Source organism: Flavobacterium sp. (assembly GCF_035195345.1).
Classification (GTDB): domain Bacteria; phylum Bacteroidota; class Bacteroidia; order Flavobacteriales; family Flavobacteriaceae; genus Flavobacterium.
Genome location: NZ_CP136574.1, coordinates 2,590,857 through 2,648,527, shown reverse-complemented (window position 1 = coordinate 2,648,527; position 57,671 = coordinate 2,590,857). Strand labels below are relative to the sequence as shown.

At 33.1% G+C, this 57,671-nt stretch carries 50 protein-coding genes (2 of these 50 cut by a window edge); 21 read left to right on the top strand and 29 right to left on the bottom strand.

The window, feature by feature from the left end; all coding sequences use genetic code 11:
- From serC to RSE15_RS12285, 4 genes are all read left to right on the top strand, one after another.
- Positions 1-946, top strand: the 3' portion of a protein-coding gene (gene serC / locus RSE15_RS12300) for a 3-phosphoserine/phosphohydroxythreonine transaminase (RefSeq protein ID WP_324068841.1). 125 nt of this gene lie to the left of the window's left edge; only the last 946 of its 1,071 coding nucleotides appear in the window; the start codon falls outside the window, past its left edge; its stop codon occupies positions 944-946.
- Positions 947-979: 33 nt separating this feature from the next.
- Positions 980-1,936, top strand: coding sequence for a D-2-hydroxyacid dehydrogenase (locus RSE15_RS12295; RefSeq protein ID WP_324068840.1), 957 nt, complete (start codon positions 980-982; stop codon positions 1,934-1,936).
- A 73-nt stretch (positions 1,937-2,009) separates the two neighbouring features.
- Complete coding sequence (locus tag RSE15_RS12290) at positions 2,010-2,441, top strand: DUF6146 family protein (protein ID WP_324068839.1); 432 nt, start codon at positions 2,010-2,012, stop codon at positions 2,439-2,441.
- A 3-nt stretch (positions 2,442-2,444) separates the two neighbouring features.
- A complete protein-coding gene (locus RSE15_RS12285) occupies positions 2,445-2,786 on the top strand; it encodes a DUF6787 family protein (protein ID WP_324068838.1) in 342 nt (113 codons plus the stop codon).
- Positions 2,787-2,799: 13 nt separating this feature from the next.
- Here RSE15_RS12285 and RSE15_RS12280 read toward each other — a convergent pair whose 3' ends face one another.
- The 4 genes from RSE15_RS12280 to RSE15_RS12265 all read right to left on the bottom strand — a co-directional run bounded on the left by RSE15_RS12280 (position 2,800) and on the right by RSE15_RS12265 (position 8,708).
- Positions 2,800-4,341: an acyl-CoA carboxylase subunit beta gene (locus tag RSE15_RS12280; protein ID WP_324068837.1), complete on the bottom strand. Its 1,542-nt coding sequence runs from the start codon at positions 4,339-4,341 to the stop codon at positions 2,800-2,802.
- Between the two features lie 42 nt (positions 4,342-4,383).
- Positions 4,384-5,823 carry an acetyl-CoA carboxylase biotin carboxylase subunit gene (locus RSE15_RS12275; protein ID WP_324070475.1) on the bottom strand — a complete coding sequence of 480 codons (1,440 nt, stop codon included), beginning with the start codon at positions 5,821-5,823 and terminating at the stop codon, positions 4,384-4,386.
- A gap of 110 nt (positions 5,824-5,933) precedes the next feature.
- Complete coding sequence (locus RSE15_RS12270; protein WP_324068836.1) at positions 5,934-6,419, bottom strand: acyl-CoA carboxylase biotin carboxyl carrier protein subunit; 486 nt, start codon at positions 6,417-6,419, stop codon at positions 5,934-5,936.
- Positions 6,420-6,512: 93 nt separating this feature from the next.
- Positions 6,513-8,708, bottom strand: a complete 2,196-nt coding sequence (locus tag RSE15_RS12265; protein WP_324068835.1) for a B12-binding domain-containing radical SAM protein — start codon at positions 8,706-8,708, stop codon at positions 6,513-6,515.
- A 105-nt stretch (positions 8,709-8,813) separates the two neighbouring features.
- On the opposite strand from RSE15_RS12265, the gene bshC reads away from it, so the two are divergent.
- From bshC to RSE15_RS12250, 3 genes are all read left to right on the top strand, one after another.
- Entirely contained in the window at positions 8,814-10,409 is a 1,596-nt protein-coding gene (gene bshC, locus RSE15_RS12260; protein ID WP_324068834.1) for a bacillithiol biosynthesis cysteine-adding enzyme BshC, read from the top strand.
- A 152-nt stretch (positions 10,410-10,561) separates the two neighbouring features.
- Entirely contained in the window at positions 10,562-11,389 is an 828-nt protein-coding gene (locus tag RSE15_RS12255; protein WP_324068833.1) for a formylglycine-generating enzyme family protein, read from the top strand.
- Positions 11,390-11,445: 56 nt separating this feature from the next.
- Positions 11,446-11,865, top strand: coding sequence for a nucleoside-diphosphate kinase (locus RSE15_RS12250; protein WP_324068832.1), 420 nt, complete (start codon positions 11,446-11,448; stop codon positions 11,863-11,865).
- An 82-nt stretch (positions 11,866-11,947) separates the two neighbouring features.
- On the opposite strand, the gene RSE15_RS12245 is transcribed toward RSE15_RS12250, so the two are convergent.
- Positions 11,948-12,244, bottom strand: a complete 297-nt coding sequence (locus RSE15_RS12245) for a DciA family protein (RefSeq protein ID WP_324068831.1) — start codon at positions 12,242-12,244, stop codon at positions 11,948-11,950.
- 2 nt (positions 12,245-12,246) lie between these two features.
- Complete coding sequence (locus RSE15_RS12240; protein WP_324068830.1) at positions 12,247-12,663, bottom strand: lipocalin-like domain-containing protein; 417 nt, start codon at positions 12,661-12,663, stop codon at positions 12,247-12,249.
- A 102-nt stretch (positions 12,664-12,765) separates the two neighbouring features.
- Between RSE15_RS12240 and RSE15_RS12235 the strand changes: the two genes are divergently transcribed.
- Positions 12,766-13,833, top strand: coding sequence for a serine hydrolase domain-containing protein (locus RSE15_RS12235; protein WP_324068829.1), 1,068 nt, complete (start codon positions 12,766-12,768; stop codon positions 13,831-13,833).
- 207 nt (positions 13,834-14,040) lie between these two features.
- Here the strand turns inward: RSE15_RS12235 and ftsY are convergent, their stop codons facing one another.
- From ftsY to RSE15_RS12160, 15 genes are all read right to left on the bottom strand, one after another.
- Positions 14,041-15,021, bottom strand: a complete 981-nt coding sequence (gene ftsY, locus RSE15_RS12230; protein ID WP_324068828.1) for a signal recognition particle-docking protein FtsY — start codon at positions 15,019-15,021, stop codon at positions 14,041-14,043.
- Between the two features lie 229 nt (positions 15,022-15,250).
- Positions 15,251-15,403: a DUF4295 domain-containing protein gene (locus RSE15_RS12225; protein WP_113988621.1), complete on the bottom strand. Its 153-nt coding sequence runs from the start codon at positions 15,401-15,403 to the stop codon at positions 15,251-15,253.
- A gap of 8 nt (positions 15,404-15,411) precedes the next feature.
- Positions 15,412-15,594, bottom strand: a complete 183-nt coding sequence (gene rpmG, locus RSE15_RS12220; RefSeq protein WP_008253902.1) for a 50S ribosomal protein L33 — start codon at positions 15,592-15,594, stop codon at positions 15,412-15,414.
- A gap of 21 nt (positions 15,595-15,615) precedes the next feature.
- Positions 15,616-15,858 (bottom strand): 50S ribosomal protein L28, encoded by a 243-nt coding sequence (rpmB, locus tag RSE15_RS12215; protein WP_008253904.1) that lies wholly within the window; start codon positions 15,856-15,858, stop codon positions 15,616-15,618.
- A 79-nt stretch (positions 15,859-15,937) separates the two neighbouring features.
- Complete coding sequence (locus RSE15_RS12210) at positions 15,938-17,185, bottom strand: CinA family nicotinamide mononucleotide deamidase-related protein (RefSeq protein ID WP_324068827.1); 1,248 nt, start codon at positions 17,183-17,185, stop codon at positions 15,938-15,940.
- 43 nt (positions 17,186-17,228) lie between these two features.
- On the bottom strand, positions 17,229-17,573 hold the full coding sequence (locus RSE15_RS12205) for a histidine kinase (protein ID WP_324068826.1): 345 nt from the start codon (positions 17,571-17,573) through the stop codon (positions 17,229-17,231).
- A gap of 2 nt (positions 17,574-17,575) precedes the next feature.
- Positions 17,576-18,187 (bottom strand): fumarylacetoacetate hydrolase family protein, encoded by a 612-nt coding sequence (locus tag RSE15_RS12200; RefSeq protein ID WP_324068825.1) that lies wholly within the window; start codon positions 18,185-18,187, stop codon positions 17,576-17,578.
- Positions 18,188-18,249: 62 nt separating this feature from the next.
- A complete protein-coding gene (locus tag RSE15_RS12195) occupies positions 18,250-19,020 on the bottom strand; it encodes a 3'-5' exonuclease (protein ID WP_113988616.1) in 771 nt (256 codons plus the stop codon).
- A 39-nt stretch (positions 19,021-19,059) separates the two neighbouring features.
- On the bottom strand, positions 19,060-19,626 hold the full coding sequence (locus RSE15_RS12190; RefSeq protein WP_324068824.1) for a DUF2306 domain-containing protein: 567 nt from the start codon (positions 19,624-19,626) through the stop codon (positions 19,060-19,062).
- 65 nt (positions 19,627-19,691) lie between these two features.
- Complete coding sequence (locus RSE15_RS12185) at positions 19,692-20,642, bottom strand: YARHG domain-containing protein (RefSeq protein ID WP_324068823.1); 951 nt, start codon at positions 20,640-20,642, stop codon at positions 19,692-19,694.
- Between the two features lie 78 nt (positions 20,643-20,720).
- Positions 20,721-22,034: a dihydrolipoamide acetyltransferase family protein gene (locus RSE15_RS12180; RefSeq protein ID WP_324068822.1), complete on the bottom strand. Its 1,314-nt coding sequence runs from the start codon at positions 22,032-22,034 to the stop codon at positions 20,721-20,723.
- Positions 22,035-22,118: 84 nt separating this feature from the next.
- Positions 22,119-23,237: a glycosyltransferase family 2 protein gene (locus RSE15_RS12175; RefSeq protein ID WP_324068821.1), complete on the bottom strand. Its 1,119-nt coding sequence runs from the start codon at positions 23,235-23,237 to the stop codon at positions 22,119-22,121.
- Between the two features lie 26 nt (positions 23,238-23,263).
- Positions 23,264-23,572, bottom strand: a complete 309-nt coding sequence (locus RSE15_RS12170; protein ID WP_324068820.1) for a type II toxin-antitoxin system RelE/ParE family toxin — start codon at positions 23,570-23,572, stop codon at positions 23,264-23,266.
- A gap of 3 nt (positions 23,573-23,575) precedes the next feature.
- Entirely contained in the window at positions 23,576-23,776 is a 201-nt protein-coding gene (locus RSE15_RS12165; RefSeq protein ID WP_324068819.1) for a hypothetical protein, read from the bottom strand.
- 39 nt (positions 23,777-23,815) lie between these two features.
- Positions 23,816-24,043, bottom strand: coding sequence for an XRE family transcriptional regulator (locus RSE15_RS12160; RefSeq protein WP_324068818.1), 228 nt, complete (start codon positions 24,041-24,043; stop codon positions 23,816-23,818).
- A 107-nt stretch (positions 24,044-24,150) separates the two neighbouring features.
- Between RSE15_RS12160 and RSE15_RS12155 the strand changes: the two genes are divergently transcribed.
- The 6 genes from RSE15_RS12155 (at position 24,151) to RSE15_RS12130 (ending at position 30,249) form a co-directional block, all read left to right on the top strand.
- Positions 24,151-24,546: a hypothetical protein gene (locus RSE15_RS12155; protein ID WP_324068817.1), complete on the top strand. Its 396-nt coding sequence runs from the start codon at positions 24,151-24,153 to the stop codon at positions 24,544-24,546.
- A 141-nt stretch (positions 24,547-24,687) separates the two neighbouring features.
- Positions 24,688-26,550 carry an ABC-F family ATP-binding cassette domain-containing protein gene (locus RSE15_RS12150; protein WP_324068816.1) on the top strand — a complete coding sequence of 621 codons (1,863 nt, stop codon included), beginning with the start codon at positions 24,688-24,690 and terminating at the stop codon, positions 26,548-26,550.
- A gap of 80 nt (positions 26,551-26,630) precedes the next feature.
- Positions 26,631-27,506, top strand: coding sequence for an O-methyltransferase (locus tag RSE15_RS12145; RefSeq protein WP_324068815.1), 876 nt, complete (start codon positions 26,631-26,633; stop codon positions 27,504-27,506).
- Between the two features lie 294 nt (positions 27,507-27,800).
- The gene (locus tag RSE15_RS12140) at positions 27,801-28,502 is read left to right on the top strand and encodes an ABC transporter ATP-binding protein (RefSeq protein ID WP_324068814.1); all 702 of its coding nucleotides are present in this window, start codon (positions 27,801-27,803) and stop codon (positions 28,500-28,502) included.
- A 100-nt stretch (positions 28,503-28,602) separates the two neighbouring features.
- Positions 28,603-29,973, top strand: a complete 1,371-nt coding sequence (locus RSE15_RS12135; RefSeq protein ID WP_324068813.1) for an MATE family efflux transporter — start codon at positions 28,603-28,605, stop codon at positions 29,971-29,973.
- 45 nt (positions 29,974-30,018) lie between these two features.
- Entirely contained in the window at positions 30,019-30,249 is a 231-nt protein-coding gene (locus RSE15_RS12130; protein WP_008253940.1) for a DUF8828 family protein, read from the top strand.
- A gap of 281 nt (positions 30,250-30,530) precedes the next feature.
- On the opposite strand, the gene meaB is transcribed toward RSE15_RS12130, so the two are convergent.
- Positions 30,531-31,616: a methylmalonyl Co-A mutase-associated GTPase MeaB gene (gene meaB / locus RSE15_RS12125; protein WP_324068812.1), complete on the bottom strand. Its 1,086-nt coding sequence runs from the start codon at positions 31,614-31,616 to the stop codon at positions 30,531-30,533.
- A gap of 97 nt (positions 31,617-31,713) precedes the next feature.
- Between meaB and RSE15_RS12120 the strand changes: the two genes are divergently transcribed.
- Entirely contained in the window at positions 31,714-33,114 is a 1,401-nt protein-coding gene (locus tag RSE15_RS12120) for an FAD-binding oxidoreductase (RefSeq protein ID WP_324068811.1), read from the top strand.
- 5 nt (positions 33,115-33,119) lie between these two features.
- Here the strand turns inward: RSE15_RS12120 and RSE15_RS12115 are convergent, their stop codons facing one another.
- Positions 33,120-33,521, bottom strand: a complete 402-nt coding sequence (locus tag RSE15_RS12115) for a hypothetical protein (protein WP_324068810.1) — start codon at positions 33,519-33,521, stop codon at positions 33,120-33,122.
- 1 nt (position 33,522) lies between these two features.
- On the bottom strand, positions 33,523-34,095 hold the full coding sequence (locus RSE15_RS12110) for a hypothetical protein (protein WP_324068809.1): 573 nt from the start codon (positions 34,093-34,095) through the stop codon (positions 33,523-33,525).
- Between the two features lie 223 nt (positions 34,096-34,318).
- On the opposite strand from RSE15_RS12110, the gene RSE15_RS12105 reads away from it, so the two are divergent.
- The 4 genes from RSE15_RS12105 to RSE15_RS12090 all read left to right on the top strand — a co-directional run bounded on the left by RSE15_RS12105 (position 34,319) and on the right by RSE15_RS12090 (position 36,181).
- On the top strand, positions 34,319-34,897 hold the full coding sequence (locus tag RSE15_RS12105; protein WP_324068808.1) for a cytochrome b/b6 domain-containing protein: 579 nt from the start codon (positions 34,319-34,321) through the stop codon (positions 34,895-34,897).
- 147 nt (positions 34,898-35,044) lie between these two features.
- Positions 35,045-35,581 (top strand): DUF2975 domain-containing protein, encoded by a 537-nt coding sequence (locus RSE15_RS12100; protein ID WP_324068807.1) that lies wholly within the window; start codon positions 35,045-35,047, stop codon positions 35,579-35,581.
- Positions 35,582-35,584: 3 nt separating this feature from the next.
- Complete coding sequence (locus RSE15_RS12095; RefSeq protein WP_324068806.1) at positions 35,585-35,791, top strand: helix-turn-helix domain-containing protein; 207 nt, start codon at positions 35,585-35,587, stop codon at positions 35,789-35,791.
- Between the two features lie 75 nt (positions 35,792-35,866).
- Positions 35,867-36,181, top strand: a complete 315-nt coding sequence (locus RSE15_RS12090) for an HPF/RaiA family ribosome-associated protein (RefSeq protein WP_324068805.1) — start codon at positions 35,867-35,869, stop codon at positions 36,179-36,181.
- A 48-nt stretch (positions 36,182-36,229) separates the two neighbouring features.
- On the opposite strand, the gene RSE15_RS12085 is transcribed toward RSE15_RS12090, so the two are convergent.
- Complete coding sequence (locus RSE15_RS12085) at positions 36,230-38,860, bottom strand: valine--tRNA ligase (protein ID WP_324070472.1); 2,631 nt, start codon at positions 38,858-38,860, stop codon at positions 36,230-36,232.
- Positions 38,861-39,171: 311 nt separating this feature from the next.
- Here RSE15_RS12085 and RSE15_RS12080 point away from each other — a divergent pair, with 311 nt between their 5' ends.
- Positions 39,172-39,597, top strand: a complete 426-nt coding sequence (locus RSE15_RS12080) for a DUF1573 domain-containing protein (protein ID WP_324068804.1) — start codon at positions 39,172-39,174, stop codon at positions 39,595-39,597.
- 49 nt (positions 39,598-39,646) lie between these two features.
- On the opposite strand, the gene RSE15_RS12075 is transcribed toward RSE15_RS12080, so the two are convergent.
- Entirely contained in the window at positions 39,647-40,957 is a 1,311-nt protein-coding gene (locus RSE15_RS12075; RefSeq protein WP_324068803.1) for a PDZ domain-containing protein, read from the bottom strand.
- A 122-nt stretch (positions 40,958-41,079) separates the two neighbouring features.
- On the opposite strand from RSE15_RS12075, the gene RSE15_RS12070 reads away from it, so the two are divergent.
- The gene (locus RSE15_RS12070) at positions 41,080-42,273 is read left to right on the top strand and encodes a pyridoxal phosphate-dependent aminotransferase (RefSeq protein ID WP_324068802.1); all 1,194 of its coding nucleotides are present in this window, start codon (positions 41,080-41,082) and stop codon (positions 42,271-42,273) included.
- A gap of 172 nt (positions 42,274-42,445) precedes the next feature.
- Here the strand turns inward: RSE15_RS12070 and RSE15_RS12065 are convergent, their stop codons facing one another.
- The 3 genes from RSE15_RS12065 to RSE15_RS12055 form a co-directional block, all read right to left on the bottom strand.
- Positions 42,446-51,772 (bottom strand): T9SS type B sorting domain-containing protein, encoded by a 9,327-nt coding sequence (locus tag RSE15_RS12065; RefSeq protein ID WP_324068801.1) that lies wholly within the window; start codon positions 51,770-51,772, stop codon positions 42,446-42,448.
- A 34-nt stretch (positions 51,773-51,806) separates the two neighbouring features.
- Positions 51,807-52,190 (bottom strand): hypothetical protein, encoded by a 384-nt coding sequence (locus RSE15_RS12060; protein WP_324068800.1) that lies wholly within the window; start codon positions 52,188-52,190, stop codon positions 51,807-51,809.
- 306 nt (positions 52,191-52,496) lie between these two features.
- A protein-coding gene (locus tag RSE15_RS12055; RefSeq protein ID WP_324068799.1) for a T9SS type B sorting domain-containing protein crosses the window boundary here: on the bottom strand, positions 52,497-57,671 show its 3' portion. 1,518 nt of this gene lie beyond the right edge of the window; the window shows 5,175 of its 6,693 coding nt (coding positions 1,519-6,693); the start codon falls outside the window, past its right edge; its stop codon occupies positions 52,497-52,499.

The following is a 57,671-nucleotide window of genomic DNA, read 5'->3' as shown; positions in this document are numbered from 1 at the left end:
CAAAGATTTTGTTGCAGTAATGGATGAAGCGAGAGCCTTAGTTCTAGAACTTTTAGGATTAGAAGGCAAAGGATATCAAGCCTTATTCTTAGCGGGTGGAGCCAGTTTAGAATTCTTAATGGTTCCATACAATTTAATGAAAGTAGATGGAAAAGCTGCTTATTTAGATACTGGAACATGGGCAAATAGTGCTATTAAAGAAGCAAAACATTTTGGAGAAACTATAGTTGTTGCATCATCTAAAGCAGAAAACTACAATCATATTCCAAAAGATTATTCAATTCCAAGTGATGCAAGTTATTTTCATTGTACGAGTAACAACACCATTTTTGGAACACAAATGAAATCGTTTCCTACTGTAAATGTTCCTTTAGTTTGCGATATGAGTTCTGATATTTTTTCACGCGTTTTAGATTTTTCAAAATTTGATTTAATTTATGCTGGAGCACAAAAAAATATGGGACCCGCTGGCGCAACTCTAGTTGTTGTTAAAGAAGAAATTTTAGGCAAAACTGGAAGAACAATTCCAAGTATGTTAGACTACCAACAACATATTTCAAAAGAGAGCATGTATAACACACCTCCAGTGTTTCCAATTTATGCTTCACTTTTAACTTTACAATGGTTAAAAAAATTAGGTGGTATTGCAGCAATTGAAAAAATAAATGAAGCTAAAGCAGCTTTATTATATTCAGAAATCGACAGAAACCCTTTATTTAAAGGAGTTGCTGCAACTGAAGATCGTTCAAATATGAATCCAACATTTGTTTTAGTAAATCCAGAACATGAAGCATTATTTGACAGTATGTGGAAAGCTGCAGGTATTTCAGGTTTAGCTGGACATCGTTCGGTAGGTGGATATCGTGCTTCCATGTATAATGCTCTACCAATTGAAAGTGTTCAAGTGTTAGTTGATGTAATGAAAGAATTAGAAAATAAAATTTAGTAACTAGTTATTAGTAGAATAAAAATATATAGAATGAAAGTATTAGCAAACGACGGAATTTCAAAAAGCGGTATCAAAGCTTTAGAAAAAGGAGGTTTTGAAGTAATTACAACAAAAGTAGCACAAGAACAAGTGGCTAACTACATCAATACCCACGATGTAAAAGTTATTTTAGTTAGAAGTGCAACAAAAGTGCGTAAAGACATTATCGATGCTTGTCCAGGACTAAAAATCATTGGTCGTGGTGGTGTTGGAATGGATAATATTGATGTTACTTATGCTCGTGAAAAAGGATTACATGTAATTAACACACCTGCTGCTTCTTCTGAAAGTGTAGCCGAATTAGTATTTGCACATTTATTTACTGGGGTACGTTTTTTACATGATTCTAACCGAAATATGCCACTAGAAGGCGACACCCATTTTGAAGGATTAAAAAAAGCCTATGCAAATGGAGTTGAATTAAGAGGTAAAACTTTAGGGATTATTGGTTTTGGTCGTATTGGCCAAGCAGTTGCTAAAATGGCTCTTGGTTTAGGAATGAAAGTAGTTGCTGCTGATAAATTTGTGAGCGAAGCTATTATTCGTGTAGATTTTTACAATGGTCAATTTATTAATGTTGATATAAAAACAGAACCTTTAGAAGATATTTTTAAACATTCTGACTTTATTACATTACATGTTCCTGCTCAAGATGGATATGTAATTGGAAAAGAAGAATTTGCTCAATTAAAAGATGGTGTAGGAATTGTAAATTGTGCGCGTGGTGGTGTTATTGATGAAGTTGCTCTTGTAGAAGCTTTAGACAATAACAAAGTATTATTCGCTGGTTTAGATGTTTTTGAGAATGAACCTACTCCAGAAATTAAAATTTTAATGCATCCAAAAATTTCATTAACACCACATATTGGTGCCGCTACAGGTGAAGCTCAAGATAGAATTGGAACTGAATTAGCAGAACAAATTATAAGTTTGTTGAAAAACAATTAAAACTATCATTAATGATTAAAAGCATCAATTTATTTGGTGCTTTTTTTTATCTTTATACTCTTAATTTTAAGCTATGAAACGTAGTATTGTACTTCTTTTTAGTGGATTTTTAATTCTAGTTGCTTGTAATGCTTCTCAGAGTAAGAAAAAAATTGAAGAAAAATCACAACTAGAAAGTGATACAATTCGCATAGCAAATAAAGAAATTGAGTACGAGGTTTTAATAATTGATGTTGGGTTTTCTTCTTGGTTTAATAGTAACGCAAAACCAAGAAATTATTATTCTAAATCATATTTAGAATCGAGAAACAGAGTTTGGGTATTGGAATGGAACAGAAGAGCAATGCTATCTTCACAATACAATCAAAATTTATATGAAATGACAATTAATTATGAAACTAATATTAATTACGGTTACGAAGTTAATTATATGCTTTACAATTATTTAGTTTATTTCCAACTCAAAAACAATCAAAAACTCGGTGGATTTTCACCAAGAATTTAAATTATGAAGAAATTAAAAGAACGCTGGAACGTAACCACAAATTTGCAATTAATAGTTATTTTTATCGTATTTGCAATTACTGGATTCAGTTCGTTACAATTAGCGAAACCATTTTTAACCTTAATAGGTATTCCTGAAACATTTCAACCTCATTGGTTGTATAGAGTTTTACGCATCGTACTAATTTTCCCTATCTATCAAGTTTTACTCGTTTTAATGGGATTTATTTTCGGTCAATTCACTTTCTTTTGGGAATTTGAAAAGAAAATGCTAAATCGAATGAAACTAGGTTTTATAGCCAATTATGTTGATTCCAAATTAAAAAAACAAAAGACCGACATTTAGTCGGTCTTTCTTATTATAACGGAATGTTACCGTGTTTTCTTTTGGGTGTATCAACCACTTTATTTTCTAGCATACTAAAAGCTTTTAGTAATTTTCTTCTCGTATCATGAGGTAAAATAACCTCATCAATAAATCCGCGCTGTGCAGCTGTGTATGGATTTGCAAATAACTCTGCATATTCTGCTTCTTTTTCTAATAATTTAGCAGCTGGATCTGCAGCTTCACTAATTTCTTTTTTGAAAATAATTTCAGAAGCTCCTTTTGCTCCCATTACTGCAATTTCAGCTCCTGGCCATGCAAAATTCATGTCAGCACCAATGTGTTTTGAATTCATTACATCATAAGCACCACCATACGCTTTACGAGTAATCACAGTAACTCTTGGAACAGTAGCTTCGCTAAATGCATATAATAATTTAGCTCCGTGAACAATAATTCCGTTCCATTCTTGGTCGGTTCCTGGCAAGAAACCTGGTACATCTTCTAATACTAATAATGGTATATTGAAACAATCACAAAAACGGACAAATCGTGCACCTTTAATAGATGATTTAACATCTAAACATCCCGCTAAAAATTTTGGATTATTAGCCACAATTCCAATACTTCTTCCACCTAATCTGGCAAAACCTACGATGATATTTTCGGCAAAATCTTTGTGAATTTCAAAAAACGAATCTTCATCTATGATATTTGCAATAACATCATGCATATCATAAGGTTTATTCGCATTATCTGGAACAATTGCATCTAACTTTTCTCGTTTTTCATCACCTAAAACATATGGTATTTTAGGAGTTGTTTCTCTGTTGTTTTGCGGAACATAGCTCAATAATTTTTTAATATCTTCCAAACATTCTACGCCATTGGGAGATGTAATATGCGCTACACCCGATTTAGTTGAATGCGTGCTTGCTCCTCCTAATTCTTCCGATGTTACTTCTTCGTTTGTAACTGTTTTTACCACATTTGGACCCGTAACAAACATATAACTATTTCCTTCCACCATCATGGTAAAGTCAGTCATTGCTGGCGAATAAACAGCTCCTCCAGCACATGGCCCAAGTATTGCAGAAATTTGCGGAATAACTCCTGATGATTGTACATTTCTGTAGAAAATATCAGCATAACCACCTAATGAACGAACTCCTTCTTGAATACGAGCACCACCAGAATCATTTAGTCCAATCATTGGTGCACCACTTTTCAAAGCCATGTCCATTACTTTGCAGATTTTCTCAGCATGCGTTTCTGATAAAGAACCTCCAAAAACCGTAAAATCTTGTGCAAATACATAGACAACTCTACCGTTAATTGTTCCATAACCTGTAATTACACCATCACCATAATAGATTTCTTTTTCCATTCCAAAATCGGTTGTTCTGTGAGTTACTAACATACCAATTTCTTCAAAAGAACCTTCATCTAAAAGGTATTCTACTCGCTCTCTTGCAGTTAATTTCTTTTTAGCATGATGCGAAGCTATTCGTTTCTCGCCTCCACCTAATTTGGCTAAAGCTATTTTATCGTTTAATATTTTTATTTTATCTTCCATTTTCTTCCAATGAGTCAATTAGACAATTTGTCGATGTGCCAATTAATTTGGTAATCGTAACACTTTTTGGTCTTCAAGGTATTTTTGTAATGCAATCATTGCTGCGATTTCTGCTTCAATATCTAATTTTGATTTTAGTTTTTCTGCATCATAATAGGCTTTTACAAAACCGGTATCAAAATCACCAGAACGAAATGCTTCGTGCTCCATTACAAACTTTCCAAAAGGCAAAGTTGTTGCTACGCCTTCTACATGATAATTATCGATGGCTTTAATCATTAATTCGATAGATTCTTCTCGAGTTTTTCCGTAAGTTACTAATTTGGAAAGCATTGGATCGTAATAAATTGGCACATCCATTCCTTCTTCAATACCGTTATCCACACGAATTCCTTCGCCTTCAGGTAATTTATAAGTACTTAAAAAACCTACATTTGGTAAGAAATCATTCATAGAATCTTCAGCATATACACGAAGTTCCATAGCGTGCCCGTGAATTTTTAAATCTTCTTGTTTAATATCTAATGCTTCGCCACGAGCCACACGGATTTGCAATTCAACCAAATCCAATCCCGAAATCATTTCTGTAACTGGATGTTCTACTTGTAAACGTGTATTCATTTCTAAAAAGTAGAAATTATGATCGGCATCCATTAAAAACTCAACTGTTCCAGCTCCAAGGTAATCACAAGCACGAGCCACTTTAACAGCAGCTTCGCCCATTTCTTTACGTTTTTCAGGAGTTAAAATACACGAAGGTGCTTCTTCCACCACTTTTTGATGACGACGCTGAATACTACATTCTCTTTCAAAAATATACAATACATTTCCATGACTATCAGCCATAATTTGGATTTCGATATGTCGTGGTTTGGTTACATATTTTTCAATAAAAACAGAACCATCACCAAAAGCAGAAGTTGCTTCACTAATTGCACGATTCATTTGTGATTCAAAATCTTCTTCTTTTTCAACCACACGCATTCCTTTTCCACCACCACCAGCAGATGCTTTTATCAAAATTGGAAAACCAACTGCTTTTGCTGTTTTTTTAGCTTCTTCTACATCAATAATTGCATGATCTACTCCAGGAACCATGGGAATATCATATTTCATAACCGCTTCTTTGGCTGCTAATTTACTTCCCATCATTTCAATGGCTTTCGATTTTGGTCCGATGAAAATGATATTATTTTTTTCACATGCTTCTGCAAAAGAAGAATTTTCACTTAAAAATCCATAACCTGGATGAACTGCATCAACACCTAAATCTTTACAAACTTCGATAATCTTATCACCACGTAAGTAGGATTGACTTGAAGCTGCTTCACCAATGCAAACGGCTTCGTCAGCATATTTTACGTGAAGAGCATTTCTATCGGCAGTGGAAAAAACAGCTACGGTTTTAATACCCATTTTTTTGGCGGTTTTCATTACTCGAATAGCAATTTCTCCGCGATTGGCAACTAATATTTTTTTAATTTCTTTCATCTTGATTTTTATTTCAGGTTTCAGGTTGAAAAAGTTTGTATTCAAAGTTAAAATGAGTCACTATATAAAATTGAAAACCATAACTTGAAACTTTAAACTTTTTATTCAAATTCAACTAATAATTGTCCTTTATCTACCGCATTCCCTTTTTCAACCGCAATAGATTTGATAACTCCATCACGTGGCGAAAGGAAACTATTTTCCATTTTCATAGCTTCAAGAATTAATAAAGGATCGTTTTCTTTTACGCTTTGACCAACTTCAACACTGATTTCTAGAATTAAACCAGGCATTGGCGCTTTGATAGCGTTAACCACTTTAGTTTTTCCTCGCTCAATTCCCATACTTTTGATTAATTCATCTAAAGCATTAGAAATAACAACTTCGTATGAATTATTGTTTATTTTAACCGTATATTTTTTGGAAATAAAATCTGCTGAAACTATTTCAGCTTTGTAAGGCTTACTATCTTTAAGTACATGAAAATTACTTTCAGCAACTTTAACAGCGTTTAATTTTGTGCTTTCACTTTCAGTAACTTCAAACGAAGTAGTATTATTTACTAAAAGTCTATAATTGACATCCATATGAGTTTGTTTTTAGTTGACGTAAACTTACAAAAAGAAAACGTTTGCGTAAATGATAAATCTCATAAAATTTGTAAAAATAATATAGCTAAATTATAACAAAAGTAACCCTGATTTCCTTAAAGTTTGAACAGGTTTACCATACCAAAACAATTCAAAATCAGCTAATTCACTCTCAAAATTCGCTTTTAATTGTGAAAAAGTGATTTTATGTTCTGCTTGAATTGAAAGTAATTCTAATACAGAAACTAACCATTCTCCTTCTGTTTTATTTAAAACTATATCAAATGTATGCGTTTTGTTATGAAACGTTAATTTCATCATTTCCCAAGAATTTCCCTTTTTAGATTTGGTAAAAGTTTCAACTTGCGGATTTTTTCCCAACCAAACGACTTTTGCATTTGGTTTTGTAGTGAAATTTTGCTCTTTTTCTAAACAATTAGATATAAAATCAGGTGCAATTTTTGTTTTAGGAATTTTAAAATCGAACCAATCTTGCAAATCATAATCAAAACAAATTCCATGCATGAAATTGAATAATGATTTCTTTAATCCAAAACTAAACTTATCGTGATTGATTCCCGTTTTATCTTTAAAATTAATGTCGTTATTAGCAAATGTAATTTTGTTTTGTTCTGGAATTACCCCAAATTCCTCAGGGAACATTCCCACAGGAGAATGCGCTGTCATAGCAAATTGATGCCAAAAACCACTTTGTAAAACACCTAATTCAAACAATTGACGCACCATTTCTAAACTATCTACTGTTTCTTGAATGGTTTGTGTTGGGTAACCGTACATTAAATATGCATGTACCATTATACCAGATTCAGTGAAATTTCGGGTAACTTTTGCTACTTGCTCTACGGTAACTCCTTTTTTGATTAATTCTAAAAGGCGATCTGTAGCCACTTCTAATCCGCCAGAAACCGCAATACAACCGGATTCTTTTAATAAAAAACATAAATCAGCGGTGAAGCTTTTTTCGAAACGAATATTTGTCCACCAAGTGACTACTAATTTACGTTTAATGATTTCCAGCGCTACTTCACGCATTAAAGCTGGCGGTGCTGCTTCGTCTACAAAATGGAATCCGTTTTCGCCTGTTTGAGCGATTAATTCTTCCATTCTGTCTACCAAAATTTTAGCAGCGATGGGTTCGTATAACTTAATATAATCTAAAGAAATATCACAAAATGTACATTTTCCCCAATAACAACCATGTGCCATCGTGAGCTTGTTCCACCGTCCATCGCTCCATAAACTGTGCATAGGATTGGCAATTTCGATGACCGAAATATATTTATCTAGCAATAAATCAGAATAATCTGGTGTTCCTACTTCACTTTGTTTGTAATCGTGACGTGTGGTGGTGTTTTTATATACTACTTGGTTGTTTTCTAGAAGAAAAGTTCTTTTAAATTCAGATTCTGAAACAAGTTCAGAATGACAAATAAAATTATGAAGCAATTCAACTGGTAATTCACCATCATCTAACGTAATAAAATCAAAGAATTCGAAAACACGTTGGTCTTTTAATTCACGAAGTTCCGTGTTAGGAAATCCGCCACCCATTGCAATTTTCACATTTGGAAAATTAGCTTTTAAAAACTGTGCACAACGAAAAGCACTGTATAAATTTCCAGGAAAAGGAACTGAAATTAAAACTAATTTTGGTTGAACTTCTTCTATTCTATTATTTAAAATTTTGATTGTGATTTCGTCTATAAAAGTTCTTTCGTTTTGTAAATGATTGTAAAGTTCATCAAACGAATTTGCGCTTCTTCCCAAACGCTCTGCATAACGACTAAAACCGAAATTTTCATCAACACATTCTACAATAAAATCCGATAAATCTTCTAAATATAAGGTGGCTAAATGTTTGGCTTTATCTTGCATTCCCATACTACCAAAAGCAAATTCCATATCGTCTAATTGGTCAAATCGTGATGCTTCTGGAAGAAAATTTCCAGCACAAATTTGTCGAGCTAACGATGGATTTTTTCCTTGAAGAAAAGCAATTACAGAATCTATTGTTTTGATGTATTCGTCTTTGAGCGCATAAATTCGCTGTGAATTTGGTCCAAATTCTCCAAACTTGAAACTTGAAACTTGAAACAAACTTTCTAAACCTTTTTTTGAAAACAATTCTAAAATCACTTCAATCCCTAAATCCATTTGGAACGCCGAAATATTTTTGGTATTCAAAAAACCTTTAATATAAGCTGTTGCTGGATACGGTGTATTCAGTTGGGTAAAAGGTGGTGTGATTAGAAGGAGGTTTTTCAATGTGAATAATTTTAGCAAAAATAACTCTTTTTTTAAATACTAACTCCTTGTTAAAGACGTTTTAGGAACAAAGATTTTTAGTATTTTAGCAAAAAAATAACTAAAATGCCAAACGACTGTATAACGTATCAAAATTCAGGCTATTTCATTCCGCTAATTGTTGATTATTTAGACCAAAAATCTGAATTAAAATCGTTATACAATCGCTTCCCAACTATAGAAAACTTTAAATTTCAGTTAGAAGAAAAAGGAGAAAATTTTCCAATTGAAAATAGAAAAATTTTAGTAGATGCTTTAAAAAAACAACATACTAATTTTCACATTTCGGAAGTAACTACTAACAATATTGAGCTTTTAAATCAACCTAATACCTTTACAATTACAACTGGCCATCAGTTAAATTTACTTACGGGCCCTTTATACTTTATTTATAAAATTATTACAGTAATTAATTTAACTAAAGAGCTAAAAGCTGCTTATCCTGAAAATAATTTTGTTCCTATTTATTGGATGGCAACCGAAGATCATGATTTTGAAGAAATTAATTTTTTTAATTTTAAAGAAAAGAAAATCCGATGGGAAAAAGAAAGTAATGGACCTGTTGGTAGATTAAATACTCAAGGGTTAGATAACGTTTTTGATGCTTTTTCTTTCGAATTAGGCTTAGGCAATAATGCCAATTATTTGAGAGATTTATTCCAAAAATCATATCTTGAACATGACAATCTAGCAGATGCAACAAGATATTTAACCTATAAACTATTTCAAAAAGAAGGATTAGTTATTGTTGATGGAGATGATTCAGAACTAAAAAAAATATTTATTCCGTATGCCAAAAACGAATTATTACATCAAACTTCATTTAAAAAAGTAAATGAAACACTTCCGCTAATAAAAAAATATTCGATTCAAGTAAATCCTCGAGAAATTAATTTATTCTATATTCAAGATCAATTAAGAGAGCGTATTATTTATGAAAATGGAAATTATAAAATCAATAATACTCTTTTATCTTTTTCTGAAAGCGAGTTACTAACCGAACTAGAGAATAATCCTGAAAACTTTAGCCCTAATGTTATTTTAAGACCATTATACCAAGAAGTCGTTTTACCTAATTTATGTTATATTGGTGGTGGTGGTGAAATTGCTTATTGGTTAGAATTAAAATCAAATTTTGAAGTCCATAAAATTACGTTTCCAGTACTTTTAGTTCGTAATTCAGTGCTTTTAGTAACTAAAAAACAACAGTCTAAATTAGATAAATTACACTTACATTGGAAAGATATTTTCTTAGACCAAAAAACACTTTTAAATAATAAAACTAAGGATTTTTCTAAATTTACTATTGACTTTTCAGAACAAAAAGAAACCTTAAAAAGACAATTTGAAGTAGTAAATGAAATCGCGCACGAAACAGATCCTTCATTCCTTGGAGCAGTTAAAGCGCAAGAAGTAAAGCAATTAAAAGGATTAGATAATTTAGAAAAAAGACTTTTAAAAGCAGAAAAAAGAATTCATAATGAAAAACTAGAACGAATTATACAAATTCAAAATCAACTTTTTCCAAACCAAGGATTGCAAGAAAGAACGACAAATTTTAGTTCTTTTTGTGAAGAAATTGATTCTTTCGATTCATTTTTAAATCAACTACAAAACCAACTACAACCTTTAGAACAACATTTTTCTGTTGTCATATTATAAAATATCAATAAAAAGCTTTTTTATCCAACAAAAAATAATATATTTATTTTTTTAACATTAAAACAAGACACAATCACATTATTATAACATTTTTTTACAAACAATGTTATAATAATGTTATATTTGCATACCCTAAATTAATAACACAACTTATGAAAAAAATTACGATTTATTCAACCTTATTAATTGCAATTTTATCTTTATTCGCATTCAAAAACACTATTTTAAACTCTGAATTAATAAAAATTGAAGGAGGAACTTTCAAAATGGGTTCCAAAAATTCTGATGGATTAGCCGATATTGACGAACAAAAAGAACACAATGTTAACCTAACAACCTTTGAAATTAGCAAATTTGAAGTAACCGTTTGGGAATGGAAACAGTTCATCAAAGCTAATAAAATGAAAATGCCTTCAAAACCAACATGGGGCTGGCAAGACAATCATCCAATAAATGGTGTAACTTGGAATGAAGCAATAGCCTATTGTAATTGGTTAAGTAAAAAAGAAAAATTACAACCAGTATATTCTAAAAAAGGTCCTAACTTTATTTGTAATTTTAAAGCTAATGGTTACAGATTACCCACTGAAGCAGAATGGGAATTTGCTGCAAAAGGCGGAACACTTTCTAAAGGATTTAAATATAGTGGAAGTAATTCATTAGACGATATTGCTTGGCATAAAGGAAATAGCACTGGAACTCCTCATACAATAGGAACAAAATTACCTAATGAATTAGGACTATATGATATGAGCGGAAACGTATGGGAATGGTGTTGGGATTGGTATAACAAAGATTTCTACAAACTAGAAAAAGGAGATAACCCAAGAGGACCTGAAATGGGAAATAGAAGAAGCGTTAGAGGTGGATCTTGGGATAGCCAAGCTAACTACGTAAGACCTGCAAACAGAATTTCTACTGAACCAAATAAAACGCATGAATTTTATGGTTTTAGAGTTGCTAAATCAATTATAAAATAATTTAAAAACTCTTGCAAAACCTATTAATAATAGTAACTTTGCAAAAAACATAAAAAATGGCAACAAACAGAACTTTTACAATGATTAAACCAGATGCTGTAGAAAACGGACATATTGGTGGTATCTTAAACATGATTAATGAAGGTGGTTTCAAAATTGTATCTTTGAAATTAACACAATTAACAATTGCTGACGCTCAAGCATTTTATGCTGTTCATGCTGCAAGACCTTTTTTCGGAGAATTAGTTGAATTTATGACAAGAGGACCAATCGTGGCGGCAATCTTGGAAAAAGAAAATGCTGTTGAAGATTTCAGAACTTTAATTGGAGCTACAAATCCTGCAGATGCTGCTGAAGGAACTATTCGTAAAAAATACGCTACTTCAATTGGTGAAAATGCAGTTCACGGATCTGATTCTGATGAGAATGCTGCTATTGAAGGTGCTTTCCATTTTTCTGGAAGAGAGCAATTTTAGTATTCAGTGCTCATTCGCAGTTGACAGTATAGTCGATTATGTATAAAAATATAAAATCCCGATTCAATGAATCGGGATTTTTTTATCGCAAAATTAAATTCGTTACCAAATCTTTTCTAAGTTCTTCGTTAATCATTTTGATGATTTTATCTTTTCCGTAACTTAATTCTTCTCGCAAAACTGCCGAAGATAAGGCTACATAAAGTACTGAACCTTTTAATTGAATTTCGGTTGTGTAATTATTGACACCATTTCCCATTAAATTTTTCCAAGCCTCTCGAACATTTACAACATCCATACCCGCTTCCAATTTATTTTGAGATATAAATTGTTTCAATACATCACTAATAGGGCTTTCTTCATTAAATCGCTTTGCCATACTTATTTAATCGAAAATTTAACCGGTCTTTTGTAATGATATTCAAAATCTTGTTGGTTTTTAATAACTAATTTATCTTTTGTCAACTCGATAATTTCTTCGTTCCAACTAGCATAAGTAGTTTTATACTTAATTGTAGCATCACCATCTTTAACGGCAATAACAATATCTTCCTGAATATCATTAGTTAAATAGGTGCCGTCTAATTGAGGCATAACTTTTTTTCTAAAACCTTTTCCGTCTTTAATTTTAAAAAAATCAATAGTTTCATTTACCTTATATTCTTTCTTATCTCCATCAGGAAGTTCTACTTTTTCAATTTCCCAATAACCATTCAAATTATTCAAATCAGTTTTAGAAATAGTCTGTTTACAAGACAATAAAAGGCCAAAAACAATAAATAAAAATATTTTTTTCATTGTGTATAGTTTAATTATGGTATAAAATTACAACTATTTATTTTTTGAATTAAACTATTCGTTACTTTTATTGTCTAACAATTATATAAACGTTTTACTCCTATGAAAAAAATTATTACTTTTTTGTTAGCAATGGTATTAATTAGTTGTAGCTCTGATGAAACCTCAACTTCAACCATTCCAGAAGAAGAAATGTATTTCCCTCCAATAGGATCAACTAATTGGGAAACCAAGACTATTCAAAGTTTAAATTGGAATCAATCCGAAGTTCAACCTCTATTAGATTATTTAGAATTGAAGAATACAAAAAGCTTTATCATATTACATAATGGAAAAATTGTAATGGAAAATTATTTTAATGGTCATACTGCAACCACTCCATGGTATTGGGCAAGTGCTGGAAAAACATTAACTGCAACAGTCACTGGAATAGCAGAACAAGAAGGATTCTTAAATATTAACAATAAAGTTTCTGATTATCTTGGAACAGGTTGGACAAGTGCTCCACTTATCAAAGAAAATTTAATTACAAACAAACATCTTTTAACCATGACCTCTGGTTTAAACGATGCACTTGGAGATGATGTTTCTCCAGCAAACTTACAGTACGTTGCAAATGCAGGCACGCGTTGGGCCTATCATAACGTATACGTTAAACTACAAGACGTTGTGGCAACTTCTACGGGTCAAACATGGACAAACTATTTCAATACTAAGTTAAGAGATAAAATAGGCATGACAGGCGGTGCTTGGATTCAAGATGGAGGCTTGAGTGTATATTGGAGTACAACTAGAAATATGGCTAGATTTGGCTTATTAGCATTAAATAAAGGAAAATGGGAAAACACACAAGTTGTTCCTCAAGTTTATATGGAAAATGCAAGTGCTACTTCTCAAAACATCAACTTGGCATACGGATATCTATGGTGGCTGAATGGAAAGGCAAGCTATCATATGCCGCAAAGCCAAATTCAGTTGAACGGTTCACTTATACCATCTGGCCCTAATGATATGTATTGTGCATTAGGTAAAAATGATCAAAAAATATATGTAATCCCAAGCAGAAAACTAGTAATTATTAGAATGGGAGACGCAGCAGATGGAAGTAACTTTGCTTTATCAGATTTTGATGAAGTACTTTGGCAAAAAATAAATGCTGTTATCAACTAACAGCATTTATTTTTTATTTTTTTACTTTCTTTTTACCACTCGTAAACTTAATTAACAAGTACATAAATATTGCAAATGATGCTAACCGTAAGGTAAGGAATATAAAATCATAATCACTAAAAGGTATGGCAATTAAAGCCATAATTATAGCTGCTAATAACAACCGAACTGTTTTGTATTTTAAAAGTTCCATCTCTAATATATATCTTATTTAAAAAATGAATCTACAAATTCATATTTATTAAAAACTTGTAAATCCTCAATACCTTCTCCTACCCCAATATATTTAACCGGAATTTGAAATTGGTCAGAAATCCCAATAACTACTCCTCCTTTTGCGGTTCCATCTAATTTAGTAACTGCTAAACAAGAAACTTCCGTTGCTGCAGTAAACTGTTTAGCTTGCTCGAATGCATTTTGCCCAGTTGACCCATCCAAAACCAAAAGTACATCATTTGGTGTATTTTCCACCACTTTTTGCATTACTTTTTTCACTTTTGAAAGCTCGTTCATTAAACCAACTTTATTGTGTAAACGACCCGCTGTATCAATTATAACAACATCAGCATTTTGAGCCACCGCACTTTGTAACGTATCAAACGCTACTGATGCAGGATCACTCCCCATTTGTTGTTTTACAATAGGTACACCTACTCTATCAGCCCAAATTTGCAATTGGTCGATAGCTGCTGCTCTAAACGTATCTGCTGCCCCTAGAACTACGTTGTAACCCGCTTTTTTAAATTGATAAGCTAGTTTACCTATTGTCGTAGTTTTTCCAACACCATTAACACCAACCACCATGATTACATATGGTTTTTTATTTGCTGGAATTTCAAACTGAGTGGCTTCCCCTGAATTGGTTTCTGATAACAAACCTGCAATTTCTTCTCTTAGGATTCCGTTTAATTCATCAGTTCCAAGGTATTTGTCTTTTGAAACGCGTTCTTCAATACGCTCGATGATTTTCAGGGTAGTATTAACCCCAACATCAGAAGAAACTAATATTTCTTCTAAATTATCTAAAACTTCAGCATCAACTTTTGATTTTCCAGCAACAGCTTTGGTAAGTTTAGAGAAAAAAGATGTTTTTGATTTTTCTAAACCTTTATCCAATGATTGCTTTTCCTGTTCGTTTAAAACGGGTTCTGCTTTTGATGAAGAAAATATTTTTTTAAAAAAACTCATTTGAGATGATTTTTTGATTTATTACAATTATTTGATTGAAAACAGAATTCAGTAGCCTTTTGATTGTCCATAGCCCCGATTGCAGCAAACTACCATGTAGTGCGGAAAGCGGGAACACAGATTAAAAAAAGCGTTTTGTTTGGCTTCAAATAATTATAGTAGCAAATGTAAAAATAAAAAAGCTACTTTCAAACGAAAGTAGCTTTTCTATATAATTGTTTTTTATGAATTATTTCTTTTTCAAGAATTCATCAACTAATTCAGGAGCCATCACAGATTCAACGAATGTGTAAGCGCCAGTTTTTGGAGATTTAACCATTTTAATAGCTTTGGTTAATCTTTTTGAAGCTGTTTGTAACGTTGCTACGGTTTTCTTTGCCATGACTTATCTTATTTAATTTCTTTATGTACAGTTACTCTTTTTAAGATTGGATTAAATTTTTTAATCTCTAATCTATCTGGAGTATTTTTTTTGTTTTTAGTAGTAATGTAACGAGATGTTCCAGGAACCCCTGAAGTTTTGTGCTCTGTACATTCTAAAATAACTTGGATTCTATTACCTTTCTTTGCCATTTTGATATATATTATTGCGGATTATACAGATTTTACAAATCCGTTAGCTTTTGCATTTTTCAATACAGCAGCGATTCCATTTTTATTAATAGTTTTTAATGCAGCAGTTGAAATTTTCAACGTTACCCATCTATCTTCTTCAGGAATGTAAAAACGTTTTTTTACTAAATTAACAGAGAATTTTCTCTTTGTTTTATTCATAGCGTGAGAAACATTGTTCCCTACCATTGCTCTTTTACCTGTAAGTTCACAAACTCTTGACATTATTATTCAGCTTTATTTCGTTATCTAAAATCAGGGTGCAAAGAAACAAAATCGATTTCATATACACAACTATCTTTTATTATTTTTTTAAAATTTCTTTATAAATTAATTCCAATGCTTTACTAACCGCCCTATCAACAACCTTTTCACGTGGTTGACCAAAATTAAATTCTTCTACAAAAACAGCATTTGGCGTAGCAATAGCAACATAAACAATGCCTAAATCGGCTTGCGCATCACCTTTTGTTGGTCCTGCGTTTCCGGTTGTAGCAATTGCATAATCGGAAGTCATTATTTTTTGAACTGATTTTACCATTTCTGAAGCTACTTCTGTACTAACAACTCCGTATTTTTCAACAAACTCAATATCAATTCCTAATACATTTATTTTTGTTTCAGTAGCATAACTAACTACGCTTCCTTTAAAATAATTTGAAGCTCCAGAAACCGCCGTCAAAGTTGCTGCAATTTTTCCTCCCGTACAACTTTCGGCTGTTGAAATTGTAAGATTATTTTTCGTTAACAATCTTCCTAAAACAACCTCGATTGGTTCATCTTCATTATATCCAACAATTACATCACCAATTAATAAATCTAGTTTTTCAACTTGTTGTTTTATTTCATTTTTTAACAACTCTTCATTTCCTCCTCTTGCAGTTAATCTTAGCCTAACTTTTCCTGGACTAGGCAAGTAAGCAAGTTTAATAAAATGTGGCAAATTATTTTCCCAATCTTCAATTTGCTCCGCAATCATACTTTCCCCACGACCATAAGTCATAATGGTTTGATGGACAATATAGGGGCGCTCAAATTTTTGAACTAAATTTGGAATCACCTCATTATCAATCAAGTATTTCATTTCATAAGGAACACCTGGTAGCGAAATAAAAACAGTATTTTCTTTTTCCATCCACATTCCTGGCGCAGTTCCTACTTGATTAAAAAGCACTTTTGCTTTGGTTGGAACTAATGCTTGTTCTCTATTAATTTGTGTAATTGGTCGCTTATAAAACCCTTCAATAATTGATTTTACATGTGCTAAAACAGCTTCATTTTCAACTAAACTATCTTGAAAATAATCACAAAATGTCTTTTTAGTGATATCATCTTTTGTAGGGCCTAATCCCCCAGTTACAATAATAACTTCTACTTTATTTTGAAGCGAATGGAAGGTGTCTAAAATATGTTGTTTGTCATCTGAAATTGACAACATTTCATGCGTTGCAATACCGATTTTATCTAACGCTTTAGCGATGTAGGAAGAATTCGTATCAACAATTTGGCCAATAAGAATTTCATCGCCAATGGTTACTATAGCAGCTTTCATTTGAATATTTTATGGTTTTTGGGGAAGTTTAATTATAATAGAATTACAGTTTAAAATCTTTTTTTATTTCTTTTACTGCTAATTCTACTCTATCTTTTAAAGACTTGAATACTTCTTTAATTTCTTTTCTTTTACCTTCGGCTTTAGCCCAAGTTATGATTTGAAGATTTTCTTCATAAGCTAAATCCATTCCTAATAAATCTAATGTAGGTTTGATTTTATGACATGAAGCATAGGCTTTATCGAAATCTTTTTCTTCTATCGCAATTTTTATGGCTTTAATTTCTGCTGGAACTTCTTCAAAAAATAATGTTACGATTTGCAAAGCAAATTCAATATCATTTTCAGAAATCTCATAAACTTTTGCTAAATTGTATTGTAAAGCCATAATTACCTAATTTGAATTTTAAACATCGATTCTCCTTCTATAAAACCTTCTAAAACATCACCTTCTGTAACTTTGGCAACACCTTTTGGAGTACCTGTAAAAATAATATCTCCAATTTTTAGTGTAAAATATTGAGAAACATATGCAATTAACTCATCAATTTTCCACAACATTAAACTTGTATTACCCTCTTGAACTGTGACTTGATTTGATTTTAACTCAAAGTTAATATTTTCTAGCGAAGAATAATTTTTTTTCGATATAAAGTTTCCAATTACCGCTGAATGGTCAAATGCCTTAGCTTTTTCCCAAGGCAATCCCTTCTCTTTCAGTTTACTTTGCACGTCTCGAGCGGTAAAATCGATACCTAAACCAATTTCTTCATAATATTTATGAGCAAATTTAGCATCAATATGTTTTCCTACTCTACAAATCTTAACCAAAATTTCTACTTCATGATGAATATCATTACTAAAAGCAGGAATTACAAATGGGTTTTTATTTGGTAAAATAGCAGAATCAGGTTTCATAAAGATTACTGGTTCTGTTGGTCTCTCATTATTAAGTTCTGAAATATGATCAGCGTAATTACGCCCAATGCAAATTATTTTCATGGTTTTAATGATTAATAAAAAGTAATTAGCAACTAGTTACTAATTACTTTTTACTAGTTACACTATTTAGTATTTAACTTTCTCAATTTAATAGCCGTCAAAACTTTTTTGGTATATAACGGAAAATCAGCATTTTGAATCCAACCAAAATAACCTGGCTCTTTATCAAAAACATCATCTACCAAAGCACCTTTGTGTTTTCCGAAAGTAAAAATTTCTTTTCCTTCATTATTCAAAGCAATGAATCCAGCAAAGTCAACTGATTTTTTTCGCGTTGTAAATTCAGATAACGATTTCATATCATTTTCTAAATTCTCATAACGATCCAATTGTGATTTTAAGATTTCATACGTTGCCATTGTATCTGCTTCGGCACTGTGTGCGTTTTCTAAGCTTTGCCCACAATAGAATTTATAAGCCGCACTCAACGTTCTTTCTTCCATTTTATGAAAGATGGTTTGTACATCGACAGAAACTCGGTTTTTCATATCAAAATCAACTTCAGCACGCAATAATTCTTCGGCTAAAAGCGGAATATCAAATCTGTCCGAATTAAATCCAGCCAAATCAGAATCTTTAATCATGTTATGAACTTGCGTTGCTAATTCTTTGAAAGTTGGCTCATTGGCTACTTTTTCATCGGTAATTCCGTGCACAGCAGTAGTTTGTGGCGGAATTGGAATCGTAGGATTTACCAACCAAGTTTTGCTTTCTTTATTTCCGTTGGGGTAAACTTTAAATATTGAGATTTCTACAATTCGGTCTCTTGCTACATCAATTCCAGTGGTTTCAAGGTCGAAAAAGCAGATTGGGCGTGTTAATTTTAATTCCATAGTAATTATATATCCTACAAAGATAATTGAAGATTTTTTTTATTTACTAATTCTTGAAAATTTATAGTAAATAATTATTTCGGCAACCAATAAATTAAAAGTCCAACCAGACCAGGCGGCAATACTGTAGGCATCCATTGGTAAAGGTTCAAAAAAGAAGACTAATAGATATTTGAACAATCGAAGTGAAATTGCAGATAAGGTCAATGCAAAGCCACGGATAGCAAACTTTTGGTGTTTAATCACTTGTTTTTTCAAAATAAAATACAAAGACAAAAAAGTAAATAACATCCAAAAAGTTGACAATAACAAGAAAGAAACTTGTGCCAACAACCCACCATTTGCATAATATGACATTACCAAACCACTTGGTCCAGAAAGCAACAAAAGGATTCCAACATAAATTCTTCCTGAAATTCTATGTAATTTTATGTATTTTCTTTGAATGTAATTTGAAAACTGAAATGCACCAAAAATCATCAAAAAAATACTCGTGTACACATGTGTGAAAAAAGCAATTTTGTAATGATTTAAAACAATTACCTCTTGTTTAATTCGTAAAAAAGCTACATCAGTATCATATGGAATATACTGAAGTGTTATCAATAAAAGTAGATATGAAAAATAAATATATCCAATCCACAAAAGATATTTTGAATATTTAATCCACATTATCTTCCAAAAGTATCATAGTATTCTTCCGCATTTTGCTCATAACGAAGTAGTAAATCGATATTTTTCTTTTCGATTTCGGTTAATTCATCTTTAATATCCCCAAAAACTGGCATATACCAATCAAATTGTTCAAAATAAACACGCAATTGCTTATCGCGAAAAGCGAATCCGTGACGGGCAAAAATTGAATTTCTGAGAATAAAAATATCGGCTTTTGATAAATTGGAAACGAAATCAGAAGTTAATTCTTCATTTGAAGCGTTCTTTTCGAACAACTTTTCTGTAGTTGCATAATATTCGTTATCAATATACTCTTCAACCTTCCCATCAATTGTATCTGTAGCATAAACATATTCTTTTGATTTATCTGTATCAAAGAAAGTCATGTCTAAGTTTTGTGCTTTATCATAAACAAAAAGTTTCTTCTTTAAATCAAAATTTCGTTTATAAATCATTAATTCAGACTGTTTGTAAGCTTCCCAATTTCCTTTCATAACAGAATCGGTCTTTTTAATTTGAATTGAAAAATTTCCATCGGTTTTTGCTTTTTTGAACTCATCAACTTGCATTGTAAAACCGGATGTATTTTCAAACAATACACCTTTAAACGGACTAATATTTCCAGCAGAAATTGAATGTCCAATGATAGAATCACCTTTAATTTCATCTATCGAAAATGTGATTTTTCTAGTAATTAAGTTTGAATATTTTTCGTTTCCATAAATTGTATCCATTTCTTCATCCGATAAATTAGCATTAAAATCGCCCACCCAATAACCTAACAAATCTTCTTTGCTATTCACAACTAAGCTATTACTAACCTTTGGTTCTACGAATTGAATTTCTTCAAAAGTTTGCTCTGCTACAAATTTCCTTTCATTTTTAATTGCTTCTTTACAAGAAATAGTTAAGAATAAGATACAAATTAATGGATACAAAAATTTCATAAGATGGATTTAATAAATCAAAAATAACAAAAAACCCGACACTTTTCAGTATCGGGTTAATTTATAATTTATCTGAAATTAGAAATCTCTGTTTACATCAAAAGCTTCTAAATAATCTGCAACGCGTTTCACGAAACTTCCTCCTAACGCTCCATCAACTACTCTATGATCATAAGAGTGTGATAAGAACATTTTTTGACGGATTCCAATGAAATCACCTTCTGGGGTTTCAATAACCGCAGGCACTTTTCTAATGGCTCCTAAAGCTAAAATACCTACTTGTGGTTGGTTGATAATTGGCGTTCCAAAAATAGAACCAAAAGTTCCTACATTTGTAACTGTATATGTTCCGCCTTGCGTATCGTCTGGTTTTAATTTTCCTGCTTTAGCACGGTTTCCTAAATCGTTTACTGCTTTTGCCATTCCAACTAAGTTTAATTGGTCAGCATTTTTAATTACAGGAACAATTAAGTTCCCGTTTGGTAAAGCAGCAGCCATTCCTAAATTGATATTTTTACGTTTAATAATAAAATCACCATCAACTGAAATATTCATTCCTGGGAAATCTTTCAAAGCTTTTGCAACCGCTTCCATCATAATTGGAGTAAAAGTTAGCTTCTCACCTTCTCTCTTTTCGAAAGCAGCTTTCACTTTATCTCTCCATTTTACGATATTAGTAACATCAACTTCAATGAACGATTGTACGTGAGCCGAAGTTTGAACCGAAGCTACCATGTAACCCGAAATCAACTTACGCATTCTGTCCATTTCCACAATCTCATCCCCACCATTTACAGAAACCGGTTGCGGGTTTGAAGTTACGGGTTTCGAGTTTTGAGCAACAGGAGTTGACTGAATACTTGAAGTTGAAGACTGAACACTAGTTTGACTTCCTCTATTTTTGATATAATTTAATAAATCTTCTTTGTTTACGCGACCATCTTTACCAGAACCAGCAATTGTCTCTAATTCGGCTAAAGATATTCCTTCTTCTTTTGCAATATTTTTTACTAATGGCGAAAAGAATTTATCCGATGTTGAAAAATCTGCTGGAGCAACAGTTTCTTTTGCTGATTCTACTTCTTTAGCAACTTCAGCAACTGCAACTGGAGTGTCTGCTTTAACATCTGGAGTTGATGCAACAGCACCACCTTCGGTTTCGATAATAGCGATAGTTTGTCCTACTTGAACTACATCATCGGTATTAAATAAAATTTCAACAAGTGTTCCTGCAACTTCCGAAGGCACTTCACTATCTACTTTATCAGTAGCTATTTCAAGAACTGCTTCATCCATTTCAATTTTATCGCCAACTTTTTTTAACCAGTTGGTTACGGTTGCTTCAGCAACACTTTCACCCATTTTAGGTAATTTCAATTCAAACTTTGCCATATCTTTAAACTAAAGTTGTTTTTTTCTATTTGATTTGCAAAAATAATAATTTTTCAATCAATATACAGAGAATTCAATAATTTTTTACAACAATCTTATTTGCCCTCTATCATTAGAATTATTACTTCCTATTAAATAATTAGAACTTAAAATATAATTCTTGAAACTTATATTTTTAGACTTATTTAACTTCATAAAAGTAATAATTTCAGTAAAACTAAAACTAGTGGTATCAAATATTATTTCTATATTTTTTTGAGATTGATGCTCAAAATGATTAAAATCAGATAAATAAGTCGTTTTTTTTGATAGTTCTAACTTCAAATTTTCTTTTGTAAAAACAATGTATTCGTCAATATTTCGGACTTCATTCTTCTGCTGATTCTTTTTCAACAAACTAAAAACAACAGTTCCCGCTTGCATTATCACATCAAAAAACCAAGATTTTTTGAAATGTTTTTTATAAAAAAATTGCATCGCTTGACGGAAACGCTTCATATAAGTTCCATCTCGAACGGTACTTTCTCCTTTATAATGGATCACCGAAGTTTCGTGAAAGTAATAATTCGATTTTCCAGCTTTCAAAACTAAATAACTTAAATCGATATCATCCGAATACATAAAGCAATTTTCATCAAACCCGCCAACTTTTAAATATAATTCGCGTTTCATCATCATAAAAGCACCAACTAAAATATCCACTTTCCCAGATTCGTTTTCGGACAAATGCTGAGCATAATATTTTCCAAAATAATTTGAAATTTTATACAATCCAAAAATCTTAGTAAAAGCTACCCAAGGAGTTGGAACGCCACGTTTACTTTCGGAAAGGAAATTTCCAGCACCGTCGATTAATTTACAACCTATAATTCCAGTGTTCAGTTGCCAGTTTTTAGTGTTCAGTATTTTAGAAAAAGTATCTTCAGCAACAACCGTATCTGGATTCAAAATACAAATGTATTCACCATTTGCTTGAGCAACTCCGATGTTATTTGCTTTTGGAAAACCTAAATTATCTTGGTTTTCGATTAGTTTGATATGCGGAAATTTGGTTTTCATCATCTCGCAACTATCGTCAGAAGAAGCGTTATCAATGACTATAATTTCGCTATCAATGCCTTCCAATGCTTTTTGAACACTAAAAACACATTGCTCTAAAAAATAGCGGACGTTGTAGTTGAGAATGATTATGGATAGTTGCATTGTACAAATATAACAAGAATTAAATCTTAATAGTTTAGATATTTATCAAGTAAAATTGGATTTTTCTTATTGTTCCAAAATAGAATCAAATCAATTCTTAATTCTATTTCTGAAATTTTGAAGTAAATAGTTGTCTGTTTTGAAATCACAAAAGAATATACTTGATTTTCAGATTCATTTTTTCCAATTTTTGGATTTTCAGAAATTGATTGAAGACAATTTTGAACTAAAAGTCCAAATTTATCAACTTCTTTTTGATTCCATTTTTCAAAAATAAAATCCATTTCTTCAGAAAAAGTAATTTCTGCTAATTTTGACCAATGAATCGAATACATTATTTACTTGAAATTGTATTTTTTCTTCATTTCTGCCATAACTTGTTCATGAGGCTTTGTTTGCCCCAATTCAATTTGTTTGAGTCCAATTTCAAGCATTTGAACCAAAACAGGATGTAATTCTTCAGAAGATACCTCACTTTTAGGAGTTACTTCGTATGCTTCTGCTGGTTCTTCTATTTTATTTTTCTTTTTGGAAATCATAAAATGCATTTTCACAAAGTTAGGAAATAATATAGAATATTATTCTTTTATTTTCAAATCTTTGATTAATTCTGAAGGCTCAACGGCTAGTGCTTTTGAAATTTTAAAGAATAAATTCATTGTCATTCCTTGATTATGATCAAAAATAAGTCGAATTGTTTTCTCATCACACCCAACGTCTTTTGCAAACTTAGATTTATTCCCTTCATATTTTTCAATAAAGAGATCATAAATTCTTTTAATCAGAATAGCTTTTATTTCTTCCAATTGTTTTTGCATTTAACAAATAAAACCAACTAAAAGAAAAAAAATCAATTCTTGTTACGGAGTTTTATCCGAATTTTATATATTTGGAAAATTTTAAACTATTCAAAATGAAAAAAATTCTATTATTAAGCATCAGTATTTTGATTTTTGCTTCGTGTTCTAAAGATGATGACAACACTACTACTGTAACCAATGCAACGGTAATTTTAAAAAATGCTAGTGGTCAACCTGTTTCAGGAATAACAGTCTATAGTTATTCAGAAGATAGCTGGGAAGTTGACGGAGACAATTCATTCTTTTCAAATCAAAATGTGATTTCTAATCCAGAAGGCAAATCCACATTTAGTAATTTAGAATATACAGGAACCTTTTTTCCAAATGAAAATCAAGAAACTTACCATTTTTCAGCACATTATAGTCTTGGCGGAGTAAATAAAAAGAAAGCTGTTGGTATGACTTTTAACAAAGGAGAAGCAAAAACTGTTAATATTACAATTGATTAAATTCATAAAAACAAGTAATCCAAAGCCGTCAGAAATGATGGCTTTTTATTTATTCCAAAACATTGTACCATCAATTACAATAGCCTATTTTTGCAAAACGATTGGCACATTGCCATATTGTCTAATTGACAAATTAAAAGAATGAATTACTTATCAGTCGAAAATATCTCAAAATCCTATGGCGAACGCGTGTTGTTTGACAACGTTTCTTTTGGAATTAATAAAGACCAAAAAATAGCTTTTATCGCTAAAAACGGTTCTGGAAAAACCACCATTATGAACATGATTAATGGTTTGGATGAGCCTGATACAGGTCAAGTGGTGATTCGAAAAGAAATCAACATGGCGTTTTTGTCGCAAAACAATAATTTGCAAGACGAATTGACCATTGAGGAAAATATTTTTGCTTCGGATAATGAAATTCTGAAAGTCATTGAACGCTACGAAAAAGCCCTAGAAAATCCGAATGATGAAGAAGCGTATCAAAGAGCTTTTGACGATATGGACCGCCACAATGCTTGGGATTTTGAAACGCAATTCAAGCAAATTTTGTACAAACTGAAGTTAGAAGACTTGAAAATGAAAGTCAAAAACATGTCGGGTGGACAAAAAAAGCGTTTGTCATTAGCGATTATTTTGATTAGTAAACCTGATTTATTAATTTTAGACGAACCAACCAATCACTTGGATTTAGAAATGATTGAATGGTTAGAAGATTATTTTGCAAAAGAAAATATCACGTTGTTTATGGTAACGCACGACCGTTTCTTTTTGGAACGTGTTTGTAACGAAATTATCGAATTAGACAACGGAAAAATATACCAATACAAAGGCAATTATTCGTATTATTTAGAGAAAAAAGAAGAACGTTTGGCTTCTGAAAATGCGAGTATCGACAAAGCACAAAACTTATTCGTAAAAGAATTGGCTTGGATGCGCCGTCAACCAAAAGCTAGAACTACCAAATCAAAATCACGCCAAGATGATTTTTACGTGATTAAAGAAAAAGCGGAAAGCCGTAGAAAAGAAAATGTAGTAGAGCTCGAAATCAACATGGAGCGTATGGGAAGCAAGATTATCGAAATGGTAAAATTGAACAAAAATTTCCCTGATAGAACCATTTTAAAAGATTTTAGCTATTCGTTTCAACGTGGTGAACGCATTGGAATTATTGGTAAAAACGGAACAGGAAAATCGACTTTCTTAAACATTTTAACCCAAACCATTCAACCTGATTCGGGTAAAGTGATTATTGGTGATACGATTAAAATTGGGTATTACACGCAAAGTGGTATCAATCCAAAACCAGGACAAAAAGTCATCGATATCATTAAAGAATATGGCGAATATATTCCGTTGACGAAAGGAAAAATTATTTCTGCTTCGCAATTATTGGAACGCTTTTTATTTGATGCGAAAAAGCAATACGATTTCGTAGAAAAATTAAGTGGTGGCGAATTGAAACGTTTGTATTTATGTACAGTTTTGATTCAAAATCCGAATTTCTTGATTCTGGATGAACCAACGAATGATTTAGATATTGTAACCTTAAACGTATTAGAAAGCTTCTTATTGGATTTTCCAGGATGTTTGTTAGTAGTGAGTCACGATAGATATTTCATGGACAAAATTGTGGATCACTTATTTGTTTTCAGAGGCGAAGGTGAAATTGAAGATTTCCCAGGAAATTATTCTGATTTTAGAAGTTATGAAGATTCGGCTGAACCAAAAAATTTAAATTCGGTTAGTACTGAAAAAGTAAGTTGGAAAGAAAAAAATACTACTTCAGCTGGTTTAAATTTCAATGAGCAGAAAGAATTCAATAAAATTGAAAAAGAAATCAAAGATTTAGAATACAACAAAAAACAAATCGAACAAGAATTCGCCGACGGTAAAGTAACTGATGATAAAATTGAAGCAAAAGCAAATGAATTACAAAAAATCATCAAATCTTTAGAAGAAAAAGAAGAACGTTGGTTTGAGTTGAGTTCGAAAATGGAATAAAAACTAGTTTGCAGTCTCAGTCTCAGTACGCAGGAAAAACTGTGACTGAAAACTGTGACTGAAAACTGTGACTGAAAACTGTGACTATAATTAAATCCTACATAAAATTCCTTTTCCATTCCAAAAACGAACATGGAGTGCATTCGCCATTTGTGTTTGATTTGGTTACGAAATGTTTTTATGACAACACAAAGTATCCAGAATACGAAACCTTAAAATCGTATAGAAAATCGCTTTTAGAAAATAAAAACACGATTGAAGTTACTGATTTTGGTGCAGGTTCACGAGTTTTTAAATCGAATACCAGAGAAATTGCAAAAATTGCACAAACCGCTGGAATTACTCTAAAAAATGCCGAATTACTTTTTAGAATTGTTCGCTATTTTCAACCAAAAAACGTTTTAGAAATTGGAACTTCGTTAGGATTGGCAACCTCAGCTCTTTCATTGGGAAATAAAAATGCAGAAATTATCACTTTAGAAGGATGTCCGAATACGTTGGCTATTGCCAAAAAAATGTTTCAAGTTTCAAGTTTCAAGTTTCCCAATAATACTGTTGAGTTTGTTAATACAGAATTTAATTTATTTTTTGAGAACTTCAAACCTGACTCGAGCTTAAAAAGCGAACTGGCGGAGCAAACTTTAAACTCGAAACCCCAAATCTTCAATTTGGTTTATTTCGATGGCAACCATTCCAAAAAGGCGACTTTAGCTTATTTTGAAGCCTTACTTCCAACGATTTCAAATGATTCTGTTTGGATTTTTGATGATATTCATTGGTCAGCCGACATGGAAGAAGCTTGGAAAATCATAAAAAAACATCCTAAAGTTTCAGTGACAATTGATACTTTTCAATGGGGAATTGTGTTTTTTAGAGCCAAACAAGAAAAAGAACATTTTATCATCAATCCGAATAAAACGGTTAGTTCGCATTTGTTTGAAAGAATTCGATTTTAGTTGTAACAAAATTTATATTTTTGTACTAATAATCAAACATCTATAAATTGGTTATTATGGAAAATCAATCTTTCTTTAAATCGAAACTATTCAAAATCTTACTCCCGATAGTTGTAGTATTAGGTATAATCTATATTGCTAAATCTGGATACTTATTTGGGCAATGGCTTCATAATGTTTTAAATTAATTCCGATAAATCGGCATAAAATTGTAACAAATTCCTTTCTTTTTCTACTTATAGATAGTTTTGAAGTCAATTTTCTGAATTCAAACTTCTAAATTCTAATTTCATTATGGCAAATCCGTTAATCAAAATAACCAATATCAAAAGAGATTTTCCTTTAGGAAACGAAATCGTTTATGTGTTAAAAGGCATCGATTTAGAAATCAATAAAGGCGAATATGTAGCTTTAATGGGACCTTCAGGTTCTGGAAAATCAACATTAATGAATATTTTAGGTTGTTTGGATACACCAACTTCTGGAACTTACATTTTGAACGGAAAACACGTGAGCGAAATGCAAGACGATGAATTGGCAGGAATTCGTAATAAAGAAATTGGATTCGTTTTTCAAACGTTCAACTTAATGCCAAGAACAACGGCTTTGGATAATGTAGCTTTACCGATGGTGTATGCAGGTCATTCTAAATCAGAACGTGTTGAACGTGCTACAGAAGTGTTGACACAAGTAGGTTTAAACGACAGAATGGATCATAAACCAAATCAACTTTCAGGAGGTCAACGTCAGCGTGTAGCGGTGGCTAGAGCTTTGGTGAACAAACCTTCTATCATTTTAGCCGATGAACCAACTGGAAACTTAGATAGTAAAACTTCGGTGGAAATCATGAATTTATTCAACGAAATTCACGCCAATGGCAACACGGTAATTTTAGTAACACACGAAGAAGATATTGCAGCTTACGCGCACAGAATCATTCGTTTACGAGATGGACTTATAGAAAGTGATACTATAAATTCTCATATAAAAAAATAAATTCAACTCACAATATTTAAACCTGACAAGATTTTGAATCCTGTCAGGTTTTTTCTTTAAATCCTTTTCAAATTATTACCTTTGCCTCAAAATTACCAAAATGACTTTTTCTGACTACACCAAAGAATTTTCCTATAACTTAAAACTTGCCTATCCTATTATTTTAGGAATGTTAGGCCATACCGTTGTGGGAATTGTAGATAATATTATGGTCGGAAAATTAGGTCCAACCGAATTGGCAGCGGTGTCATTGGGAAACAGCTTTGTATTCATAGCGATGTCATTAGGGATTGGATTTTCAACAGCCATTACACCTTTAGTAGCGGAATCAGATGGAAAAAATGATGTCGCTGGCGGTCGTTCAGCTTTTCATCATGGATTGTATTTATGTACGATTTTAGGTGTAGCATTGTTTACATTGATTTTCTTTTCGAAACCACTAATTGCTTACATGGGACAACCCGAAGCTGTTGTAGAAATGGCAAAACCATATTTAGATATAGTTGGTTTTTCGTTGATTCCGTTAATTATGTACCAAGCGTACAAACAATTTGCAGACGGTTTGAGTGAAACTAAATATTCTATGTGGGCAACCATTATTGGAAATATCACCAATGTGGTTATCAACTATTTTCTTATCTACGGAATTTGGATTTTTCCAGAATTAGGTATCGTTGGAGCAGCCATTGGAACTATTGCTTCTCGTTTTGTAATGTTAGGCTATATGCATTACATAATGAATCTAAAACCAAAATTCCATCCGTATTTTAAAGGGTTTAGCTTAAAAGAAATCAAGAAAGAAGTCAACCAAAAAATTATTAAAATTGGAATGCCTTCTGCCATGCAAATGTTCTTTGAAGTGGCTTTGTTCACTGGAGCCATTTGGTTGTGTGGAATGATTGGAACAACGAGTCAGGCTGCAAATCAAATTGCGTTAAGCTTGGCTTCATTAACTTTCATGTTTGCGATGGGATTAAGCGTAACTGCTATGATTCGTATTGGAAACCAAAAAGGATTAAATGATTATGTAACCTTAAGAAAGGTAGCCATATCAATTTTCTTATTAGCTGTGGTGATTGAAATTGTTTTTGCTTTACTATTTGTTGCTTTACATACGACTTTACCATACATTTTCGTAGACATCAACGATGTAAAAAACCTAACTGAAAACTTAGAAGTAATTGCAATTTCAGCTAATTTACTTTTGGTGGCAGCTGTTTTTCAAATTTCTGACGGCCTGCAAGTGGTGGTTTTAGGAGCGCTTCGTGGTTTGCAAGATGCGAAAATTCCAATGTATATTACGTTTGTAGCGTATTGGGGAATTGGATTTCCAATATCCATTTATTTAGGATTAGAAACCGAATTAAAAGCCGTTGGCGTTTGGATTGGACTTTTAGCTGGATTAACAGCAGCAGCGATATTTTTGTATATTCGCTTTAATTATTTGACAAAAAAACTGATTAAAAATTAATAACGTACAGACAAGTCATGACTTGTCTCAACTAAATTTAAAAACATGAACTTACCAAAATTTGTTATCGGAGATAATACCGATTTTCCTGAAGATATTTTCGTAATCCATTTAGAATATCCACGATTTGTAATCAATTTAAAAGATGATGAAGTAGAATTTTTAGAAGACATCGAAGAAGAAGACGAAAAAGAATTAGAATCGGAAATGGAACATTTAATTACCATTGCTGGAGAATTCTACGATAGAGAAATTGAACGTTACGAGCAGGAATAGAGTGTTAAGTGTTCAGTAAAAAGTGTTTAGATATTAAATTAATTAGATAGTAATGTTTCTTTCAATTATACAATTTCAGTCAAAAAGTTGGGAAATTTTTTTCTATCTCTGTCTTTTACTTTCACTGGCATTTTCTATGTATAAACTTAACAAATGGAATGTATCTGTAAGAAGAAAAAAGGAATTAGATGAAGCAATAACAAAAAGTAATATCATTCAGAGTCGAATCTTTATAATAATTTTATTATTTGGTGCTTTTATTTGTCTACTTGAATTAATTTTCAATTCTTAAAATACTGTTCCAACAAATTCACAGCCGCTGCAAAAGGTGAAATTTCATTGTTTAGCACGGCTTTTTTATTTTTTTCTAAGAGTTGAATAACATTCGAATGATTGTAAAAGTGTGATTTCAATTGTTCGTTTATGGTTTCCATCATCCAAAATTGGTTTTGATTTTGACGTTTTTCTTCGAAATAATGATTTGCTTTTACCAAATCAAAATACTCGGAAATAATTTCCCAAATCGCATCAATTCCTGTTTGTTCGTAGGCACTACAAGTCGTTACTTTCGGAATCCAACCTGAAGATTTGGCTGGAAATAAATGCAATGCTCTATTGAATTCTGTTTTTGCTAATTTAGCTTTCGCAATATTATCTCCATCGGCTTTATTGATTACGATAGTATCTGCCATTTCCATGATGCCGCGCTTGATACCTTGCAATTCATCGCCAGCGCCTGAAATTTTCAACAACAAAAAGAAATCGACCATACTGTGAACGGCGGTTTCGCTTTGCCCTACTCCAACCGTTTCAATGATAATTGTATCAAATCCACAAGCTTCACACAAAATAATAGTTTCTCGCGTTTTTCTAGCAACACCTCCTAATGTATCGCCCGAAGCACTTGGTCGAATATAGGCATTTTCATCTTTAACCAGTTCTTCCATTCGGGTTTTATCACCCAAAATACTTCCGTGACTAATTGACGAACTCGGGTCAACTGCTAAAACTGCAACTTTCTTTCCGATGGAAGTTAAATATTTTCCAAAAGCTTCAATAAATGTACTTTTCCCGACACCAGGAACTCCTGTAATTCCTATTCGAACCGAATTATTTGCATGTGGCAAACAACCTTTAATTACCTCATTCGCTTTGGTTAAATGTTCAGGATTTGTGCTTTCGACTAAAGTAATTGCACGACTTAAAGCGGTTTTATCTCCTTTTAAAATTCCAGCAATCAGCTCTTCTGCCGAAGGTTGTTTTCTTCGGAATTGTTGAATTTGAGTTGCTACAACCGCACTCAACGTTTCGGGTTGAGCAACGCCGTGAATTTCTGAAAGTGCCGATTGTTTATTTGGTGTTTTCAAAAGATAATTGCTTTCTGTAAAAATACAAAATTTATAGTAATAAAATCAGTAAGCGTATATTTGACATTTTGTTATCTTTACACTTCAATTGTACACTATGAATTCTGAAATATTACTTGCGCTTGAAAACATTGTAGGTTCGGCTTATATTTTTACTGATGAAGCTACTCGTAAAACATATGGACACGACGAAACGGAAGATTTAAGTTTTCCGCCTCATGTCGTGGTGAAACCTGCCAATACGGGAGAAGTTGTGCAAATTTTAAAAGTTTCGAACACGTATAAAATTCCGACAACACCAATTGGTGCGCGTACGGGATTAAGTGGCGGAGCCTTATCGATTTATGGTGGCATTGGAATTTCAATGGAACGATTCAATCAAATCATTGAAATTGATGAACAAAACCTACAAGTTACAACTCAACCTGGTGTAATTACACAAGTTTTACGTGAAGCTGTTGCCGAAAAAGGCTTGTTTTATCCCGTAGATCCAAGTAGTATGGGTAGTTGTTATATTGGTGGAAACATTGCTGAAAATTCTGGTGGTGCAAGAGCTTTGAAATATGGCGTTACGAAAGATTATGTGCTAAATTTAGAAGTTGTTTTACCGACAGGTGATATTATTTGGACAGGTGCTAATACCTTGAAAAATTCAACGGGTTATAATCTTACGCAATTGATGGTTGGTAGTGAAGGAACTTTAGGTATTGTAACTAAAATTGTATTGAAATTATTACCTCAAAATAAACACAACGTTTTGCTTTTGGTTCCATTTTATAAAGCGGAGCAAGCTTGTGAAGCGGTTTCGGCTATTTTTAGAGCGGGAATTATTCCAAGTGCTATAGAGTTTATGGAACGTGATGCCATTGATTGGACATTGAAATTTGTCGATGGGTTGAATGTGGAAGTAAAAGACAACGTTCAAGCGCATTTGTTGATTGAAGTAGATGGAAATTATCCAGAAATTTTGATGCAAGAAGCCGAACAAATTTTGGCAGTAGTAGAACAATTTGAAATCGACGAAGTATTATTTGCCGATACCGAGGAACAAAAAAATGCGCTTTGGAAAATGCGCCGTTCTGTTGCGGAAGCGGTAAAAGCAAATTCGATTTATAAAGAAGAAGATACCGTTGTACCAAGATATGAATTACCAAAATTATTAAAAGGAATCAAAGAAATTGGTTCGAAGTATGGTTTTCAATCGGTGTGTTATGGACATGCAGGCGATGGCAATTTGCATGTAAACATCATCAAAGGTAACATGACCGATGACAATTGGAAAACTGAAGTTCCAAAAGGAATTCGTGAAATTTTTGAATTAACGGTTGGTTTAAAAGGTACACTTTCTGGTGAACACGGTATTGGTTTGGTGCAAAAAAACTACATGGATATTGCGTTTTCAAAAGTACATTTGGAATTAATGGAACGCATCAAAGCGATTTTTGATCCCAATAATGTATTGAATCCAGGGAAGATATTTCCTGATGGGAATGATTAATTCAACTACTTATTCAAAAACTCCATCAAACTCGCATCCGCATTTTTAAAAGTTGGTGCTTGTTCTATAATACTGGCTACGCGCTTTTTGTTTAATTTCATTGTAATATCAGCTTCAGTAGTAAATAACAAAGCAGATAAAAACGGGTTGTTGATATGCGGAATTAGCTCCGCTTCTAAATTGTCTAATTTGCAGATTTTTACTAATTCTTGCTTTTCGGTAGTGTAAATTTTATACGTCATCGACAATTTTAAGATATTGTCTTCTACGATGGTTTTTACGTAAATATTTTGTAATTCGGGCTTTCCAACGGTTTTAGCTAGTGTTAATTTCGCAAAAGTACCTTCAGCGATACTTGCTCTAACTTGGTTGAAAAACTCAGTATAGGTGATGTTATTTTCGTTCATGTTATAATCCTAAAGCTTTTACAATTTTGTCATTAAAAATCATAGAAAACATTTTATTCTCTTTGTCTTTATTTAAAAACTTCCATTTGTTTTTGGTCAAATCATCAGAAACAGCAATCAATGTAGAACGCATTTCTATACGAAAGGTATTGGTTAATTTATCATACGATACTTTATCAGCTCCCATCGAACTTTTAAAAATATCTATCATAGATTCTGCATCTTCCATGGGCTGTTTAAATTTCATAGCCATCACATTATTATAATTAACCAAGCAAAACAATTTTGCTTCTATTTTTTTGATTTCTCCATACGAAAAATCAGGTTCAACTTCTACTAATTTGATTGAAAATTGTTCGTTTTCCATCATTTGACCAAACATGGTTTTCATTTGCTCTTGCGAAACAATATCAAATACTTTTGGATAAGTAGTTTCAAAAATATCTTCAAAATTCATATTAACACTAGCCTTGTATGACTTAAGTGCTTCTGCTTTTAAAGAGGCTATGTCTTGCGCAAACAGTGAAATAGTTTGAAAAAGGAATAATGTTAAGAATACAATTTTAGCTTTCATTTGACTTTTTTTAATTTTATCAAAGATAATTACTTTAATGGAATAATTAAATTGGATTATAAATAATCGTATGACTAAATTAGCATATTACAGAAACAAATTTTTAAATCTATTTATTTTGAGATTATTTAAATTAAAGAATGAAAAATTAAGCAAGATTTAAAAATCAGAATTAATTTCATGGAAACTTATGCTTACATTTGAGTAACTTAATAACTATATTATGGAAACTCGAAACTATTCAAAAGTATACAGAATTCTACATTGGCTAATTGCCCTTACGTTTATCTTGTTGTTGCTAACTATTTTTTTACGCAAAACATGGATGGAAAAAAACCATGTGGCTGGAATAATTCAGGATTTTTTAGGGGATAATGGACATACCGCTTTATCGGAAGACGAAGCCATTTTGTTAGCTAAAAAAATCAGAAAACCGATGTGGAATTGGCATATCTATTTTGGTTATGTATTAACCGGATTGTACTGCATTCGTTTGGCTGTACCATTTTTTGGAGAAATGAAATTTTCTTCTCCTTTTAAAGCAGAATTAGACTCGAAAACCAAATTTCAATTTTGGGTTTATCTTGTATTTTATGTATGTACTGCTATTTCGTTAATAACTGGTTTGTTTATTGAGTTTGGCCCTAAAAATTTAAAAGACCCAATGGAAGAAATACATGTTCTTTCGTTGTACTATTTACTTGGATTTATGGTGTTGCATTTTGGCGGTGTTTTACTTGCCGAATGTACCACTCAAAAAGGATTGATTTCAAGAATAATTAGTGGTAGTAAAAAAGAGTAATCCTAAATCATATAATTCTTAATCCCGAGTGAATTCACTCGGGATTTTTTTTATTCTAAAAACCAAGAACTTTGGTATTCTGTTATTTTTATCTAAATAAATTAAATTTTTATTGAAATTTGCAGAGTAATTTTAAACTTAATACTTATGTCAAAAACAAACAACTTCGTATTTTGGGGCTTATATGCCATAGCTTGGCTTATTTTTGTAGGATTGTCTATTGAAGCAGGAGCCTTACTCGTTAATTTCTTTTTCAGTATCTATAACCCTGAAATTATTAGAAATCTGTATCAAAAGTTAGACTTAATGGAAATGTATCAAAGTAGTAAATTAACTTTTTATGGTGTTTATAGCTTTATACTTATCATTTCTATTTTAAAAGCGGTGCTATTTTATGCCGTAATTCATCTCATGCACAAAATGAATTTGTCAAAACCGTTCAATACTTTTGTGTCAAAACAAATTTTACTTATTAGTTATTTCACCCTTTCAATTGGAGTATTAAGTCATGTTGCCCGACAAATAGTTAAAAGTTTGATGCATCACGGTTTTGTTCCCGATAACTTAAATCAATTTTGGGCAGACAGCGGAGCTTTTATTTTAATGGGAGGTGTTATCTATATTATCGCGATTATCTTTAAAAAAGGCATCGAAATTCAAGAAGAAAACGAATTAACCGTATAAATTATGGCAATAGTAGTAAACTTAGATGTGATGATGGCTAAACGAAAAATGTCGCTCAACGAACTTTCGGAAAAGGTAGATATTTCCTTAGCAAATTTATCTATTTTAAAAAATGGAAAGGCTAAAGCTATCCGTTTTAGTACACTTGAAGTAATTTGCAAAGCATTAAATTGCCAACCTGGTGATATTCTGGAGTATGTAGAAGATTAGATTTAGGACTTTTTTAACTTTATTGAGAGTAGAATATTCGTAAATTTAGGTATTATTAATTTAATCCTTAATGCTATGTTAGTTCAAATTCATACCGACAAAAATATTGAAGGCGGAAGCCGTTTTTCAGAATTCTTTACCAACGAAATTAAAAATGAATTAGCACGATTTGACGAAATTGTAACGCGAATTGAAGTTCATGTTACGGATGAAAATGCAAGTAAATCTAGTCCAAACGATAAAAAAGTCGTTATTGAAGCTCGTGTAGAGAAAAAAAAACCTATTGCTGTAACGGCTCATGGAGATACCGTTGAAAAAGCATTTTTTGAGGCTTTAGAAAAAGTAACTCGTGTTTTAGATACAGCGGTAGAAAAAATAAAAGAACATTAAAAACAATCAATCCCGAGTTTATGCTCGGGATTTTTTTATAAAAAAATATTATTTCAAACCGGCTAAACTTTGCTCAATCATGGCAATTTTTGCTAAAGCATCGGCTTCTTTTTTGCGCTCATTGGCAATTACTTGTTCTGGTGCTCCAACCACGAATTTTTCATTCGAAAGTTTGCCTTGTACAGAGCGTAGAAAACCTCTAGTATAGTTTAACTCTTCAGTTAATTTAGCTACTTCAGCTTCTAAATCGATGTTTCCTGTAATTGGAATAAAATATTCATTCGATTTCACACGGTACGATAAAGCACCGTCTACTTTATCAGAAACATATTCTAAAGTAGTAACATTTCCTAACTTCTGAATCACCGAATCAAAATAGACTGATGCTTTTTCATTATTCATCACACGTAACTCAATTACATCTCTAAACGGAATATTTTTATCTTTACGAATGGTTCTAATTCCAGAAATAACTTCGGTTGCGAAATCAAAATCGGAAATTAATTTTTGATCAAATGCTTTTGCTGTTGGCCACTTTCCTACTATCAACGCTTGTTCTGGGGTTCTTTCAGCAATATGATGCCAAATTTCTTCCGTTAAAAACGGCATGAACGGATGTAACAATTTCAAGTTAGCTTCTAACATTTCAATTGCTTTGTCAAACGTAGCACGATCGATTGGCTGTTGGTAACCTGGTTTAATCATTTCTAAGAACCACGAACAAAAATCGTCCCAAACCAATTTGTAAATTGCCATTAACGCATCAGATAAACGGTATTTATCAAAATTATCTTCAATTTCGGCTAAGGTTTGTTGTAACTTCGCTTCGTACCATTCAATGGCAACTTTTGAAGATTCTAGTTGTGCAATATCCGCTACTTCCCAACCTTTGATTAGTTTGAAAGCGTTCCAAATTTTATTAGAGAAACCTTTTCCTTGGTTGCATAATTCTTCGTCGAATAAAATATCATTTCCTGCCGAAGCACTCAATAATAATCCCACACGAACACCATCTGCACCAAATTTTTCAATTAGTCCGAGAGGTTCAGGAGAATTTCCTAATGATTTCGACATTTTACGGCCTTGCTTATCACGAACTAATCCTGTTAAATATACGTTTGAAAATGGTTTTTCGCCTGCATATTCATAACCAGCAATAATCATACGTGCTACCCAGAAAAATAAAATATCTGGACCCGTAACTAAATCGTTGGTAGGATAATAATATTTAAAATCTTCGCTTTCTGGATTCAAAACACCACCAAAAACAGCCATTGGCCATAACCATGAGGAGAACCAAGTATCAAGTGCGTCAGCATCCTGACGTAAGTCAGCAGTGGTTAGAGTTGAGTTAGCAGTTTTTTCTTTTGCAAGCTCAAGCGCTTTTTCGATGTTTTCAGCCACTACGAAATCTTCTTTTCCGTCACCAAAATAGTACGCTGGAATTTGTTGTCCCCACCACAATTGGCGCGAAATATTCCAATCGCGAATGTTGTTTAACCAATGCGCATAGGTGTTATTGAAACGACTTGGATATAATTTGATTTCGTCTGATTCTAAAACAGCTTTGATGGCTGGTTTTACTAATTCTTCCATACTTAAGAACCACTGATCTGATAATCTTGGTTCGATTACCGCTTTGGTTCTTTCAGAAGTCCCCACTTTATTTAAATGCGTTTCAGTTTTTGCTAAAGCTCCGATAGTTTCTAATTCTTTCGAAATCTCTTCACGAACCACAAATCGGTCTTTTCCTTGGTAATGCAATCCGAATGAATTCAAAGAAGCATCTTCGTTGAAAATATCGATAATTTCTAAATTGTGTTTATCACCTAACGTTTTATCATTAGTATCGTGAGCTGGCGTTACTTTTAAACAACCTGTTCCAAATTCAACATCTACATATTCATCTTCAATAATAGGAATAACTCTACCACAAATTGGAACGATTGCTTTTTTACCTTTTAAATGTGAAAAACGTTCATCATTTGGATTGATACAGATTGCAGTATCTCCAAAAATGGTTTCTGGACGGGTTGTTGCAACGGTTAAAAAATCTTCAGAACCTTCAATTTTGTATTTGATGAAATATAATTTTCCTTGACGTTCTTCAAAGATTACTTCTTCGTCAGATAAGGTAGTTTTTGCTTCAGGATCCCAGTTTACCATTCGGTAACCGCGGTAAATCAAACCTTTGTTGTATAAATCTACAAATGAATGAATTACAGATGCTGACATGTCGTCATCCATCGTAAATTTAGTACGACTCCAATCGCAAGAACAACCTAATTGTTTTAATTGTTCTAAAATGGTTCCACCGTATTTATCAGTCCATTCCCAAGCGTGTTTTAAGAATTCTTCGCGTGTTAAATCGTTTTTATTGATGCCTTCTTCTTTTAACTTAGCCACTACTTTAGCTTCGGTTGCAATTGAGGCGTGATCTGTTCCTGGCACCCAACAAGCGTTGAACCCTTTTAAACGCGCACGACGAATTAATACATCTTGAATAGTGTTATTCAACATGTGTCCCATGTGTAAGACTCCCGTTACGTTTGGTGGCGGAATTACAATGGTGTATGGCGTTCTATGGTCGGGTTTAGAGGTGAAATAATTATTTTTCATCCAATACGCGTACCATTTTTGTTCTACTTCTTTAGCGTTGAATTGTGCAGGAATCATTATTGTGTTTTATTGTTTGTTGTTACTAGATTGTTGCTTTAAATATGATGAAACAACGAATACAAAAACTCCTAAAGTTAGCCTTTTAGCCCCGATGGGAGCGGCACCTTGTATAGCGGACAGCGGGAAAATGGATTACTGATAAATCCCGAACGATTCGCTAGATAAATATTTAGGCAAGATAACTTGGGTATGTTTTTTGCAATACTAAATGCAAAAGTAACTATATCACGAAAATAAAAAAAATGTTAAGAGTAGTTTGTTGGTTACTTTTATTTAATTATTTTTACAACAACCTATTAATTTATAAGATGATGAAAAAAATACTTGTTTATTTAACTTTACTAGTTGGAATATCTTCCTTTGCTCAAAATGGCCCTAAGATTGAGTTTAAAGAGGAAACCATTAATTATGGAGAAGTGGAAAAAGGAAAAGACGATGGGATACGAATTTTTGAATTTACAAATACTGGTAATGAACCTCTTTTAATTAGAAACGCAAAATCTAGCTGTGGTTGTACGGTTCCTGAATGGCCAAAAGAACCAATTCCACCAGGAGGAAAGAGTCAAATTAAGGTACAATATAATATGAATCCAGGTCCAATAAGCAAAACAATTACTATTGAAAGTAACGCTATAAACAAACCAAATGGTATGGTGCCCCTTCGAATTAAAGGTACTGTTATTGTTAAGGAAGAAGTTAGTCCTTTAGTAAAAAAGAAAACGTTTCCTAATTTATAAAGAAAAAAATGAACAGGCTCCAAAAATAAGATACTTTTTGGAGCTTTTTTTATAGGATTTTTTCTAAATAAAATTTAAAGGTTTTAATTTCTCCCTTACGGTCAACTTTCATTGTTATTTGTTTCCCTTCTTTAGAATGAAATAAATCAACTATCCTTTGTATTGTTAGATTTTGAGAAGAATAATTATTAAGCTTTAATATGACATCACCTATTTGTAATCCAGCACGCTCGGCTGGAGAATTTTTCCGTATAGAATAAATTTCAAAATTTGGCTTTAATTCAAATTTAAAATAATCTGAATAAGTATCAGCTGCTGCATTTTTATCAAAATTAATAACATTAGTAGAAAAGGCATTCTCTACTTTTTCTTTAACAAATTGAAATCCAATATGCTGTACTTCAATACCAGACATATTATAATTGAATGGTCGATAGAATAAATTATTCTTTTTAAAGTAAATCATCTGCCTTTTATAATCTATAATCCAATTGAATCTTTTAATAACTTCACCTCCTAACAATCCATTTCGATTTTGAATTATTGTGTTTTTATCAAAAAAAGTTACTTCTGGATAAGAAACTAAAACGTTTTTTAGAACATTATTTTCAAAATTAACTTCTTCTACTCTAGATTTTTTTCCATAAATATCGCCCGAAAGTCCTTTACCCAAATAATCTGAAAAGAAAGACGAATTACACTTTATACTATCATTTTCAAAAAGCCATAACCCATCGCCTAATCCCGTATCAAAAAGCAATTTTAAATCAAATTCACTATTTTCAAGTTTGGTTTTTAAAAAAATATAAGGTCTATCATTATTAATTTCAATTTTTGAATGTATATAGTCATCATTTAATTTTATTAAAGAAGATTTATATAAGATTATATTCTTTTTTTGATAATCAATTTCAATAAGGTAATTTTTAAAAAAAGAACTTCCTAAAATACCATTTATTGGAATACCTAACTTATTTACTAAACTAATATCCCTATCAAAGACAAAAATTGCTTCAAAATCATTATCGCTATATTTCCTTATTTGTAATTTATTGTTTGTTGACAAATACCCCTCAACCTTTTCACTAATTCCAGCCCCAGAAATTGTTATCAAATCAGCTTCTTTTAAAACCATAGACTCATTGTTTGGTATACTAAATACAATACTTTTAGATGCACCTGTATCCGCAATCATTTTTAATTTAACATCATTAAAAACAACATCTACTATAATTAGATTATGAGAAAGTTCAAAAGGAATTTTTATCCTATCTCTTTTAGAATTCCAAGACACAGAATTTTGTGCTACAGAAACTGCAGAGCTTAAAATCAGAATTCTTAACAAAAATAATTTCAACATTGATTTTTATTCTAAGATACAAAAAACAATAGTTTAATTAAATGATTTAACATTTTTTAATCAGTTGTTTCATTATTATAACAAAAAAAAATGCAATTTTGCACATCTTTAAAAAACACATCATGCCAAAAGTTTCCATAAAAGGGCAACAAATGCCAGAATCGCCAATTAGAAAATTGGTACCATATGCAGAAATTGCTAAGAAAAAAGGTAATAAAGTATATCATTTAAATATTGGTCAACCCGATATAAAAACTCCTGATGTAGCTTTAGAAGCTGTAAAAAATGCAGACATTAAAGTGTTAGAATATAGTCATTCAGCAGGTTTTGAAAGCTATAGAACAAAACTTTCTCAATACTATAAAAACCATGGTTTACCAATAGACACACAAGATATTATTATTACAACTGGAGGGTCTGAAGCCTTACTATTTGCAATGGGAAGTACAATGGATGTAAATGATGAAATCATTATTCCAGAACCATTTTATGCAAATTACAATGGATTTTCTACAGCATCTGGAGTAAAAGTAGTACCTGTAATTTCTGGAATAGAAACAGGATTTGCGCTACCTCCAATTGAAGCTTTTGAAAAACTAATTACGCCTAAAACGAAAGCAGTTTTAATTTGTAATCCAGGTAACCCTACAGGTTATTTATATTCACAAGATGAAATTTTAAAATTAGCTGAAATTGTTAAGAAACATGATTTGTTTTTAATTGCTGATGAAGTATATCGTGAATTCATCTACGATGGAGACAAACACTATTCTGTAATGAATGTTCCTGGATTAGAAGAACATGCCATTATGATTGACTCTGTATCCAAACGTTACAGTATGTGTGGAGCGCGTATTGGGTGTATTGTTTCAAAAAACAAAGAAGTAATGGCTACTGCAATGAAATTTGCTCAAGCTCGTTTAAGCCCTCCTACATATGCTCAAATTGCAAGTGAAGCTGCATTAGAAACTCCACAAAGTTATTTTGACGATGTAATTTCTGAATATAAAGACCGAAGAGATACTTTAATTTCCGAATTAAACAAAATTGAAGGTGTAAAAGTAGCAACCCCAAAAGGAGCTTTCTATTGCATTGCTAAATTACCAATTGATAATGCTGATAAATTTGCTCAATGGCTATTAGAATCATATGATTTCAAAGGTGAAACTGTAATGGTAGCACCTGCAGCAGGATTTTATTCAACGCCAAATATAGGCTTAGACGAGGTTCGTATTGCTTATGTATTAAAGAAAGATGATTTAATCAAATCAGTTCAAATTTTAAAGGAAGCTATTACAACTTACAATAAAAAATAATTTAATTATTATAACAAATCTTTTATAGACTACCCTCAAAAAGTTAAACACTTTTTGGGGGTATTTTATTATCTATTTTAAATTTTAACTACAACTTCATTTAACAAAAAATCATTTTAATAAAAAAAGCGGCACAAATAAATGTACCGCTTAAATTATATGGATTTATTTTCTATCGATTTAAAGAGAAATGCGCTTTAAACTGTTTAGCAACTCCATTTTCTGTATAATCTAATGTAAACCAGTAATCTGTTGATGGTAACTGTTCTTGATTGTGTGTACCATCCCAACCATTACTGTCTTGTGTTGCACTTAATTGTTTCAATAATTTACCATAACGGTCATAAATGTACAACTTCGCATCTGCCTGATTTAATCCAACGATATTCCATGTATCATTGATTCCATCTCCATTTGGTGTAAAATAAGTTGGATAATCTATTACCATTACTTCTTGTGTCATATAAGTACATCCTTCTGTATCGATTACTGTAACTATATGCTCCCCTGCACTCACTCCTGTAAATACATTTGATGATTGCAGTGCGCCTTCATCTAACGAATACATTAATGTTCCTGAACCATCTGGAACTGTTACTATTATAGTTGCATTTTCACTAAAATACTCACTTTGAACTATCGTCATTGATGTTGCTGGAGTTGTTGCAGTGACCGTTGCCGTAGCACTTGCTAAAAGAGGATCAGATGAACATCCCGTTAACCAATTGGTTGCAATAACACTATAAGTACCTGCTGCATCTACTACTAATGTTGAATTTGTTGCGCCTGCGATAATAGTACCATTGCTGTCAAACCATTCAAAATCATAATCTGCATCATTTAAACCTGTAGTTAAGGTATATGTCTGATATACTTCTCCTGTTGCCGTGATACAAATGTTTCCATCTGTTAATATTGGGAGTGGGGATGGATTTACATTCACTCTATAATCTGTGTAACCGCCTTGGCAATCTCCTAAAGTAGATCGTACTCGGTAGATAACATAACCTTGTGTATTGGTTGTAGCTGTTAATACATCATTAATTGGTGATGGAGCTATGCCTGTTCCAGGTGTTGCGCCTGTTACATTTACAACCGTTAACACTTCCCATGTCAATTGTGTTCCTATAATAAGTGGAGAAACATCAATCATTAAATCTGTACTGTTACCACTACAAATTGTTTTTACTGGTGATGAAATTGGTAAACCTGGATTTGGATTAACGGTAACTATTCCACTTGTTAATAAATTACCTGGACAACCATTTCGAATTGGTGTAACTTCAAAATAAATTGTTCCAGCCACTAATGGATTACTTGTTACTACTTGTAAATCAATCATTGCTGTTGTTGATGTTGCGATAATTGTTCCTGATGTAGGACCTCCTATAACATTTACACCACTTGTTATTGCTGTCCAACTATAGGTAATACCACTTATGTTACCTACAATATCAACATGCACATTGTTGGTTGTATTTGTTGCTGAACAAACTGAACTATCCGCAACACTTACACTCTCAACTAATGGTATTGGATTAACTGTGATTACAATAGGATTTGATGCCACACCATAACATCCATTAGCCATTGGAATGATAACCATAGTTATTGTTCCAATGTTTTCAGAATCCGTTAATGTAGCGATTTGATTTATATTAGTCTCATCCCCATTAGTTGTTGTACTATATGAACCTGAAATATTTGAAACTGTAGCACTCCATATATATGACGTATTTGGTAAGCTACTGTTTAAAACAAAATCTAAAGTACTACCATCGCAAATGGTATCCGTAACCAAATAACTTAACACAGGAAGACCTGTAATAGTTATTGAACCTGAAGCACTTGCTTGAGGGTTACAACCACCAGAAGTAATAATTGAATAGTTATAAACTCCTGCGATATTTGTAGCTCCTGCAATTGTTAACAATCCAGTAGCAACATTATAATCATATGTAACTCCCACTGGTAAACCTGTAACAACCACTCCAGTCGCTGTACCTGTAACTTGGTATTGAATAGGATCAATAGTAACTCCAGCACATCGTGTTTGACCATCCGTTCCAGAATTTGAAACTAATGAAATAGTTGTATTTGCAAATAAATTAACTGTAGAAGTTAATGAAAAGTTAGACGAACATATTCCATCAAAAACACTAATTGTAGTTAATGTTGTACTTGCTGTAACTCCTGTAACATTTACAATTCCAACACCTGAAGCATTAATAGAAGCTGTTTGAGTTGGGTTTCCATCTACACTATAAATCACCTGAGAATTAGGAGTAGCAGTTATCGTAAATATTGCCGTTCCTCCCAAACATATTGGTCCGTTATTAGTAACACTAACTATTGTTGGTAATGGTAATTGTTGAGTTACAACAAACGAAGTAGTGTTAACGGAAGAACAACTTCCGTTTGAAGCTGCAACAACATAACCTGAACCAAATGTCATTCCTGATACCAATCCGCCTGCTCCAACTGTAGGTCCAGCTGGCGTGAATACATAACTTAATGTTGCATCGTAATTTGTTACTGTAGCAAATCCATCTGCTAAACATGTTGGTGCTGTAATCGATATTGTTGGTACAACTGGGGTTAATAACATTGGATTATTAACAAAATTATTCGAAACTAAGGATGTACACAAAGATGCATTGGTACTTGTAACTGAATAACTAGTGCCTAAAACCATTCCTTGAATTAATCCTGAAGCATTAATAGTTGGACCTGCTGGGTTAAATACATAATTTAATGTAGCATCGTAATTTGTAATTGTACTAAATCCATCCGCTAAACACGTTGGCGCTGTTTCACTAACAATTGGCGCTACGGGTGTTGGTAAAATTAAATCAACACTAAAAGAGGCTGTGTCTACTGATGAACAACTTCCGTTTGAAGCTGCAACAACATATGATGTCCCAAATGTCATTCCTGATACCAATCCACCTGCCCCAACTGTAGGTCCAGCTGGCGTGAATACATAACTTAATGTTGCATCGTAATTTGTTACTGTAGCAAATCCATCTGCTAAACACGTTGGTGCTGTAATCGATATTGTTGGTACAACTGGGGTTAATAACATTGGATTATTAACAAAATTATTCGAAACTAAGGATGTACACAAAGATGCATTGGTACTTGTAACTGAATAACTAGTGCCTAAAACCATTCCTTGAATTAATCCTGAAGCATTAATAGTTGGACCTGCTGGGTTAAATACATAATTTAATGTAGCATCGTAATTTGCAATTGTACTAAATCCATCCGCTAAACACGTTGGCGCTGTTTCACTAACAATTGGCGCTACGGGCGTAGGTAAAATTGAATCAACACTAAAAGAGGCTGTGTCTACTGATGAACAACTTCCGTTTGAAGCTGCAACAACATACAATGTCCCAAATGTCATTCCTGATACCAATCCACCTGCCCCAACTGTAGGTCCAGCTGGCGTGAATACATAACTTAATGTTGCATCGTAATTTGTTACTGTAGCAAATCCATCTGCTAAACACGTTGGTGCTGTAATCGATATTGTTGGTACAACTGGGGTTAATAACATTGGATTATTAACAAAATTATTCGAAACTAAGGATGTACACAAAGAGGCATTGGTACTTGTAACTGAATAACTAGTGCCTAAAACCATTCCTTGAATTAATCCTGAAGCATTAATAGTTGGACCTGCTGGGTTAAATACATAATTTAATGTACCATCGTAATTTGTAATTGTACTAAATCCATCCGCTAAACACGTTGGCGCTGTTTCACTAACAACTGGCGCTACGGGCGTAGGTAAAATTGAATCAACACTAAAAGAGGCTGTGTCTACTGATGAACAACTTCCGTTTGAAGCTGCAACAACATACGATGTCCCAAATGTCATTCCTGATACCAATCCACCTGCCCCAACTGTAGGTCCAGCTGGAGTGAATACATAACTTAATGTTGCATCGTAATTTGTTACTGTAGCAAATCCATCTGCTAAACACGTTGGTGCTGTAATCGATATTGTTGGTACAACTGGGGTTAATAACATTGGATTATTAACAAAATTATTCGAAACTAAGGATGTACACAAAGAGGCATTGGTACTTGTAACTGAATAACTAGTGCCTAAAACCATTCCTTGAATTAATCCTGAAGCATTAATAGTTGGACCTGCTGGGTTAAATACATAATTTAATGTACCATCGTAATTTGTAATTGTACTAAATCCATCCGCTAAACACGTTGGCGCTGTTTCACTAACAACTGGCGCTACGGGCGTAGGTAAAATTGAATCAACACTAAAAGAGGCTGTATCTACTGATGAACAACTTCCGTTTGAAGCTGCAACAACATATGATGTCCCAAATGTCATTCCTGATACCAATCCACCTGCCCCAACTGTAGGTCCAGCTGGCGTGAATACATAACTTAATGTTGCATCGTAATTTGTTACTGTAGCAAATCCATCTGCTAAACATGTTGGTGCTGTAATCGATATTGTTGGTACAACTGGGGTTAATAACATTGGATTATTAACAAAATTATTCGAAACTAAGGATGTACACAAAGAGGCATTGGTACTTGTAACTGAATAACTAGTGCCTAAAACCATTCCTTGAATTAATCCTGAAGCATTAATAGTTGGACCTGCTGGGTTAAATACATAATTTAATGTACCATCGTAATTTGTAATTGTACTAAATCCATCCGCTAAACACGTTGGCGCTGTTTCACTAACAACTGGCGCTACGGGCGTAGGTAAAATTGAATCAACACTAAACGATGCTGTATCTACTGATGAACAACTTCCGTTTGAAGCTGCAAAAACATATGATGTCCCAAATGTCATTCCTGATACCAATCCACCTGCCCCAACTGTAGGTCCAGCTGGCGTGAATACATAACTTAATGTTGCATCGTAATTTGTTACTGTAGCAAATCCATCTGCTAAACACGTTGGTGCTGTAATCGATATTGTTGGTACAACTGGGGTTAATAACATTGGATTATTAACAAAATTATTCGAAACTAAGGATGTACACAAAGAGGCATTGGTACTTGTAACTGAATAACTAGTGCCTAAAACCATTCCTTGAATTAATCCTGAAGCATTAATAGTTGGACCTGCTGGGTTAAATACATAATTTAATGTACCATCGTAATTTGTAATTGTACTAAATCCATCCGCTAAACACGTTGGCGCTGTTTCACTAACAATTGGCGCTACGGGCGTAGGTAAAATTGAATCAACACTAAAAGAGGCTGTATCTACTGATGAACAACTTCCGTTTGAAGCTGCAACAACATATGATGTCCCAAATGTCATTCCTGATACCAATCCACCTGCCCCAACTGTAGGTCCAGCTGGCGTGAATACATAACTTAATGTTGCATCGTAATTTGTTACTGTAGCAAATCCATCTGCTAAACACGTTGGTGCTGTAATCGATATTGTTGGTACAACTGGGGTTAATAACATTGGATTATTAACAAAATTATTCGAAACTAAGGATGTACACAAAGAGGCATTGGTACTTGTAACTGAATAACTAGTGCCTAAAACCATTCCTTGAATTAATCCTGAAGCATTAATAGTTGGACCTGCTGGGTTAAATACATAATTTAATGTACCATCGTAATTTGTAATTGTACTAAATCCATCCGCTAAACACGTTGGCGCTGTTTCACTAACAACTGGCGCTACGGGCGTAGGTAAAATTGAATCAACACTAAAAGAGGCTGTATCTACTGATGAACAACTTCCGTTTGAAGCTGCAACAACATATGATGTCCCAAATGTCATTCCTGATACCAATCCACCTGCCCCAACTGTAGGTCCAGCTGGCGTGAATACATAACTTAATGTTGCATCGTAATTTGTTACTGTAGCAAATCCATCTGCTAAACACGTTGGTGCTGTAATCGATATTGTTGGTACAACTGGGGTTAATAACATTGGATTATTAACAAAATTATTCGAAACTAAGGATGTACACAAAGATGCATTGGTACTTGTAACTGAATAACTAGTGCCTAAAACCATTCCTTGAATTAATCCTGAAGCATTAATAGTTGGACCTGCTGGGTTAAATACATAATTTAATGTACCATCGTAATTTGTAATTGTACTAAATCCATCCGCTAAACACGTTGGCGCTGTTTCACTAACAACTGGCGATACAGGTGTTATTAGCTGTGATGCATTACTAAAGGGCGCTGAAGCTGTTGAGACACAAATACCGTTATTGGCAGTTACTGTATAACTTGTATCAAGAACCATACCTATGATTTCACCTGCTGCACCTACGGTTGGACCAGAGGGAGAGAATGCATACGTATTGGTTGCACTATAGTTAGAAACACTCGATGATCCATCTGTTAAACATGTTGGTGCTACGTAAGCTATAGTTGGAACAGTTGGAGTGGCTAGCTGCTCAGTATTACTAAACGCTGCTGAAACTACTGAGGAACAACTTCCATTTGATGCTGTTACCGTATAACTTGTCCCATTAGTCAACCCTAATATAGTACCGGTTCCAGTTACTATGGGTCCTGTTGGAATAAAAACATAATTGATTCCTGAAGTGTAATTATTAATTGTAGTGGTTCCACTTGCTAAACATGTGGCAGCAGTAGTTGTTATGATAGGTACAGATGGAGCTGTTAATTGTACTGCTGTACTAAACGATGCGGATGAAGCTGATATACAACTTGCATTTGATGCTGTTACTGTATAACTTGTACCAATAACCATTCCTGTAATAGCACCTGTTGCTCCAACTGTTGGACCTGAAGGAGTGAAAGCATACGTATTGGTTGCAATATAATTAGAAATACTTGATGTACTATCCGATAAACACGTAGGAGCTGTTGTAGCAATTATTGGAACAGCTGGTGTTGAAATATTAACTGTACTAGTATTAGTTATTAAAGAAGTACACCCAGGTAGGGTAAAAGCAAACTCAACACCATCAACCCATACAGCACCTGCTCTACTTGTAATTGTTACAACATTAGTTTGTGTTATTGTTGTAATTATAATTCGTTCTAAAAAATCATTTATACCTGAATTAAAGATAGACGAAGCACCTCCAGAAGCAACAGTAACTTCTCCAGAAGTATTGTCACGAGCCAAACTAATAGTTATTGTAGTTCCAATTGGTACTATTTGTGGTAATGTAATTGTAAGATTTGGATTTAGACTATTAACTAACGCGCAATTTGGATTACCAGCTGCTGCTCCCAAATTACTGATGGGTCCCGTAGCTCTTATTGCATTAGGCCCTCCTGAAGCAGAAGAACCATTGCCAGTAATTATAGTACCCGAATTAGTAATTGATATCGCATTGAAATTAGTATTTGAACCAACCGAAGGAATAGAAATTGTTGCGATTCCACTAGGATTTAAAGTAACATTTTGTGATGAACTGCCATTAATATTGTATGAAACAATTGCATTTGGAGTACCAACTAAATTAAATGTAGCTGTTGAGTTTAAACATATTGGAGTATTATTTGTAATACTTGTCAATGATGGAGCTGTTTGGACAATGATTTTTCCAGTTAGTGATATATTTGGAGAACAACCCGTTGAATTAACAGTAAAATTAAAAGTACCAATAGCTGTTGGGGTACCCGAAATAGTTATTAAACCCCCACTAATATTTAAATTAAGACCAGGGGGTAATCCAGTAACTGTTGCTCCTGTAGATACACCACCATAATTATAAGTAATAGGAACAATAGCGCTTCCTAAGCAAACAGATTGATTGTTTGTATTTGAAAGTGATGTTAAATTTAGTAAACAAGGGCAAGTAGCCACATTAACTGCTACATTTCTAACATAATTACACCCATATTCATCCACAGCAGTTAAAGCATATGAAAAAGTTCCAGAATTTAAAAACGGGCCAATAGTAACATTATTTGTTAATTTATTTCCAATACATGTTCCAGGTGTAGGACAACCTCCTGGACCTGGATCTATAACAGCAACAGATGTTGTTGTTTGTGAAGGTACAGCGGGTCCAACTCCTGTTGTACTCCATGTTAAAGTAGCAATATCTGGAGTTACAAATTCTGAATTAGTATAACATGAAGTTGGAAATGTTAACGACCATCCTGAAATAGTTCCATCATCCGCGCTTAAATTATCTCTAACACGAAGTGTCCATATACCATTTAAACCAGCTCCGTTTAAAGCAGTAAATGGATTAGTAGAATTATAAGTCTGTGAAATATAATTACTTCCCACTTCACAAGCTCCGGTATAAGTACAAGCTCCATTTGCAGGTGCTGTGGTAGTTACACCGGCAGCCGTCCAATTCACACCACCAGAATTCACAACTGTGTAAGTAGCAGGACAGCCAGCAACACCATTATCAAGAGGATTAGCACAAATTCCAAAGTCATTTGTACCACCATGCTGATCATATATCATTACACTTTGTCCCGTAGGAGAAATTAATGTTATTTCTAAATCTCCCGAATGTGTATGTTCTAAATCAAAGGTAATTGTTGGGTAACAACTTGGTGTTACAATTGATCCAGAAGGAAAAAAACCTGAAATATCTATTGTTGAATCATAATTAACACCAGCAGCATCTGCCAATGTAATTGTACTTTGAGAAACTGCTAATGGAATTGATGATATTGTTTGTGAGGATACTAATCCATTCAAATTTAGTGATTCACCACAATTAACATTAACTGTTGTAGGAGAAGAACCTGTGAAATTTGGTGGAGGATATACCCTTACAACTCTTGTTGCTGGATTAGTACTTTGACAACCAAGAGGGTAAATATCTGTATTATTGTTTCGCACAATCAAACTAACTGAATATATTCCTGGCCCAGAATAAGTATGTGTTGTAGTAGGTGTAGTTGTTATAGAACTTGTACCATCACCCCATGCCCATTCATAGGAAGAAACTGAAAAACCACCAGATGCCGTTGAAGCACTTGCATTAAAACTAACAGCTAATGGTCCAGGATTAGTAGCTGTTGATGGACAAATGTTAACTGGAGATGAATCTGTTAAAGCCGCTATTGGATTTGTACAGGGTGTGACACACGAAATAGTTGCAGACCACCCAGCTTGATTAACATTACCATTTGAAATAAATTGAAATGAAATACATCCATCTGGACTGGTAGATACAAAAGTAGTATTACCAACATTACCACACAATCTATCGTTATTTGTACCAGGGGCACCTACAGTATTTCCATACCAAACATCCAAATAATCAGTACAAGTACCCGCAAAGGCCTCAGTAGAAAAAGAAGTAAATACAACTTTAATTATTTCTCCTGGAGTAGATGGACAAAATGTAATTGTACTATTTTGATTGTTGCCATAATCAGCAACATTTCCTCCATTATCAACAAATGTTCCTGAACATGTAGTAATAGTACCATTTGAACCGTTATTCAATGTATAAGTTTGAGAAAATAAACTAATAGAAAAAAATATAAAAAACCAAAGTAAAAATTGTTTTTTAATCATAACCTTTATTTAAATTTTTAAAAATATTACTATTTTATTTTATGTTCGTTAATTTATGTTTTAAGCTTTGATCAAACATATAGATATACCAAAGCTCATCATGTGTGAAAATTTTTCTAACTTTATTTGATAGAGACATGAAATATTCATTTGCATTTTTGTAATAAAAATAGTCTTCACCTTTATCATTTTCCATTTGAATGATTTCATCTGTCGAAAACTTTCTTAAGAAATTATCAGCTAATGGATTATTGTTAAAATTTTCTAAATTCAATTTATAAGACAAGTCCTTTTTTTCAACTCCTTTTTTATTTAATACCACCCCAGGTGGCAAATTATAATTATTATTAGCTGGTTGTTGAGCTTGGACTAATAGAGTATTTATTAATATAAACACAAAAGCAAAGATATTCTTCATTACGATTAATTAATTTTAAATTATTCATTACAATAATACGAAATATCTTTAAAAAACTATAACACACCATATTTTTTTATGCTATAATTTCACATGACATTGATTTTCATAAAGTTACAAAATACCAAAAGTACTCAAATTAAATTTTAATACACTTTTTCAAACTACTCTCAAAAATATTTAACTTTATGTTGGTATTTTATTATCTATTTTAAATTTTAGCCACAACTTCATTTAACAAAAAATCATTTTAATAAAAAAAGCGGCACAAATAAATGTACCGCTTAAATTATATGGATTTATTTTCTATCGATTTAAAGAGAAATGCGCTTTAAACTGTTTAGCAACTCCATTTTCTGTATAATCTAATGTAAACCAGTAATCTGTTGATGGTAACTGTTCTTGATTGTGTGTACCATCCCAACCATTACTGTCTTGTGTTGCACTTAATTGTTTCAATAATTTACCATAACGGTCATAAATGTACAACTTCGCATCTGCCTGATTTAATCCAACGATATTCCATGTATCATTGATTCCATCTCCATTTGGTGTAAAATAAGTTGGATAATCTATTACCATTACTTCTTGTGTCATATAAGTACATCCTTCTGTATCGATTACTGTAACTATATGCTCCCCTGCACTCACTCCTGTAAATACATTTGATGATTGCAGTGCGCCTTCATCTAACGAATACATTAATGTTCCTGAACCATCTGGAACTGTTACTATTATAGTTGCATTTTCACTAAAATACTCACTTTGAACTATCGTCATTGATGTTGCTGGAGTTGTTGCAGTGACCGTTGCCGTAGCACTTGCTAAAAGAGGATCAGATGAACATCCCGTTAACCAATTGGTTGCAATAACACTATAAGTACCTGCTGCATCTACTACTAATGTTGAATTTGTTGCGCCTGCGATAATAGTACCATTGCTGTCAAACCATTCAAAATCATAATCTGCATCATTTAAACCTGTAGTTAAGGTATATGTCTGATATACTTCTCCTGTTGCCGTGATACAAATGTTTCCATCTGTTAATATTGGGAGTGGGGATGGATTTACATTCACTCTATAATCTGTGTAACCGCCTTGGCAATCTCCTAAAGTAGATCGTACTCGGTAGATAACATAACCTTGTGTATTGGTTGTAGCTGTTAATACATCATTAATTGGTGATGGAGCTATGCCTGTTCCAGGTGTTGCGCCTGTTACATTTACAACCGTTAACACTTCCCATGTCAATTGTGTTCCTATAATAAGTGGAGAAACATCAATCATTAAATCTGTACTGTTACCACTACAAATTGTTTTTACTGGTGATGAAATTGGTAAACCTGGATTTGGATTAACGGTAACTATTCCACTTGTTAATAAATTACCTGGACAACCATTTCGAATTGGTGTAACTTCAAAATAAATTGTTCCAGCCACTAATGGATTACTTGTTACTACTTGTAAATCAATCATTGCTGTTGTTGATGTTGCGATAATTGTTCCTGATGTAGGACCTCCTATAACATTTACACCACTTGTTATTGCTGTCCAACTATAGGTAATACCACTTATGTTACCTACAATATCAACATGCACATTGTTGGTTGTATTTGTTGCTGAACAAACTGAACTATCCGCAACACTTACACTCTCAACTAATGGTATTGGATTAACTGTGATTACAATAGGATTTGATGCCACACCATAACATCCATTAGCCATTGGAATGATAACCATAGTTATTGTTCCAATGTTTTCAGAATCCGTTAATGTAGCGATTTGATTTATATTAGTCTCATCCCCATTAGTTGTTGTACTATATGAACCTGAAATATTTGAAACTGTAGCACTCCATATATATGACGTATTTGGTAAGCTACTGTTTAAAACAAAATCTAAAGTACTACCATCGCAAATGGTATCCGTAACCAAATAACTTAACACAGGAAGACCTGTAATAGTTATTGAACCTGAAGCACTTGCTTGAGGGTTACAACCACCAGAAGTAATAATTGAATAGTTATAAACTCCTGCGATATTTGTAGCTCCTGCAATTGTTAACAATCCAGTAGCAACATTATAATCATATGTAACTCCCACTGGTAAACCTGTAACAACCACTCCAGTCGCTGTACCTGTAACTTGGTATTGAATAGGATCAATAGTAACTCCAGCACATCGTGTTTGACCATCCGTTCCAGAATTTGAAACTAATGAAATAGTTGTATTTGCAAATAAATTAACTGTAGAAGTTAATGAAAAGTTAGACGAACATATTCCATCAAAAACACTAATTGTAGTTAATGTTGTACTTGCTGTAACTCCTGTAACATTTACAATTCCAACACCTGAAGCATTAATAGAAGCTGTTTGAGTTGGGTTTCCATCTACACTATAAATCACCTGAGAATTAGGAGTAGCAGTTATCGTAAATATTGCCGTTCCTCCCAAACATATTGGTCCGTTATTAGTAACACTAACTATTGTTGGTAATGGTAATTGTTGAGTTACAACAAACGAAGTAGTGTTAACGGAAGAACAACTTCCGTTTGAAGCTGCAACAACATAACCTGAACCAAATGTCATTCCTGATACCAATCCGCCTGCTCCAACTGTAGGTCCAGCTGGCGTGAATACATAACTTAATGTTGCATCGTAATTTGTTACTGTAGCAAATCCATCTGCTAAACATGTTGGTGCTGTAATCGATATTGTTGGTACAACTGGGGTTAATAACATTGGATTATTAACAAAATTATTCGAAACTAAGGATGTACACAAAGATGCATTGGTACTTGTAACTGAATAACTAGTGCCTAAAACCATTCCTTGAATTAATCCTGAAGCATTAATAGTTGGACCTGCTGGGTTAAATACATAATTTAATGTAGCATCGTAATTTGTAATTGTACTAAATCCATCCGCTAAACACGTTGGCGCTGTTTCACTAACAATTGGCGCTACGGGTGTTGGTAAAATTAAATCAACACTAAAAGAGGCTGTGTCTACTGATGAACAACTTCCGTTTGAAGCTGCAACAACATATGATGTCCCAAATGTCATTCCTGATACCAATCCACCTGCCCCAACTGTAGGTCCAGCTGGCGTGAATACATAACTTAATGTTGCATCGTAATTTGTTACTGTAGCAAATCCATCTGCTAAACACGTTGGTGCTGTAATCGATATTGTTGGTACAACTGGGGTTAATAACATTGGATTATTAACAAAATTATTCGAAACTAAGGATGTACACAAAGATGCATTGGTACTTGTAACTGAATAACTAGTGCCTAAAACCATTCCTTGAATTAATCCTGAAGCATTAATAGTTGGACCTGCTGGGTTAAATACATAATTTAATGTAGCATCGTAATTTGCAATTGTACTAAATCCATCCGCTAAACACGTTGGCGCTGTTTCACTAACAATTGGCGCTACGGGCGTAGGTAAAATTGAATCAACACTAAAAGAGGCTGTGTCTACTGATGAACAACTTCCGTTTGAAGCTGCAACAACATACAATGTCCCAAATGTCATTCCTGATACCAATCCACCTGCCCCAACTGTAGGTCCAGCTGGCGTGAATACATAACTTAATGTTGCATCGTAATTTGTTACTGTAGCAAATCCATCTGCTAAACACGTTGGTGCTGTAATCGATATTGTTGGTACAACTGGGGTTAATAACATTGGATTATTAACAAAATTATTCGAAACTAAGGATGTACACAAAGAGGCATTGGTACTTGTAACTGAATAACTAGTGCCTAAAACCATTCCTTGAATTAATCCTGAAGCATTAATAGTTGGACCTGCTGGGTTAAATACATAATTTAATGTACCATCGTAATTTGTAATTGTACTAAATCCATCCGCTAAACACGTTGGCGCTGTTTCACTAACAACTGGCGCTACGGGCGTAGGTAAAATTGAATCAACACTAAAAGAGGCTGTGTCTACTGATGAACAACTTCCGTTTGAAGCTGCAACAACATACGATGTCCCAAATGTCATTCCTGATACCAATCCACCTGCCCCAACTGTAGGTCCAGCTGGAGTGAATACATAACTTAATGTTGCATCGTAATTTGTTACTGTAGCAAATCCATCTGCTAAACACGTTGGTGCTGTAATCGATATTGTTGGTACAACTGGGGTTAATAACATTGGATTATTAACAAAATTATTCGAAACTAAGGATGTACACAAAGAGGCATTGGTACTTGTAACTGAATAACTAGTGCCTAAAACCATTCCTTGAATTAATCCTGAAGCATTAATAGTTGGACCTGCTGGGTTAAATACATAATTTAATGTACCATCGTAATTTGTAATTGTACTAAATCCATCCGCTAAACACGTTGGCGCTGTTTCACTAACAACTGGCGCTACGGGCGTAGGTAAAATTGAATCAACACTAAAAGAGGCTGTATCTACTGATGAACAACTTCCGTTTGAAGCTGCAACAACATATGATGTCCCAAATGTCATTCCTGATACCAATCCACCTGCCCCAACTGTAGGTCCAGCTGGCGTGAATACATAACTTAATGTTGCATCGTAATTTGTTACTGTAGCAAATCCATCTGCTAAACATGTTGGTGCTGTAATCGATATTGTTGGTACAACTGGGGTTAATAACATTGGATTATTAACAAAATTATTCGAAACTAAGGATGTACACAAAGAGGCATTGGTACTTGTAACTGAATAACTAGTGCCTAAAACCATTCCTTGAATTAATCCTGAAGCATTAATAGTTGGACCTGCTGGGTTAAATACATAATTTAATGTACCATCGTAATTTGTAATTGTACTAAATCCATCCGCTAAACACGTTGGCGCTGTTTCACTAACAACTGGCGCTACGGGCGTAGGTAAAATTGAATCAACACTAAACGATGCTGTATCTACTGATGAACAACTTCCGTTTGAAGCTGCAACAACATATGATGTCCCAAATGTCATTCCTGATACCAATCCACCTGCCCCAACTGTAGGTCCAGCTGGGTTAAATACATAATTTAATGTACCATCGTAATTTGTAATTGTACTAAATCCATCTGCTAAACATGTTGGTGCTGTAATCGAGACTACCGGTAGAGCTGGAACTGACAAAGTAGCAACACTTGTAAATGGACTAGACGCTAACGAAGTACAAGTTCCATTACCTGCTGTAATAGTGTAAGGTGTACCTAATACCATTCCTGAAATCAATCCACTTACTCCTATTGAAGGACCTGCTGGATTAAAAGTATAATTTAACGTACCATCATAATTTGTAATTGTGCTAAATCCATCTACTGAACAAGTAGGTCCGGTTGTATTAATAGCAGGAACTGCAGGTGTAGGAGAAATAAAAACAGTAGCCGTATTCACCAAATTAATATCACATGTACCTAATTCGATTTCACTTAAAATTATTACAACATCCGCTGAAGCTCCAGTAATCCTAATTACTCCATTACCAGAAGT

Coding starts and splice junctions, on each gene's coding strand:
- RSE15_RS12295 (WP_324068840.1), top strand. CDS start 980: ATGAAAGTATTAGCAAACGACGGAATTTCAAAAAGCGGTATCAAAGCT.
- RSE15_RS12290 (WP_324068839.1), top strand. CDS start 2,010: ATGAAACGTAGTATTGTACTTCTTTTTAGTGGATTTTTAATTCTAGTT.
- RSE15_RS12285 (WP_324068838.1), top strand. CDS start 2,445: ATGAAGAAATTAAAAGAACGCTGGAACGTAACCACAAATTTGCAATTA.
- RSE15_RS12280 (WP_324068837.1), bottom strand. CDS start 4,341: ATGGAAGATAAAATAAAAATATTAAACGATAAAATAGCTTTAGCCAAA.
- RSE15_RS12270 (WP_324068836.1), bottom strand. CDS start 6,419: ATGGATGTCAATTATAGACTTTTAGTAAATAATACTACTTCGTTTGAA.
- bshC (WP_324068834.1), top strand. CDS start 8,814: ATGCCAAACGACTGTATAACGTATCAAAATTCAGGCTATTTCATTCCG.
- RSE15_RS12255 (WP_324068833.1), top strand. CDS start 10,562: ATGAAAAAAATTACGATTTATTCAACCTTATTAATTGCAATTTTATCT.
- RSE15_RS12250 (WP_324068832.1), top strand. CDS start 11,446: ATGGCAACAAACAGAACTTTTACAATGATTAAACCAGATGCTGTAGAA.
- RSE15_RS12245 (WP_324068831.1), bottom strand. CDS start 12,244: ATGGCAAAGCGATTTAATGAAGAAAGCCCTATTAGTGATGTATTGAAA.
- RSE15_RS12240 (WP_324068830.1), bottom strand. CDS start 12,663: ATGAAAAAAATATTTTTATTTATTGTTTTTGGCCTTTTATTGTCTTGT.
- RSE15_RS12235 (WP_324068829.1), top strand. CDS start 12,766: ATGAAAAAAATTATTACTTTTTTGTTAGCAATGGTATTAATTAGTTGT.
- ftsY (WP_324068828.1), bottom strand. CDS start 15,021: ATGAGTTTTTTTAAAAAAATATTTTCTTCATCAAAAGCAGAACCCGTT.
- RSE15_RS12225 (WP_113988621.1), bottom strand. CDS start 15,403: ATGGCAAAGAAAACCGTAGCAACGTTACAAACAGCTTCAAAAAGATTA.
- rpmG (WP_008253902.1), bottom strand. CDS start 15,594: ATGGCAAAGAAAGGTAATAGAATCCAAGTTATTTTAGAATGTACAGAG.
- rpmB (WP_008253904.1), bottom strand. CDS start 15,858: ATGTCAAGAGTTTGTGAACTTACAGGTAAAAGAGCAATGGTAGGGAAC.
- RSE15_RS12210 (WP_324068827.1), bottom strand. CDS start 17,185: ATGAAAGCTGCTATAGTAACCATTGGCGATGAAATTCTTATTGGCCAA.
- RSE15_RS12205 (WP_324068826.1), bottom strand. CDS start 17,573: ATGGCTTTACAATACAATTTAGCAAAAGTTTATGAGATTTCTGAAAAT.
- RSE15_RS12200 (WP_324068825.1), bottom strand. CDS start 18,187: ATGAAAATAATTTGCATTGGGCGTAATTACGCTGATCATATTTCAGAA.
- RSE15_RS12195 (WP_113988616.1), bottom strand. CDS start 19,020: ATGGAATTAAAATTAACACGCCCAATCTGCTTTTTCGACCTTGAAACC.
- RSE15_RS12185 (WP_324068823.1), bottom strand. CDS start 20,642: ATGAAATTTTTGTATCCATTAATTTGTATCTTATTCTTAACTATTTCT.
- RSE15_RS12180 (WP_324068822.1), bottom strand. CDS start 22,034: ATGGCAAAGTTTGAATTGAAATTACCTAAAATGGGTGAAAGTGTTGCT.
- RSE15_RS12175 (WP_324068821.1), bottom strand. CDS start 23,237: ATGCAACTATCCATAATCATTCTCAACTACAACGTCCGCTATTTTTTA.
- RSE15_RS12170 (WP_324068820.1), bottom strand. CDS start 23,572: ATGTATTCGATTCATTGGTCAAAATTAGCAGAAATTACTTTTTCTGAA.
- RSE15_RS12165 (WP_324068819.1), bottom strand. CDS start 23,776: ATGATTTCCAAAAAGAAAAATAAAATAGAAGAACCAGCAGAAGCATAC.
- RSE15_RS12155 (WP_324068817.1), top strand. CDS start 24,151: ATGAAAAAAATTCTATTATTAAGCATCAGTATTTTGATTTTTGCTTCG.
- RSE15_RS12150 (WP_324068816.1), top strand. CDS start 24,688: ATGAATTACTTATCAGTCGAAAATATCTCAAAATCCTATGGCGAACGC.
- RSE15_RS12140 (WP_324068814.1), top strand. CDS start 27,801: ATGGCAAATCCGTTAATCAAAATAACCAATATCAAAAGAGATTTTCCT.
- RSE15_RS12135 (WP_324068813.1), top strand. CDS start 28,603: ATGACTTTTTCTGACTACACCAAAGAATTTTCCTATAACTTAAAACTT.
- RSE15_RS12130 (WP_008253940.1), top strand. CDS start 30,019: ATGAACTTACCAAAATTTGTTATCGGAGATAATACCGATTTTCCTGAA.
- RSE15_RS12120 (WP_324068811.1), top strand. CDS start 31,714: ATGAATTCTGAAATATTACTTGCGCTTGAAAACATTGTAGGTTCGGCT.
- RSE15_RS12115 (WP_324068810.1), bottom strand. CDS start 33,521: ATGAACGAAAATAACATCACCTATACTGAGTTTTTCAACCAAGTTAGA.
- RSE15_RS12110 (WP_324068809.1), bottom strand. CDS start 34,095: ATGAAAGCTAAAATTGTATTCTTAACATTATTCCTTTTTCAAACTATT.
- RSE15_RS12105 (WP_324068808.1), top strand. CDS start 34,319: ATGGAAACTCGAAACTATTCAAAAGTATACAGAATTCTACATTGGCTA.
- RSE15_RS12100 (WP_324068807.1), top strand. CDS start 35,045: ATGTCAAAAACAAACAACTTCGTATTTTGGGGCTTATATGCCATAGCT.
- RSE15_RS12095 (WP_324068806.1), top strand. CDS start 35,585: ATGGCAATAGTAGTAAACTTAGATGTGATGATGGCTAAACGAAAAATG.
- RSE15_RS12090 (WP_324068805.1), top strand. CDS start 35,867: ATGTTAGTTCAAATTCATACCGACAAAAATATTGAAGGCGGAAGCCGT.
- RSE15_RS12080 (WP_324068804.1), top strand. CDS start 39,172: ATGAAAAAAATACTTGTTTATTTAACTTTACTAGTTGGAATATCTTCC.
- RSE15_RS12075 (WP_324068803.1), bottom strand. CDS start 40,957: ATGTTGAAATTATTTTTGTTAAGAATTCTGATTTTAAGCTCTGCAGTT.
- RSE15_RS12070 (WP_324068802.1), top strand. CDS start 41,080: ATGCCAAAAGTTTCCATAAAAGGGCAACAAATGCCAGAATCGCCAATT.
- RSE15_RS12065 (WP_324068801.1), bottom strand. CDS start 51,772: ATGATTAAAAAACAATTTTTACTTTGGTTTTTTATATTTTTTTCTATT.
- RSE15_RS12060 (WP_324068800.1), bottom strand. CDS start 52,190: ATGAAGAATATCTTTGCTTTTGTGTTTATATTAATAAATACTCTATTA.